Origin of the sequence: Salinarimonas sp. NSM (assembly GCF_052380005.1) — a bacterium.
Lineage (GTDB): Bacteria > Pseudomonadota > Alphaproteobacteria > Rhizobiales > Beijerinckiaceae > Salinarimonas.
Window position 1 is genome coordinate 1 of sequence record NZ_JBQTCJ010000023.1, and the last position, 56,473, is coordinate 56,473.

General features: G+C 72.1%; 47 protein-coding genes and 1 tRNA gene. 16 read left to right on the plus strand and 32 right to left on the minus strand.

Features of this window, described 5'->3' with window-relative positions; genetic code table 11:
• Positions 1–273 precede the first annotated feature (273 nt).
• From ACTZWW_RS10415 to ACTZWW_RS10440, 6 genes are all read right to left on the minus strand, one after another.
• Entirely contained in the window at positions 274–936 is a 663-nt protein-coding gene (locus ACTZWW_RS10415; RefSeq protein WP_444780887.1) for a hypothetical protein, read from the minus strand.
• On the minus strand, positions 926–1,690 hold the full coding sequence (locus ACTZWW_RS10420) for an acylneuraminate cytidylyltransferase family protein (protein WP_444780888.1): 765 nt from the start codon (positions 1,688–1,690) through the stop codon (positions 926–928). Before ACTZWW_RS10420 ends, ACTZWW_RS10415 begins: the two co-directional genes overlap by 11 nt.
• Entirely contained in the window at positions 1,687–2,235 is a 549-nt protein-coding gene (locus ACTZWW_RS10425; RefSeq protein ID WP_444780889.1) for a hypothetical protein, read from the minus strand. Before ACTZWW_RS10425 ends, ACTZWW_RS10420 begins: the two co-directional genes overlap by 4 nt.
• A gap of 140 nt (positions 2,236–2,375) precedes the next feature.
• The gene (locus tag ACTZWW_RS10430) at positions 2,376–3,164 is read right to left on the minus strand and encodes an SDR family oxidoreductase (RefSeq protein ID WP_444780890.1); all 789 of its coding nucleotides are present in this window, start codon (positions 3,162–3,164) and stop codon (positions 2,376–2,378) included.
• Complete coding sequence (locus ACTZWW_RS10435; protein ID WP_444780891.1) at positions 3,155–4,189, minus strand: hypothetical protein; 1,035 nt, start codon at positions 4,187–4,189, stop codon at positions 3,155–3,157. The genes ACTZWW_RS10430 and ACTZWW_RS10435 overlap by 10 nt, the downstream gene beginning before the upstream one ends.
• 7 nt (positions 4,190–4,196) lie before the next feature.
• A complete protein-coding gene (locus ACTZWW_RS10440) occupies positions 4,197–4,766 on the minus strand; it encodes a hypothetical protein (protein ID WP_444780892.1) in 570 nt (189 codons plus the stop codon).
• A 242-nt stretch (positions 4,767–5,008) separates the two neighbouring features.
• On the opposite strand from ACTZWW_RS10440, the gene ACTZWW_RS10445 reads away from it, so the two are divergent.
• The 4 genes from ACTZWW_RS10445 to ACTZWW_RS10460 all read left to right on the plus strand — a co-directional run bounded on the left by ACTZWW_RS10445 (position 5,009) and on the right by ACTZWW_RS10460 (position 10,178).
• Positions 5,009–7,198, plus strand: a complete 2,190-nt coding sequence (locus ACTZWW_RS10445; protein WP_444780893.1) for a hypothetical protein — start codon at positions 5,009–5,011, stop codon at positions 7,196–7,198.
• 187 nt (positions 7,199–7,385) lie between these two features.
• Entirely contained in the window at positions 7,386–8,006 is a 621-nt protein-coding gene (hisH, locus tag ACTZWW_RS10450; RefSeq protein WP_444780894.1) for an imidazole glycerol phosphate synthase subunit HisH, read from the plus strand.
• Between the two features lie 2 nt (positions 8,007–8,008).
• On the plus strand, positions 8,009–8,797 hold the full coding sequence (gene hisF / locus ACTZWW_RS10455) for an imidazole glycerol phosphate synthase subunit HisF (RefSeq protein WP_444780895.1): 789 nt from the start codon (positions 8,009–8,011) through the stop codon (positions 8,795–8,797).
• Between the two features lie 118 nt (positions 8,798–8,915).
• The gene (locus ACTZWW_RS10460; protein ID WP_444780896.1) at positions 8,916–10,178 is read left to right on the plus strand and encodes a hypothetical protein; all 1,263 of its coding nucleotides are present in this window, start codon (positions 8,916–8,918) and stop codon (positions 10,176–10,178) included.
• A gap of 4 nt (positions 10,179–10,182) precedes the next feature.
• On the opposite strand, the gene ACTZWW_RS10465 is transcribed toward ACTZWW_RS10460, so the two are convergent.
• From ACTZWW_RS10465 to asnB (ACTZWW_RS10495), 7 genes are all read right to left on the minus strand, one after another.
• Positions 10,183–11,391 (minus strand): DegT/DnrJ/EryC1/StrS family aminotransferase, encoded by a 1,209-nt coding sequence (locus ACTZWW_RS10465; RefSeq protein ID WP_444780897.1) that lies wholly within the window; start codon positions 11,389–11,391, stop codon positions 10,183–10,185.
• Position 11,392: 1 nt separating this feature from the next.
• On the minus strand, positions 11,393–12,064 hold the full coding sequence (locus tag ACTZWW_RS10470; protein ID WP_444780898.1) for an acetyltransferase: 672 nt from the start codon (positions 12,062–12,064) through the stop codon (positions 11,393–11,395).
• Positions 12,061–12,690: a sugar transferase gene (locus ACTZWW_RS10475; protein ID WP_444780899.1), complete on the minus strand. Its 630-nt coding sequence runs from the start codon at positions 12,688–12,690 to the stop codon at positions 12,061–12,063. Before ACTZWW_RS10475 ends, ACTZWW_RS10470 begins: the two co-directional genes overlap by 4 nt.
• Positions 12,687–13,892, minus strand: coding sequence for a glycosyltransferase family 4 protein (locus ACTZWW_RS10480; protein ID WP_444780900.1), 1,206 nt, complete (start codon positions 13,890–13,892; stop codon positions 12,687–12,689). Before ACTZWW_RS10480 ends, ACTZWW_RS10475 begins: the two co-directional genes overlap by 4 nt.
• On the minus strand, positions 13,893–15,821 hold the full coding sequence (locus tag ACTZWW_RS10485) for an alginate lyase family protein (protein WP_444780901.1): 1,929 nt from the start codon (positions 15,819–15,821) through the stop codon (positions 13,893–13,895). It lies immediately after the preceding gene.
• A gap of 65 nt (positions 15,822–15,886) precedes the next feature.
• Positions 15,887–17,209: a nucleotide sugar dehydrogenase gene (locus ACTZWW_RS10490; protein ID WP_444780902.1), complete on the minus strand. Its 1,323-nt coding sequence runs from the start codon at positions 17,207–17,209 to the stop codon at positions 15,887–15,889.
• Positions 17,206–19,116 carry an asparagine synthase (glutamine-hydrolyzing) gene (gene asnB, locus ACTZWW_RS10495; RefSeq protein ID WP_444780903.1) on the minus strand — a complete coding sequence of 637 codons (1,911 nt, stop codon included), beginning with the start codon at positions 19,114–19,116 and terminating at the stop codon, positions 17,206–17,208. The genes ACTZWW_RS10490 and asnB (ACTZWW_RS10495) overlap by 4 nt, the downstream gene beginning before the upstream one ends.
• Before the next feature lie 242 nt (positions 19,117–19,358).
• Between asnB (ACTZWW_RS10495) and ACTZWW_RS10500 the strand changes: the two genes are divergently transcribed.
• Positions 19,359–20,195, plus strand: coding sequence for a formyltransferase family protein (locus ACTZWW_RS10500; RefSeq protein ID WP_444780904.1), 837 nt, complete (start codon positions 19,359–19,361; stop codon positions 20,193–20,195).
• A gap of 156 nt (positions 20,196–20,351) precedes the next feature.
• A complete protein-coding gene (locus ACTZWW_RS10505) occupies positions 20,352–21,203 on the plus strand; it encodes a hypothetical protein (RefSeq protein ID WP_444780905.1) in 852 nt (283 codons plus the stop codon).
• A 10-nt stretch (positions 21,204–21,213) separates the two neighbouring features.
• On the opposite strand, the gene ACTZWW_RS10510 is transcribed toward ACTZWW_RS10505, so the two are convergent.
• From ACTZWW_RS10510 to ACTZWW_RS10525, 4 genes are read right to left on the minus strand one after another with little or no spacing between them, the layout of a single operon-like run.
• Positions 21,214–22,158, minus strand: a complete 945-nt coding sequence (locus ACTZWW_RS10510) for a glycosyltransferase family 2 protein (RefSeq protein ID WP_444780906.1) — start codon at positions 22,156–22,158, stop codon at positions 21,214–21,216.
• On the minus strand, positions 22,155–22,691 hold the full coding sequence (locus ACTZWW_RS10515; protein WP_444780907.1) for a methyltransferase domain-containing protein: 537 nt from the start codon (positions 22,689–22,691) through the stop codon (positions 22,155–22,157). Before ACTZWW_RS10515 ends, ACTZWW_RS10510 begins: the two co-directional genes overlap by 4 nt.
• A 43-nt stretch (positions 22,692–22,734) precedes the next feature.
• Entirely contained in the window at positions 22,735–23,529 is a 795-nt protein-coding gene (locus tag ACTZWW_RS10520; RefSeq protein ID WP_444780908.1) for a hypothetical protein, read from the minus strand.
• Entirely contained in the window at positions 23,526–24,539 is a 1,014-nt protein-coding gene (locus ACTZWW_RS10525; protein WP_444780909.1) for a lysylphosphatidylglycerol synthase transmembrane domain-containing protein, read from the minus strand. The genes ACTZWW_RS10520 and ACTZWW_RS10525 overlap by 4 nt, the downstream gene beginning before the upstream one ends.
• Positions 24,540–24,635: 96 nt before the next feature.
• On the opposite strand from ACTZWW_RS10525, the gene ACTZWW_RS10530 reads away from it, so the two are divergent.
• Genes ACTZWW_RS10530 through ACTZWW_RS10545 form a run of 4 tightly spaced genes read left to right on the plus strand, consistent with a single transcriptional unit; the run spans position 24,636 to position 30,248 of the window.
• Positions 24,636–25,055, plus strand: a complete 420-nt coding sequence (locus tag ACTZWW_RS10530) for a hypothetical protein (RefSeq protein WP_444780910.1) — start codon at positions 24,636–24,638, stop codon at positions 25,053–25,055.
• Positions 25,056–25,064: 9 nt separating this feature from the next.
• Complete coding sequence (locus ACTZWW_RS10535; RefSeq protein WP_444780911.1) at positions 25,065–26,738, plus strand: GMC oxidoreductase; 1,674 nt, start codon at positions 25,065–25,067, stop codon at positions 26,736–26,738.
• Positions 26,735–28,030: a DegT/DnrJ/EryC1/StrS family aminotransferase gene (locus ACTZWW_RS10540; protein ID WP_444780912.1), complete on the plus strand. Its 1,296-nt coding sequence runs from the start codon at positions 26,735–26,737 to the stop codon at positions 28,028–28,030. Before ACTZWW_RS10535 ends, ACTZWW_RS10540 begins: the two co-directional genes overlap by 4 nt.
• A gap of 52 nt (positions 28,031–28,082) precedes the next feature.
• The gene (locus ACTZWW_RS10545) at positions 28,083–30,248 is read left to right on the plus strand and encodes a hypothetical protein (protein ID WP_444780913.1); all 2,166 of its coding nucleotides are present in this window, start codon (positions 28,083–28,085) and stop codon (positions 30,246–30,248) included.
• On the opposite strand, the gene ACTZWW_RS10550 is transcribed toward ACTZWW_RS10545, so the two are convergent.
• A complete protein-coding gene (locus tag ACTZWW_RS10550; protein ID WP_444780914.1) occupies positions 30,212–31,402 on the minus strand; it encodes an O-antigen ligase family protein in 1,191 nt (396 codons plus the stop codon). The genes ACTZWW_RS10545 and ACTZWW_RS10550 overlap by 37 nt on opposite strands.
• 198 nt (positions 31,403–31,600) lie before the next feature.
• Here ACTZWW_RS10550 and ACTZWW_RS10555 point away from each other — a divergent pair, with 198 nt between their 5' ends.
• A complete protein-coding gene (locus ACTZWW_RS10555; protein ID WP_444780915.1) occupies positions 31,601–33,550 on the plus strand; it encodes a polysaccharide biosynthesis protein in 1,950 nt (649 codons plus the stop codon).
• 33 nt (positions 33,551–33,583) lie between these two features.
• On the opposite strand, the gene ACTZWW_RS10560 is transcribed toward ACTZWW_RS10555, so the two are convergent.
• On the minus strand, positions 33,584–34,858 hold the full coding sequence (locus ACTZWW_RS10560) for a lipopolysaccharide biosynthesis protein (RefSeq protein ID WP_444780916.1): 1,275 nt from the start codon (positions 34,856–34,858) through the stop codon (positions 33,584–33,586).
• Positions 34,852–36,717 carry an asparagine synthase (glutamine-hydrolyzing) gene (gene asnB, locus ACTZWW_RS10565; protein WP_444780917.1) on the minus strand — a complete coding sequence of 622 codons (1,866 nt, stop codon included), beginning with the start codon at positions 36,715–36,717 and terminating at the stop codon, positions 34,852–34,854. The genes ACTZWW_RS10560 and asnB (ACTZWW_RS10565) overlap by 7 nt, the downstream gene beginning before the upstream one ends.
• A 239-nt stretch (positions 36,718–36,956) precedes the next feature.
• Between asnB (ACTZWW_RS10565) and wecB the strand changes: the two genes are divergently transcribed.
• On the plus strand, positions 36,957–38,108 hold the full coding sequence (wecB, locus tag ACTZWW_RS10570) for a non-hydrolyzing UDP-N-acetylglucosamine 2-epimerase (RefSeq protein WP_444780918.1): 1,152 nt from the start codon (positions 36,957–36,959) through the stop codon (positions 38,106–38,108).
• Positions 38,092–39,336: a UDP-N-acetyl-D-mannosamine dehydrogenase gene (gene wecC / locus ACTZWW_RS10575; RefSeq protein ID WP_444780919.1), complete on the plus strand. Its 1,245-nt coding sequence runs from the start codon at positions 38,092–38,094 to the stop codon at positions 39,334–39,336. Before wecB ends, wecC begins: the two co-directional genes overlap by 17 nt.
• A 43-nt stretch (positions 39,337–39,379) precedes the next feature.
• Here the strand turns inward: wecC and ACTZWW_RS10580 are convergent, their stop codons facing one another.
• The 7 genes from ACTZWW_RS10580 to ACTZWW_RS10610 form a co-directional block, all read right to left on the minus strand.
• Positions 39,380–40,300, minus strand: a complete 921-nt coding sequence (locus ACTZWW_RS10580; RefSeq protein WP_444780920.1) for an NAD-dependent epimerase/dehydratase family protein — start codon at positions 40,298–40,300, stop codon at positions 39,380–39,382.
• 51 nt (positions 40,301–40,351) lie between these two features.
• Positions 40,352–41,428, minus strand: a complete 1,077-nt coding sequence (gene pseI / locus ACTZWW_RS10585; RefSeq protein ID WP_444780921.1) for a pseudaminic acid synthase — start codon at positions 41,426–41,428, stop codon at positions 40,352–40,354.
• Positions 41,425–42,966 carry a UDP-2,4-diacetamido-2,4,6-trideoxy-beta-L-altropyranose hydrolase gene (gene pseG, locus ACTZWW_RS10590; protein WP_444780922.1) on the minus strand — a complete coding sequence of 514 codons (1,542 nt, stop codon included), beginning with the start codon at positions 42,964–42,966 and terminating at the stop codon, positions 41,425–41,427. Before pseG ends, pseI begins: the two co-directional genes overlap by 4 nt.
• On the minus strand, positions 42,963–43,643 hold the full coding sequence (gene pseF, locus ACTZWW_RS10595) for a pseudaminic acid cytidylyltransferase (RefSeq protein ID WP_444780923.1): 681 nt from the start codon (positions 43,641–43,643) through the stop codon (positions 42,963–42,965). Before pseF ends, pseG begins: the two co-directional genes overlap by 4 nt.
• Positions 43,644–43,653: 10 nt before the next feature.
• A complete protein-coding gene (gene pseC / locus ACTZWW_RS10600; protein ID WP_444780924.1) occupies positions 43,654–44,817 on the minus strand; it encodes a UDP-4-amino-4,6-dideoxy-N-acetyl-beta-L-altrosamine transaminase in 1,164 nt (387 codons plus the stop codon).
• Complete coding sequence (gene pseB / locus ACTZWW_RS10605) at positions 44,814–45,833, minus strand: UDP-N-acetylglucosamine 4,6-dehydratase (inverting) (protein WP_444780925.1); 1,020 nt, start codon at positions 45,831–45,833, stop codon at positions 44,814–44,816. The genes pseC and pseB overlap by 4 nt, the downstream gene beginning before the upstream one ends.
• Positions 45,834–45,998: 165 nt before the next feature.
• Positions 45,999–47,225: an N-acetyl sugar amidotransferase gene (locus ACTZWW_RS10610; protein WP_444780926.1), complete on the minus strand. Its 1,227-nt coding sequence runs from the start codon at positions 47,223–47,225 to the stop codon at positions 45,999–46,001.
• A gap of 166 nt (positions 47,226–47,391) precedes the next feature.
• On the opposite strand from ACTZWW_RS10610, the gene ACTZWW_RS10615 reads away from it, so the two are divergent.
• A complete protein-coding gene (locus ACTZWW_RS10615) occupies positions 47,392–48,384 on the plus strand; it encodes a zinc-binding dehydrogenase (protein ID WP_444780927.1) in 993 nt (330 codons plus the stop codon).
• Positions 48,385–48,389: 5 nt separating this feature from the next.
• Positions 48,390–49,463: a Gfo/Idh/MocA family protein gene (locus ACTZWW_RS10620; RefSeq protein ID WP_444780928.1), complete on the plus strand. Its 1,074-nt coding sequence runs from the start codon at positions 48,390–48,392 to the stop codon at positions 49,461–49,463.
• Here ACTZWW_RS10620 and ACTZWW_RS10625 read toward each other — a convergent pair.
• From ACTZWW_RS10625 to gmd, 4 genes are all read right to left on the minus strand, one after another.
• Complete coding sequence (locus ACTZWW_RS10625; RefSeq protein WP_444780929.1) at positions 49,444–51,309, minus strand: hypothetical protein; 1,866 nt, start codon at positions 51,307–51,309, stop codon at positions 49,444–49,446. The genes ACTZWW_RS10620 and ACTZWW_RS10625 overlap by 20 nt on opposite strands.
• Before the next feature lie 141 nt (positions 51,310–51,450).
• Positions 51,451–52,815 carry a formimidoylglutamate deiminase gene (locus ACTZWW_RS10630; protein WP_444780930.1) on the minus strand — a complete coding sequence of 455 codons (1,365 nt, stop codon included), beginning with the start codon at positions 52,813–52,815 and terminating at the stop codon, positions 51,451–51,453.
• Between the two features lie 178 nt (positions 52,816–52,993).
• On the minus strand, positions 52,994–53,944 hold the full coding sequence (fcl, locus tag ACTZWW_RS10635) for a GDP-L-fucose synthase (protein WP_444780931.1): 951 nt from the start codon (positions 53,942–53,944) through the stop codon (positions 52,994–52,996).
• Positions 53,945–53,949: 5 nt separating this feature from the next.
• Positions 53,950–55,038, minus strand: a complete 1,089-nt coding sequence (gene gmd, locus ACTZWW_RS10640; protein WP_444780932.1) for a GDP-mannose 4,6-dehydratase — start codon at positions 55,036–55,038, stop codon at positions 53,950–53,952.
• 307 nt (positions 55,039–55,345) lie between these two features.
• Between gmd and ACTZWW_RS10645 the strand changes: the two genes are divergently transcribed.
• On the plus strand, positions 55,346–56,131 hold the full coding sequence (locus tag ACTZWW_RS10645; protein ID WP_444780933.1) for a DUF1194 domain-containing protein: 786 nt from the start codon (positions 55,346–55,348) through the stop codon (positions 56,129–56,131).
• A 144-nt stretch (positions 56,132–56,275) separates the two neighbouring features.
• On the opposite strand, the gene ACTZWW_RS10650 is transcribed toward ACTZWW_RS10645, so the two are convergent.
• Positions 56,276–56,349, minus strand: a tRNA-Gln gene (locus tag ACTZWW_RS10650).
• Positions 56,350–56,473 lie beyond the last annotated feature (124 nt).

Genomic DNA, 56,473 nt, shown 5'->3' on the forward strand with positions numbered 1-56,473 from the left:
ACAACGGCAAGCCAGAACAAGGCGGAGTTTCGCAGAGGAATCCTGTAGGGGAAGGAGGAAGCGCTCCGCCGGCCGCGCGCGCATACGACGGCGCGACGGATGGGGCGCGGCGCGAAAGCGACGCGTTCCGCGAAGCGGAAGCCCCGGTGTCCGGTCGGAGACGTCCGTTTCGGCTCCGCCGAACGCGCGTTCCGCGCGCCCCATCCGTCTCGCCGCTTCGCGGCGATCCACCTTCCCCTACAGGGAAGGAGAGCGGCTGCGCCGATCGCGCCGCTATCCCGCCATGCGTCGGGCCTGGATGCGGTAGACGCGTGCGGACCCGCCCTGCTCCTGGCCGAGGATGCCCGCGAGCCGGCCGGCCGCCCGCGTCGCCGCGTCGTCGCCGCGCGCCTCGCCGACGAGGGCGCCGGCTGGCGTTTCAGGGGGCTCGGCGCGCAGGGCGTGCTCGGCGGTGCGGCGGGCGGTGAGGGCGTCGTCGCGCAGGAGGAGCGTCGCCTCGGCGAGCACGCCCTCCGAGACGAGCCGCGCGGCCTCCTCGGCGAGCGCCGCGTGGGTCGCGTCGCCGCGGAAAGCCGTATCCGGCAGGCGCATCGCCACCAGCCGATCGCCCTCCCCGTCCCCGTACGACGCCGAGACGCGGCACAGGATGCGGGCGGTGTCGCGCATCAGCGGCATGACCCGGCGCGTCCACGCGCTCGGCGCATCGAGCCGCGCCGGGTAGGCGCCCTGCCCGATCGCGTCCGCATCCGCCACGTCGTAGACCGTGAGATAGCCTGCGCTCCCGTCGACGGCGATGCCGCGGCGGGCGCGCAGGAAGCCGGGGATCGCGAGGCGCTCGGCGAGGTGCTCCTCGTCGTGCCAGCGCTCGAATTCCGCCGCCGCGCCGGGCGCGACGCCGTTCCAGATGACGATGCCGGCGGCGGCGTCAGCCGCCATCGCGCGTCCCGTTGACGATCGCACGGGTGTCGCCCTCTGATCCGAGCCCTCGCGCGAGCAGCATCTCCGCCACGAGGAAGTCGAGCGGCTCATCGATATCGATGGCCTCGATCGGGTCCACGACGAGCGCAGCGGCTCGACCATCCGCGAGGAAGTTCCCGGCTCGCTTGAACTCGTCCCAGCGAATGACGACGCAGAGGTTCGACAGCTTGTAGTACTGTGGCAGTTCCTGTCGATTGAGGACGCTCTTCTCGGGTGAATAGAAGTGCGCCACGGTGCCGTGCACGTCGACCGATGCACATTTCGAGGGCGGCACCGAGACGGGGCTGATGGAGAAGACCCCCGGAAGCTCCGGCCTCCGACGGAGCAGGTCGAACCCTCGACGCAGCGTCGCGACCGTCCTCAAGGGTGCGGTCGGCTCCAGCAGGCACAGCCAATCATAGCGCCTTCCCTGCCGCTCGCACCAGTCCATGGCGTGCAGGACCGCGTCCTCCTGCTTGGAGAGGTCGGTCGCGAGGGAGTCGGGACGCAGGAAGGGCACCTGCGCGCCGGCCTCGACGGCCACGTCCTTGATGGTGGAACTGTCCGTCGACACCAGCACGTCGGTGATCTCGTCGCAGGCGAGCGCGGTCTCGATCGTGTAGGCGACCACCGGCTTCCCGCAGAGCGGCCGGGTCGCCTTGTCCCTCACCCCCTTCGAGCCGCCTCGCGCGGTGACCAGCCCGAGGCAGGGGCCGAGCGCGTCGACTTTCATGGGCTCGCCTCCCGGAAGGTGCGCTTGACGCTATCTTCGAACACGTACTCGGACACCTGCTCGAGGTATGCGGCGAGGCGGGGAGCGCGCTTCCGCAGTCGCGGGACGACCCAATCCGTCACGACATCCTTGTGGTACACGTCGATGTCATAGATCACGTAGGAAAGAAAGTTGTCGAGCTTGTCGTGGCCCTTCAGGATCATGAGGTCCATCGGCGAATGCTCTATCGTATCGTAATAGGTGTCGAGATACGACGCCTCTCGCTCCACCTCACGATTCGTGAACAGCACGTCGAGAAGCCGGCCGAGCTCGGGCGACAGGAACGCGGCCTCGACGTCGTCCTGCCCCTCCACCGCGGTCTCGCGAAAATTGTGGCACAGGCCGAGCGCCACGTCCTCATACCGCGGGATGCCGCCGCGTTCGCGCGAGAACGCGGCGGCGAGCCGGATCGGATGCGTCAAGTAGTTCGGATAGATGCGATCGAACGCGAGAGATCCCAAAGCTCCCAGAAGGCTCTCGATGCGCTCCAGGTCGTTCGCGGGCATCCCGCGCACGGACAGGTCCGCGAGCAGCGCGCGCGCGAGCGCCGCGGGATCGCACCGCAGTGACCGGAGCTTGCCGGCGATCTCGGCGTCGCGATCGCCATAGGAGAAGAAGCTCGCCGCGTCCGTCGCTGACGACATCTTCAGATCGCCTTCATGTATCCGCCGTCCACGGGCAGGTTGACGCCGTTGACGTACGCCGCAGCCTCCGACGCCAGGAACACCAGCGTGGGCACGAACTGCTCCGGCGACGCGATGTAGCCGGCGGGAATCGCGGCCCCGGCCTCGGCCAGAACCTCCTCGTAGGGCCTGCCGGACTGCTCGGCGTCTCCCCGGATCAGCCCGACGGTGCGCTCGGTCATCACGCCTCCCGTCAGGATGGCATTCACGGTGATCCCCTGCGAACCGACCTCCCGCGAGAGCGTCTTGACGTAGGCGAGGACACCCGCACGCGCCACGTTGCTCAAGGTCATCCCGGCGTCGGGCTCGCGCCCGGTGCTCGACGCGAGGATGATGATCCGGCCGAAACGGCGCTGCTTCATCGCGGGGAGTGCCGCTCGGCACATCGCGATGGTGCTCATGAGGTTCGAGGTCAGCGCCGCGAGGAGCTGCGCATCGGTGACGTCGGCCGCGCCGACGGGCTTCGGGCCCGGACCGTTCGGAACGAGGATGTCGACATGCCCGAGGTCGCGGAGCACGCGCTCCATGCACTGCGAGACGGATTCGAGGGACCCGACGTCCATGACGTAGGTCCCGACTTCCACGCCCGTCTCGGCGAGGATCTTCGCCTTGGCCCGATCCAGGTTCTCCTGCGAGCTGGACGAGATCGCGACACGTGCTCCTTCTCGCGCGAACGCCGTCGCCAGGCCGGCGCCAATCCCCTTGCTGGCGGCGGCGATGAAGACGGTCTTGTCGGCAAGGTTCAGGTCCATGTCAGCTCTCCCTCGAGCACGGCGAGCTCCAGCGCATTGCAGAGCTTCTTCTCCAGATCGTACAGCCAGTCGTCGCGGCCGGATGCGTGGGCCCCGACGATCAAGGCGACGTCGTTCCATATTCTGCGAGCGGCGGCAACGCGAACCTGGTGCGGGTCGAGCGACGGCTCGCTCGCGCAGCGGGCGACGAAGCCGGCGAACATCTGACGCGCCCGCGGCAGAGCGCGCCTGTCGAGGAATGCGGCATGGCGGGCGATCTTGAACGCGCAGTGCCCGACGGCCAGGGTGGCATCACCGATGCCGACGTCCTCGATGTCGATGAACACGGGCCCTTCCGGCGAAACGATGATGTTCGCATGCTGCATGTCATTGTGGATCGCTCGCGCCTGCACCGGAGGACGGTAGGCCGCCGCTCGATCGATCGATCGGGCCAGCAGCGCCGCGTTCTCGACGAGGCATGCGCGCGTCGTCGCGGACACGTGCGCTGCCAGCTCGCTGCCGCCCCAGAAGCTCTCACGAAGGAGCAGGCTCAGCTGCTCCTGCGGCAGATCGCCACCGCCGCTCAGCCTCGGCATCCCACGGAGCACGTCGTCGTCCAGCGCGCCGAGCTCGCGAAGCAGCACGAGACCGGCGTCGAACGCCCGCACGGGATCGTGCCGGAGCGGATCGAGGACCTCTCCCGCGATCCGGGGATACGCGATCCAGGCGCGACCGCCGTCCACCACGACGTGGCCGCCGCGCAGGGAGACCAGCGGGCGAACGACCGCGGCGTGCGCGACCGCTGCGACGGCCCGACACTGAGCCTCGATCGCGTCAGCCAGCGCCCCTTCGGCGCCGCGCACCATGACCTCGCCGCGCTCGACGCTGTCGCAGCGGACCACCGTCGATGCCACGTTGGCCTTGCGGACCGTCCTTGGCGCGCCGCGGAGCGTCAGGCCGAAAGCCCCCAGGATGCCGGCGAGCTCGGGCAGCCGCGCGGGCTCCTCCGGGAACGCGGCGTTCGTCTCGATGGAGAAGAGGGTCATGAGCCGACTACCGGCCGAGCGCCCGGGCGAAGCGCTCCATCGCCGGGTGGTCGAGGAGCTTCAGGAAGCACTCCCTGACGACCTTGGCATCGTAGAGGGCATCGTGGCGCGATGGGGAGACGCTGCGCCCCAGATAGCTCTCCCGCGCCTGGTCCGAATCGACGCCGCACGCGAAGAACAACGTGTTCAAGTCGAAGTGCTGCGTATGGTTCAGGTAGGGCGGGAGGCAATGGAGTGCGTGGAACCGCTCCAGTGACGGGAATGCGTGCTTGTACAGCTCGAACAGCAGGATGATGTCGGCGCCCTTGCCGGCGGACACGAGGTGGATGCGCTCGCCCCCGCTCAGCGTCTCCATCCATTGGCCGAGCTTCGCGTACGCGGCGTGCGACGGGATCCGGCTCTCGACCGGTATCATCGACAGCACGTTCTCGCGCAGCCAGGGCGTCACCTGCGTCTCGTCGAAGTCGGAGAGCCGCAGGTAGAGCTCGTTTCCGTCGATGTCCACCAGCCCGAGCGAGACCAGTGTCGTGTGCGCGTGCTCACCCGTGAACTCCGCATCACAGAATACGAGCTTCATCCCGCTGCTCCAGGTCGATGGCATCGCAATGCGCCGACGCGAAAACGCCGGCCCGGGTGTAGGATCTCGCGCCTCCCTTGGCAACCGGAGTTCCTTCGGCAGGGATCGCCTCGGAAACCAACCCGCCGCCGCCGTTGCGAGACGTCGAGCCGCCATGCTATCCCGCGCGGGCAGACGAGATGCTGGACGAGATCTGATCGGGTCGGGCTCTGCGCGAGCAATGATCGAATGACGTCACGCCCATGACCCTCTTCCTCGTCGCGATCGGGTTGGTCGTCCTGTTCGGCGCCGCGGGTCTCGCCTTCGTTCCCCGCACCGCCTCGGGGCCGAGGCGTGATCCGGGCGGCCCGCCGTCGCCCGATGCCCTCTACCTCGCGCCCGCACTGGGCGGCCTCGCCCTCGCGGTCGCGTCCTGGGTGGACGTGTCGCTCTTCAACGGGCTGACGGCGCTGACCTGGACGGCCGCCGGCGTGCTCGTCGCCGCCGGTCTCGTCCGGGCCCGGCGCCGCCGCCTGCTGCCGGGACCCCGCGCCTGCGCCGCGGGCGTCGCGCTCGCGCTCGGGCTCGTGGCCTTCGTCGGCTTCCCCTTCCGCAACCACATCGCCGCTCCCGGCGTCGACTCGCAGTACTACGCGTTCGTCACCTGGCTGATCGCCGGCGACGGCGGATTTCCGCGCGCGCGGTTCTGGCCGAGCCTCGACGTCGTCCAGCTCTACGTCGGCACGGCCGGGAACGAGAGCCTGGCCGCCGCGGTGATGCGTCTCACGGGGACCGACGCCTCCCTCGCCCAGCTCCACCTCGCCGTCGCCTGGGTGACGGCGGCCATGCTCTGCGCCTGGGTGATCGTGCGCCGCATCGCCCCCGACCTCCCCCGCGCCGTGGCGCTGCCCTGCCTCTTCCTCGCCTTCAACTCCGCCTTCGTCTGGCAGTACGGGGACGGCTCGTTCGCGCGCATCCCCGGCACGACGGGGCTGCTGCTCCTGGCCGCGCTCGTCTCCATCCAGCGAGATCTGCCGCGCGCCCTCGGGACGATCGGCTTTCCGCTTCTGCTCGGCGCGGTGCTGGGAGCGCTGCTCGCCGTCCACCCCCGGCTCTTCATCTGGGGGACCGTGATCCTCGGTCTCTACATGCTCGCCGAGACCTGGAGCTTCCGGCGCGAGCCCTGGATCTGGCGCCTCTGGGCCATACCGGTCGCGGCGGCCGCGACGGTCCTTCTCGTCCTCGTCGCGACGCTCGTCGACCCCGGCCCGCTCCTCGCCCGCCTCCAGGGCGGCGAGAGCGCGGCCATCCACGAGGTGCGAGACTTCCCCGCGGCCGACCTCTTGCGCGACTTCCTCCGCTTCCAGGGGTGGCTCGCCCACCTCGTCGTCGCCGCCGGCGTCCTCGTCGCGATCCTGGCGTCGCGGCGGGAACGGCCGCCCTCGATCGTGATCTTCGCGGCCGCCGCATGGCTCGGGGTGGCCGTCTTCCTCGTCGATCCGCTCGTCCAGGCGGTCGCCCCCTTCACCCGCTCGCTGATCTTCCCGTCGATGGTGACCCTCGCCGACTTCAGCGTTCCCAAGCTGGTGTTCGGTACGATCCTCGTCGGCGCTCTCTGGCAGTGGCTTCAGCGCGCGTCCGCATTCGCCGTCCGGCGCCTCGCGACGGGGTGCCTCGCGGTCCTCGTCGTCGTGGCGGCTCTCGCCGCCCTGGGGCTCCTCCCCATCGTCAACCTGCAGAACCCGACGCTGATCCGCCTCTCCTTCGGCTTCTTCCTCGCGGATCTGCCCGGCCCCTTCGGCACAGAGTACGTCTATGCCGCCGCGCTCCTCGTGGCCGCCGGCGCGTTCTGCACGGCCGCGCTGCGGATCGGCGCGCCGCGGGCGGCGACGTTGCTGTGCGCGGGCATCATGACGGCCTTCGGTGCCCACGAGGTCGTCAACGGGCGCTTCAACCGGGCGGAGCTGAGCCCCGCCCAGCGGGCCGCCTACGAATGGATCGGTCGCACGGGCGACGCCGCCACCACCCTCGTCCTGACGTCCTCGCAGCGCGACATCGCCGTGGAGGACGAGGTGGCGAACGTCGCGGGCGTGGCCCCCGACGGGCGGCCCTACGACTGGTCCCTCCCCTGGCTGCCCGTGATCTCCGACCGGGGCGCCGTCTTCAACCGGGCGAACTACGTCGCCCGCTTCACCGGCTCGATGCCGGTGGTCGCCGGCGAGCCGCCGCCGCTCGCGGCCCTCGACCGCGCCTACTGGCATCCCGCCGATCCCGAGAGCCTCGCCCTGATGCGGGCGTGGGGCGTGACGCACATCTACGTCCCCGACCGCCATCAGCCGATCCTCGCCGACGCCCTGGCCCGGGCGCCGGGCGTGACCCGCGCCTTCGCGACCCCGTCCGACGACTGGCCGACTCGCGAGAACGTCGTCTACCGTGTAGAGCCGGCACCGTGAGCCCCGCACCGCGACCCTCGCACGGGAGCACCTCGCATCCCGTCGACCGAATTCCCCCCCTCGCTCGCCTCACGACCGCGAGCCTCTCGTCTCGCGCCGGAGGACAACGCCGCGCGCCGCAGCCTCGCTTGAGCACTTCATGCCGCTGGTGTAAGCGACGACGCGCAGCGCGCGGGAAAGGTCTTCCATGAAGGTCGCCGTCATCGACTACGGCATGGGCAATCTGAAGTCCGTCATCAACGCCTTCGACAGCGTCGGTGCGGACGCGGCCATCGTCGACGATCCCGAGCGGCTCGCCCAGGCGGAGCGGATCGTGCTGCCCGGGGTCGGCGCCTTCGCGCGCGGCATGCAGAACCTGCGCGAGGGCGGCTGGTGCGAGGCGCTCGAGGACGAGGTGCGCGGGCGCGGCAAGCCGTTCCTGGGCTTCTGCGTCGGCATGCAGCTCCTCGTCGGGACCGGCCACGAGCACGGCGTCAACCCGGGGCTCGGCTGGATCGCGGGCGACTGCGTGCGCCTCACCCCGTCGGACCCGTCGCTGCGCGTGCCGCACATCGGCTGGAACGACGCCGTGATCCACAAGCGGGACGGCGTCTTCCGGGACCTCGGCGAGGCCGCGACGTTCTACTTCGTGCATTCCTACGCGGTCGTCCCGCACGACCCCTCCGTCGTCGCGGCCACCTGCGACCACGGCGGCCCGTTCGCGGCGGCCGTCGAGGTGGGCAACATCGCCGCCACGCAGTTTCACCCCGAGAAGAGCCAGCACGCCGGCCTGAAGATCATCGAGAACTTCCTCTCCTGGAGGCCGTGAGCATGCTCAAGATCCGTCTCATCCCGGTTCTCCTGCTGCAGAACGGTCTGCTCGTGCGCAGCGAGACCTTCTCGGTGCATCAGGTGATCGGCAACCCGTACTACGAGGTCAAGCGCTTCAACGAGTGGAACGTCGACGAGCTGGTCTATCTCGACATCACCCGGGACGACCGCTACGACATCGGGCGCGACGACCACAAGACCAAGGACATGGGCGGGCCGCTCGCCATCCTCGAGGCCGTGAGCAAGACCTGCTTCATGCCGCTGACCTGGGGCGGGCGCATCCGCTCGACCGAGGACATGCGCGCCGTCTTCAACGCCGGCGCCGACAAGGTCGCCATCAACTCGCAGGCGTTCCGCGAGCCGGAGCTGATCACCCGCGGCGCGGCCATCTTCGGGAACCAGGCGATGGTGGTGAGCATCGACGCCAGGCGCGAGGAGGACGGCCGCCATCAGGTCTACGTCGACGGCGGGCGCACGGCGACGGGCGTCGAGGCGACCGAGTGGGCACGCAAGGCCGAGGCTCACGGTGCGGGCGAGATCCTGCTGCAGAGCCTCGACCGCGACGGGACGGGGCGCGGCTACGATCTCGACCTCGTGCGCGCCGTGGCGGAGGCGACGACGATCCCGGTCATCGCCTGCTCGGGCGTCGGGCGATTCGAGCAGTACAAGCACGGCGTCGAGGCCGGCGCCGCCGCGGTCGCCGCCGCGAACATCTGGCATTTCAAGGAGCTCGCGGATCGACAGGGCAAGCGCGCACTCGCGCGCGCCGGCGTGAACGTACGGCTTTGAGCGATCCTGCACGTCCGGAGCCGAGATCTGGACAAGTGCACGGCGGGCGCGCTACCTGCGGGGCGACGGTCGTGCACGAATCTCCCGGCGACGTCTGCCGCACCTGGGAACCAGACCATTGACGCACCGCATCGGCCCGGGCCACGCGAGCCACGTCGCCATCATGCTGGGATGGCTGCTCGCCTACAACGTCGTCCTCCAGCTCGCGGGGGTGACGCGCACGATCCAGATCTGGGATCCCGTGATCCTGACGCAGATCCTCAACCCGCTCACCATCCTCCTCCTCGTCCTCGTCCCCGGCGACAAGAGCTTCCTGCTTCCCCGCGGCCCGATGCAGGCGCTCCTCCTGGCGAGCGTCGCCTTCGCGGCCGCCGTCGGGCTCGTGGGCATGCTGCTCGGCCAGGCGTTCAGCCTCCGCTATGCCCTCTCGGCGCTGTTCAACGGTGCCGCCGCCTACGTCGTCTACAGCCTCGGCCGGGCCCTGCCCTCCCCGATCGCGGGAGCGCCGTCGTTCCGGCTCATCGCCTGGGCGGCGCTCGTCGCGGCCTTCCTCAGCATCACGGCCGTCATCGCGTTCGACCGGCTGGGCTTAGTCCAGCGCTTCTCCGCGGACGCGTACAACCAATTGCTGCCCTTCGCCTATTTCCTACCGGGGACCATGCTGGCGGCGTTGGCGACCCTGCTGCCCATCATCCTGTCGAACAAGCGCGGCGCGATCCTCATGGTGATCGCCGTCGGCGCCCTGTTCGTCGCCGCGCGCCTGGGCACGACCCGAATCGACCCGAAGCGCGCGATCCCTCTGGCGCTCGCCGCGCTCGCCGCCGGCGTGGTCGTCCTCGTCGTCGCCGCACCGCATCTGCAGAACACGCTCTGGCCCCGCGTCGTCGGCTTCCTCGAGGCCTCCTCGCTGGCGGAGCTGGACGTCGTCTCCGGCGGCCGGCTCGCGGAGCTGCGTGCGGCCTTCGCCGATCTGAGCCCGATCCAGTTCCTGCTCGGCGGCGGAGCCGGATACTTCTATGCCTGGGAGTACGGCACGGAGGTCATCCTCCAGCACAACGTCCACTTCTCCCCCGCGACGCTGGCGCTGCGCTACGGAGTCCCGTTCGCCATCCTGTTCTACGGTTTCGTAGGATGGGTGCTGCTGCGCGGGCTGATCGAGGCGCGCCTCGCGCGCTGGGACCGGGCGCGGCTCTTCCCGCTGCTCTACGTCGGCGGCGCCGCCGCCTACAGCCTCACCGCGTTCTCCATCCACATCGACCTGTTCTTCCTGCTGTGCCTCGGGCACCTCGTCACGGTCACCCGGCGGAGCACGGCGGAGCGCCGTGCTCGTCGGCCGGGATCGGAGACGCGCGAGACCGCCGGGGAACCGCAAGGCGGGTAGAGGCTCAGGCCGCGGCACGCTCCAGCACGCGCGGGATCTCCTCGACGCACCGTGCGAGCTGATCGGGCGTGATCGTCGGGTGGACGAGGAAGGAGATGCTCGTCTCACCGAGTTCGCGCGCCACCGGCAGGCCGCCGTCCGGCCGCCACCCCGTGCCGTCGAAGGCGCGCTCGAGATAGACCTCCGAGCAGGCGCCCTGGTAGCAGGGGACCCCGGCGGCGACGATCTCGGCGACGACCCGGTCGCGGTCCCAGCCCGCACGCAGGTTCTCGGCCCGGACGTAGGCGTAGAGGCGGTAGTACGCGTGCGTCGTCAGGCCGTTGCTGCCGTCGCCCGCGCTGCCGAGCACCGGGAGCCGGATCGGTCCCCCGTCGCCCGAGAACGGCCGCATCGCCTCGATCAGCGCATGGGCGTTGGCGGTGCGCGCGCGCGTCCACTCCTGCATGCGGGCGAGCTGGATGCGGCCGATCACCGCCTGCATCTCCAGCATCCGCCAGTTCGTGCCGAAGGTCTCGTGCAGCCAGCGGAAGCCCGGCGCGTGCTTGCGCTCGTAGACGGCCTCCCAGCTCTTGCCGTGATCCTTGTAGGACCACATGCGCGACCACAGCTCGCGGTCGTCGGTCGTGACCATGCCGCCTTCGCCGCCGGTCGTCATGATCTTGTCCTGGCAGAAGGACCAGGCACCGACGTCGCCGATCGTGCCCACGGAGCGCCCGCCGTAGAGCGCGCCGTGCGCCTGCGCGCAGTCCTCGACGACCTTGAGCCCGTGCTCGCGCGCCAGAGCCATGATCGGATCCATGTCGCAGGGCCAGCCCGCGAGATGAACCACGAGGATCGCGCGCGTGCGCGGCGACAGCACGGCCGCGATCGTCTCGGCCGTGATGTTGCCGCTGTCGCGGTCGACGTCGGCGAAGACGGGGGTCGCGCCCACGTTCGCGACGCAGGACACCGAGGCCATGAACGTGCGCGGCGTGACGATGACCTCGTCCCCGGGCCGGATCCCGAGCGCGACCAGCGCGATGTCGAGGGCGAGCGTGCCGTTGGCCAGCGAGACCGCGTGCGCGCTGCCGGCCCAGGCCGCGAACTCGCGCTCGAAGGTGCGGCACTCCTCGCCCGTCCAGTAGTTCACGCGGTTGGATGCCAGGACCCGCGCGACGGCCGTGCACTCCTCCTCGGAGAAGCTCGGCCACGGGGAAAGCTGCGTATTGAGCACCCTATGTCTCCTTGACCAGAGGTCGCGCCGGATTGCCGACGACCGTCACGCCCGCGGGAACGCTCCGCGTCACCACCGCACCCATGCCCACGACCGCGCCGCGGCCCACGACGAGCGGCGCACCGGGCTCGCCCTGACGCAGGACCGCGCCCGAGCCGATGTAGGCGTGGTCCTCGACGACCACGTTGCCGTTGCACTTCACACCGGGCGCGAAGGTAACCCAATCGCCGATGACGCAGTCGTGCTCCACGTAGGAGCCGATATTGGCGTGGAAAGCCCGGCCGATGCGAATGTTCGACGTCAGCGTCACGAAGGGCGACAGCACGGCGCCCGCACCGATCTCGACGTCGTCCATGATCACGACGTCGCGGGCGCTCACCGTGACGATCTCCACGCCGTGCGCCACGCATCGCTCGACGAGCCGCATGCGCACCTGCGAGTTCGCGATGCCGATGCACGCCGCCTTCGCCGGCGCCGGATGCGCGAGAAACGCCTCGAAGCTCAGGACGTCGTGGCCGTTGACGCGGTAGCCGTTCGCGCCGTCGTCGACGAAGACCGGCTCGAGCACGTGGCCCGCGCGCTCGCCTCCCCGCGTGAAGCCGATCTGCTCGCGCAGGAGCGGCATGATGCCGCGACCACAGCCGCTCGCGCCGTAGACCGCGTGAAGCGTCACGATCCCTCTCCCGGCCGGCGTGCCTCGCCCGTCTCGGACGCGCGTCCTCGGAACTTGCCCATCGTCGCCTCGCCCTGCGCGCTGATTCCCTCCCGCACGAGGACCTTGCGGACCGTCATGAGCAGGATCTTGAGGTCGAGCGCGAGGCTCGCGTTGTCGACGTACCAGACGTCCATCGCGAACCGCTCCTCCCAGCCCACCGCGTTGCGGCCGTTCACCTGCGCCCAGCCGGTGAGGCCCGGGCGGACCTCGTGCCGGCGGGCCTGCTCCGGCGTGTAGAGGGGCAGGTACTCCATCAGCAGCGGCCGCGGGCCGACGAGGCTCATGTCCCCCTTGAGCACGTTCCACAATTCCGGCAGCTCGTCGAGGCTCGTCGCGCGCAGGGCCCGCCCGAAGCCCGTCAGGCGCTCGGCGTCCGGCAGCGGGGCGCCGGACGCGTCGAGGGCGTCGCGCATCGTCCGGAACTTGAGCATGCGGAACGGCCGCCCGCCGAGACCGGGCCTCTCCTGCACGAAGAGCACCGGCGAGCCGAGCTTGCGCCGGACCAGGACGGCGACGACGGCGATGACCGGCGCGAGCAGGATCAAGGCCGTCCCGGCGAGGATCACGTCGAGCGCCCGCTTCATCGCCCGGCGACCTCCTCGAGGACGTCGACGAAGCATCCCGCCAGCGTGCGACGGTCGAAACGCTCCTGCGCCAGCCTGCGACCGGCGGCCGCCATGGCCGGCAGGCGGGCCCGATCGTCGGCGAGGTCGATGAGGGCCTGCGCGAACGCGCCCGCGTCGCCGGGCGGGACCGCGACGCCGCAGCCGGTCTCCTCGACCATCCCGGCGACCCAGCCGGGATAGTTGTTGAGCACCGGAATGCCCGCCGCGATGTAGTCGAAGAACTTGTTCGGCGAGGTTCCGTAGTAGAAGGCCGGAATGTTCTGGAGGACCATCAGCCCGACGTCGACGCGCTGCATGAAGGCCGCCAGCTCGCGCTTGGGCATCGGGTCGAGGAAGGTGCAGTTCTCGAGCCCTTCGGCCTCCGCGCGGGCGACGAGCGCCGGCTTGCGCCCCCCGTCGCCGACGAGCACGATGCGGATGTCCTCGCGACCTCTACGGATCAGCTCGCCCGCGGCGTCGAGGACGGCGTCGAGCCCGTTGGCGAGGCCGAGCGTGCCGGTGTAGGCGGCGACGAGCGGCTCTCCGGAGGGAACGCGGTCGCCGGGCGCGAACAGGTCGAGATCGCAGCCGTTCGGGATGAGCGTCACGCGCTCCGGCGGCACGCCGCGGCGCGTGATGCCCTCGATCATGCCCGGCGACAGGCCGATGCAGTGCGACGCCGCCCGGTAGGACGCCCATTCGAGCGCGCTCATCGCGGCGAGGAGCACCGGGTTGCGGATGACGCCCATGGCCCGCGGCAGCTCCGGCCACAGGTCGCGCACCTCGAAGACGAAGGGCTTGCGCCGCAGGAGGCGCGCGAGGATTCCCGGAATCCCGGCGGTCAGCGGCGTCGATGTCGCGAAGACGACGTCGTAGTCGCGACGCAGGGCGATCGCCGAGCTCCGGAGCGCGAACTCGAGGAAGCGGAAGGCGCGCCGAGCGAGACCGTCGTGGTTGCTGTAGGGCAGCTCGAGCTCGATCACCTCGATGCCGTCGACGCGGCCGGTGCGCCGCCCGTTGCGGAATGCGCCGTCGAGCCCCGTGCGGCCCGCCTTGTAGCTGCCACAGACCATCGTGACCGCGTGCCCTTCCGCGATCAGCCGGCGCGCGAACTCGTAGGACCGCACGCCCGTGGACCCATCGGGCGTCGAGAAATGCTGGTGATAGTAGAGGACGTGCATTCAGCCGGTCGCCTCTGGGAACGCACCTGCGAGCGTCATCACCGTCGTGAACGAAAAGGAGCCGGATCCGCGCGCGGCGACTTCGTAGACCGGAAGGCGTTCGGTTCGCAAGTAGCGGGTGCTGAGCGCTCCGCCGACGACCGCGCGCACGGCGCCGTCCGGCGCGGTCACGGCGATGTCGAGCAGCGTCGAGCGCACGCCGGAGGCCGTCTGGCTCCACTCCAGCTCCGGCGCGAGGCGCCAGCGCAGGACCGCCCCGCTCCGTGCGCCGGTGATCTCGTCGCTCACGTCGATGCGCCCTGGCGCCATGCGCACCGTGCGCCGGTGCCGCACGCCCTCCCCGTCACGATAGCCACTCGCGAGCATGCAGCCCTCGTCGTCGGCGTCGAGGCGCGCCTTCGGGTCCTCGACGAGCCAATCGCCGAAGAGGAAGCGGCCGATGCGCGGCATCTGGCTGCGCCCATCCACCTCGATCGTGTTGTGGCTCCGCGTCCCCACGAAGTAGTCGTAGGTCTCTTCCGGAGCGTTGTAGCTGTAGGTTCCCGCATCCGGCAGGACATTGACGCCCGCGACCCAGAGGTCGAGATGCAGCGCATCCGCCTGGGCAGGCCTGAAGCGGTAGACGGGCAGCCGAACGACGGCGCGCACGGAAGGCGCCGACGGCAGCGCGAGGACGGCCCAGCCTCCCGCGGCGAAGAGACGTGCCGTCCCGGCGGGCCGTGCCTCGGCCGGACGCGCTGCCGCCGGGAGATCGAGCCACCGCGCCGCGTCCTCCCAAGGGCCGGGCCCGAACAGGTCGCGATTCTCGAAGACGCGCGCGGCCAGCTGGAGGCAGAAGCGGAAGTCGCCGTAGCGGGGGCCGGCGAGCTTGAACAGGTCCGTGCCGTCGTTGCCGCCGATCAGCGGCGCGCCGCCGCCGTCCGCATCGACCATGGCGTCGAGCCACGCGATCATCAGGCGCGTGCGCTCGCCGACGACCGGCGGCAGCGCGGGCGCGTCGAGCCAGCGCCGCCAGAGCTCGGCGATCGTGAACGTCTCGAGCACGATCCGGTGGTAGGTCACCGAATGCTCGGAGAAGCTGCCGTCCTCCGCGACCAGCCGCCGTGCCCGGTCGCCGAGCCATGCGGCGCCGGCATCCCGCCAGCGCCGCGCGGCCCGCCCGACCGCGCTTCCCGCGTCCACATGGCGCCCGAGCCAGGCGCCACCGATGTAGAGCGCCGCCGCCTCGCTGGTGCCGTGGTTGTTGTCCTGGGCGATCGCGTAGCGGATCGTGGGACGGATGCGGCGGCAATGCTCGGCCACGAACGAAACGAGCCCGGGCTCCGGCCGCTCGTCCTCGCCCAGGAGGCGCGCGGCGAGCAGGACCTGGAAGAGCCGATAGGACGTCTCCTGGCCGCATTTCCAGTTGACGCCGCCGCAGGCCGGGTTGTGCGTCCGCCAGTCCTCGCACCAGCGTCTCAGGAGGTCGGCGTGACGCCGGTCGCCCGTGATCCGCCACGCCTGTGCGAGGACGAGCGCCCAATCGAACCGCGAGGCTTCCCAAGCGGCCTTGATGTCTCCCGATGCACCGAACTCGTGGATGTGAGACCAGTGCCGCGTCTCGTCCCCGAGCGCGCTGCCCGTGACGGGATCGACCTGCCAGCGCGGCGGATCGCCGACCTCGTGGAGCGCGTCGGAGAAGAGCCGGATGCGCCCCTCCGCCAGCGCATCCGCCTCGGCGAGGATCGCGTCCGCGCCCCGCAGGCCCTCGGGCGCGGGCCGGGGATCGCCAGCGAGCCGGAACAGCGGCGCGCCCGGCGCCGGCTGCACGGGCATGGCGCGGGCGACGAGACCCGTGCGCACCGCGAGGCGGTAGGCGACGACCGTGGCGACCTGCGGCAATCCGAGCCTGACAGCCGTCGGCCAATGTCGGCGGGCTGCATCGAGCATCTGTCTGACCCTTCGCTGTGTGGCCGTTGTTCTCGGGCGAGACGTCGGCGCGGAGCCGACCCGCCTCACAGGCTCCAGTACGTCAGGCCCGGCGGGACGTCCGCCGGATCGAGGATCGACTTCACGTCGACCACCACGCCGCCCTCCCGCACGCGGGCGAGCAGCGCCGCGGGTGGCGTCTCGCGGTAGGCGCGGTGCGGAACGGCGAGGACGAGCGCGTCGAGCGCATCGAGCTCCTCGAGCCGACGCAGGGTGACGCCGTGCTCCCGCAGCGCGTCCTCGGGTCGCGCGGCGGCATCGTGGACGAGGCATTCCATGCCGAACTCCCGCAGCTCGGCGACGATGTCGACGACGCGGCTGTTGCGCAAGTCCGGCACGTCCTCCTTGAAGGTGAGCCCGAGGATCCCGACCCGCCCGCCGGCGACGGGGCGCCCGGAGCGGATGACGAGCTTGACCAGCTTCTGGGCGATGAAGCTCCCCATGCCGTCGTTGATCCGTCTGCCGGCCAGGATCACCTGCGGGTGGTATCCGATCCGCTCGGCGAGAGCGGTGAGGTAGTAGGGGTCGACGCCGATGCAATGGCCGCCGACGAGCCCGGGCTTGAAGTCGAGGAAGTTCCACTTCGTGCGCGCCGCCGCCAGCACGTCGCGGGTCGGCACGTCGAGGCGGTCGAGGATCATCGACAGCTCGTTGACGAAGGCGATGTTGAGGTCGCGCTGGGTGTTCTCGATGACCTTCGCCGCCTCGGCGACGCGGATCGACGGCGCCTTGTGGAGCCCCGCCTCGACGACGCTGCCGTAGACCGCGCAGACGCGCGCCAGCGCGCTCTCGTCCTGCGCGGACACGACCTTGACGATGCGCGCGAGCGTATGCTCCCGGTCGCCCGGGTTGATCCGCTCCGGGGAGTAGCCGAGCTTGAAGTCGACGCCCGGCGCGAGGCCCGAGACGCGCTCGAGGATCGGCCCGCAGAATTCCTCGGTCACGCCGGGATAGACGGTCGACTCGAACACGACGAGCCCGCCGGGGCGAAGCGCGCGCCCGACGGCCTCGCAGGCGCTGCGCAGCGGCTCCAGGTTCGGCCGCCGATCCTCGTCGATGGGCGTGGGCACGGCGACGATGAAGAAGGTCGTGCCGTCGAGGTCCGCCGGGTCGTTGGTCGCGTGGAGGCCCGACGCGACGAGCTCCTCTCGGCTCACCTCCCCGGTGTCGTCCGCCCCGGCGCGGATGCGCTCCACCCGTCCGCGATCGACGTCGTAGCCGACGGTGCCGGGATGGCGCTGCGCGATCAGGGTCGCCACCGGCAGGCCGACGTAGCCGAGCCCGACCACGCCGATCCGCTCGGCGCCGACGGCCTCCTCCGCTCGCATCTCTCCCGCACCCCCGCTCATGCCGTCACCCCTTCCCGCCGCGCCCACAAGGTCGTGGCCAGCACCAGCCAGAGCAGATGCGATTCGTCGGTGCGCCGCTCCCGATGGGCCCCGAGCTTCCCCGCGACGAAGCCCGGATCGAAGATCGCCTGCCGCGCCAGCGTCTCGGGCGTCAGCACGTCGTCGACGAGCGTGCGCGCCGAGCCGTTGATCCACTCGCCCGCGGGCGCGTTGAAGCCGCGCTTCGCCCCGTGCAGGACGTGCGCCGGGAGCCGGTGGGCGAAGGCGCGCTTGAGCCCCGACTTCTGCTCGATGCCCGGGCGCGGCGAGAGCCGCACGCGCCGCCGCGCCTCGTCGCCGAGCGCGAGCGTCTGCGCGACGTAGTCGTGGTTGAGGAACGGCACCCTGATCTCGAGACCGTGAGCCATGCCGACGCGGTCCATCTTCACGAGACCGTCGTTGGGCAGGTAGATGCGCGTGTCGACGGCACACAGCCGCTGGAGGTCGGTGCCGACGTCGATCTCGCCGAGCGCCGCGCCGTAGCTCTCCGAGACGGGGTCCGGCAGCGCGCGGATCTCGGCGGCGAGATCCGGGTGAAGCAGGCCCGAGAACAGCTCCGGGCGCACGATGATCCGCCAGACGCCGTGACGATCGGCGCCGGGCCGGCGCGCGCCGTAGAGGAAGCGCTGCCAGCGCTCGCGCCAGTCGTTCTTGCGGAAGCCCGCGGGCTTGGCGTCGACGAAGCCGCCGAGCCGGGCGAGGAGCGCGGGCGGCACGAGGCGGTTCACCGGGGCCGCGAGGAGGCTCGCCGGATAGGTCGGGTAGCCTGCGAGCAGCTCGTCCGGCCCGTCGCCGGAGAGGATCACCTTGACGTCCCGGGCCGCGCGCGCCGCGAGATGCCAGGTGGCGATGAAGGAGGGGTTCGGCGTGATCTCGCCCGAATGCGTCATGACGCGCTCGACGAGGTCGGCGAAGCCCGTGTCCGGCAGTTGCTCCACGTGCGGCCGGAGCCCGAGCGCACGCGCTGCGCCCACTGCGTCCGGCGCCTCGTCGAAGTTCGCGACCGGGAAGCTCATCACGTAGGCGTCGAGGGCGGCACCCGTGGCATCCGCCGCGCAGGTCGCGACCACGTTGGAATCGACGCCCGCGGACAGGAAGACGCCGACCGGCACGTCGGCGACGAGGGTCTTGCGGATCGTCTCGCAGGTCGCGCGCTCGAACGCCTGCGGATCGAACGGGGTGGGGCTCGCCGGGGGCGAAGCCGCCCAGTAGCGCCAGCCCCGGCTGCCCCGTGCATCGATGCGCAGCGCCTCCCCCGCCGGCAGGCTCGCGACGCCCGCGACGCAGGTGTGCGGATCGAGGTCCGCCGCGAAGGTGAGCATGTCGAGGAAGCCGGCACGGTCGAGCCGGGGCTCCACCGCGCGGCTGCGCGTGAGCGCCTGCATCTCCGAGGCGAAGACGAGACGGCGCTCGTCCAGCGCGTAGAGCAGCGGCTTGATCCCCAGAGGATCGCGCGCGAGCAGCACGCTGCGGTCGCGCGGGTCCCAGAGCGCGAAGGCGAACATGCCGACGAAGCGCGGCAGGCAGGCCGCACCCCAGGCGAGGTAGCCCGCGAGCACGACCTCCGTGTCCGTCTCGGTCTCGAAGCGGTAGCCGCCGGCGGCGAGTTCCTGCCTCAGCTCCTTGTAATTGTAGATCTCGCCATTGTAGGTGATGGCGACGCCGGTCGCCGCGTCCAGCATCGGCTGGCGCCCGCGCGGGTGCAGGTCGATGATCGACAGCCGTCGGTGGCCGAGGCAGACGGGGCCGTCCGTCCAGACATGGCCGTCGTCCGGGCCGCGGTGGCGGATGTGGTCGGTGATCTCGCCGACGAGCGCGGTCGCCGGCGGAGACCCGTCACGCGAGAGCCAGCCGGCTATGCCGCACATGTCGAGCGACCCTCGGGACGGGCGCGGGCGTCGAGGGCGCATCCGCGATCGGTGTTGAGGACGGGCGGCATCGCTGGCGGGAACCCATCGCGCATGACGTGGCTCGGGGAGTATGGTCGGTCGACCCGGCTCGGGCCGTGGAGCGCCCTGCCGCGACGCGTCCTAGCGCCGTTCGGCGCCTTTGACAAATGCGCGGCCGCGACGCTACTCCCCGCTTCCCGCCCTCGAGCCGATGCGAGCCCATGCCGGACGCGAGACGAAAGAAGATCGTGGCGATCGTCTGCCGCGGACTGAACGGCAAGATCCTCGTCGGCGGCCTCCTCGCCCGCGACCCCGCGGCGATCGACGTCCTCGTCGAGGTGCCGATCGTCCCGCGCTCGCCCAAGACCGGCAGGGCTATGGCGGGGACGTCGAAGCGGCTCAAGCGTGCACCGCTCGGCTACCTGCTCTTCCAGATCCTGGTGTTCCACGTCTCGGCGGCCCTCTCGATGCTCGCCGGACGATCGGTCGTGCGGATGGCGAGGCGTGCCGGGATCCCCGTGCGCCGCGTCTCCGTCTCGGACGAGGCGTTCGTCGCCTGGCTCGCACAGGAGGCCCCGGACCTCGTCATCAACGCGAGCGCGCTCATCCTCACCGCGCCGATCATCGCGGCCGCGCGCGACGGCGTGCTCAACAGCCATGCCGCGCGCCTGCCGGAGTTTCGTGGACCCGCCAACGCCTTCTGGATGCTCGACGAGGGCGTCGAGGAGGCGTGCGGGACCGTGCACCTCGTCGATCCGGGCGTCGACAGCGGACCCATCGTGGCGCTGACGCCGCCGCGGCCGGTGACGCGCGACACGACCGTGCTGGAGCTGTGGACGGTGCTGCGCGAGGATCTCGCGCACTCGTTGTCGGACCGCGTCGCGGCCTATCGTGCGGGCACGCCGCTCCAGGCCACGCCGCAGGACGAGAGCCGCGCCGTCCAGCGCTCCTTCCCGGAGGGGGACGTCCTGCGCCGCATCCGCGCGCGCGGGCACCGTATCGCGCGACTGCGTGACGTCTGGCGGATCGTCGTCCTATCGATGTCGTCGGGACGTTGAAGGGTTGCCGCGCGTCGCTCGGGGCACGCTTCGAGCGCGACACTGGTGACGACGAAGCAGATCGTCGTCGTGACTGGGTGAATTGACGAGAGCGGCACAAGCGAGCTAGGAAAAAAACATATATGGCTGCGTGATATCGAGTGGGGTGGCTCGGGCATGTCCGAGATAGTCGAAGACGGCCGTGGTCGGCATGCGGGTGACGAGCTCACCTTCCTTGACCTCCTCCGTATCCTGCTGCGGCGCTGGCCGTGGATCGTCGCGACGGCGCTCCTCGTCACGGTGGCGGCCGCGGCGACGGCTCGGGCTCCCCTGGTCGTCGCGGACACCACGATCACCGTCGTGCCGGCGCGCAGCGCTGATCCGCAGTTGCAGGGTGTGTACACCAGCCTCCAGCCCGAGGCCGTCCTGAAGCACAACGCTCGCGCGACCCTCGTCGGCGCCGTCAACACGGCTGCGCAGACCGGCGCGTTCAGCGGCGACGGATCCCCCTTCGTCGACATCGACACCGAGGGCACGATCCTGATGCGCCTCACGACCGCGCCCGCGGAGGCGGAGGCGGCCGCGGCGCTGCTGCAGGCCTCGGCGGAGGCTTTCGCGCGCGCGCAGCAGGAGGTGCTCGAGCGACGGGTCGCCGACATCGCGTCGCGCATCGAAAGCCAGAGCGCCGCGATGTCGGTCTACGATACCTCCCAGGCGGAAGTCCTCGACATGCTCCGGGGCCTATCGGAGGCGAGCCAGATCCTGGTCGTCCCCGATCTTGTTCGCAGCCGGCTGGAGCTGAACGAGACGCGCCGCGCCGTCCAGGTGGCGATCACCGACCTCGAGCGCGCCCGCGAGGCGCTGACGCCCGTATCGTCCGGGCCGGTGTCGACGACCACGCGCATGGTCGGGGTGAGCTGGCTGATGAGCGTCGCGACGGCGCTCCTCCTCGGCCTCGTGATCGGCGTCGTCCTCGCGCTGCTGGTCGAGGCGGTCGCCCGCGTCCGGCGCGTTCGCCGCGGCGCCTGAGGGGGCGCGATCAGCCGGGCGGCGCCTCGAAGCGCTCGAGGCGCAGCGCCGAGATCTGGTCGGCGATGATGCCCATGAGGAACACGAGCAGCCCGCCGAGGGCCGCGACCCCGCCGAGCACGGGAACGCCCTCGCCGACCGCGAGCGCCATCGCCAGGCTGTAGACGACCGCGAAGCCTGTGAGGACCGCGGCGACCGGCAGGAAGACGCGCAATGGGTCGAGCAGGGTCGTGAGCCGGATCATCAGGAGGATCGTCCCGAACCCATCGCGGAAGATCCGCACCGTGCTCTTGCCGACGCGCTCGCGGATGCGGATCGGCACGAAGTCGACCGCGTAGCCGCGCTTCATCAGCACGAGCATCGAGGTCGTCGAGGCCGAGAAGCCGAGCGGCAGGAGGTGAGCGTAGCGGCGGATGACGTCGCGACGCATGATCCGTAGGCCGCAGTTGAGGTCCGGCACCTTGCGCTGCACCAGGAAATCCGCGAGCCGCCCGAGCACCCACTTGCCGGGCTTGCGCTTGAGCGGCACGCCCTGCATCGTCTGGCGCCAGCCGCTGACCATGTCGAGGTTCTCGGCGAGCGCCTTGGCGTGCAGCCTCGCGAGATCCTCCGTGTCGAACTGCCCGTCGCCGTCGAAGAAGGCGACGTGCGCGCCGCGCGCGTTGGCGATGCCGGTGCGCCAGGAGGCGCCGTAGCCGCGGTTCACCGTGTGGCGGATGGTCCGCACTTCCGGGATCGCCGCGAGCGCCGCGGCCGTGCCGTCGCTGGAGCCGTCGTCGACGACGAGGACCTCCCACTCGGGGAACCGCGCGGCGAGACCCCGTGCGACCTCCGCGATGGCGCCCTCCTCGTTGTAGGCGGGCACGACGATGGTGACCGGCGGCGGAGCCGCCTCGACCGCCGCGACAGTCGTCTCGGCCCGAGCCTCGGCCCGCATGGCGCTGTCCCCGCTCATGCCGCGTCTCCCGTGCGAACCGGCTCGGCGATCGTCAGCGCATTGGCGCCGAGCATGAAGCCGCGGCGCGCGACGCGCCGGAAGCCGGACTGCGACAGGAGGGTCGCGAGCTCGGCGTCGTCGACGGCGGGCTTGCGGACCCACGGGTCGCGGAACTTGTGCCAGACGCGCATGACGGCGGGGTTCGACATCGTGAGGACGAGGCGGCCCGTGGGCCGCAGGATGCGATGCGCCTCGCGCAGCACGTCGAGCGGCGCCTCGAAATAGTTGAGGGAGGCCACGATCGTCACCGTGTCGACGCTCCCGGTCTCGAACGGCAGCGTCGCGAAGTCGGGCGCGACGAGCACGTCGTCCTGCCCGCGCGCGTCGATGTCGACGCCGCGGCCCGTGCCGTGCCGGCGCACGATGCGGTTGTCGCCGCAGGCGAGATCGACGACGAAGCCATTGATCGCGCACAGCACGACCCGTGTTCGCCATTCGCTGAGCAGATACCCGAGTGGGTCGCCGCCGCCGTAGAGCCCCGACCGCGCCATGTCCGTTCCGTAGCCCCTTCTCGCCCTCGCGGAGGCGTCTCTATCAGCACTGCGGCGGTTGCGCGACCCCCCGTCGGCGGCGGATCGCTCCCAGACCGCGCTTGGCGATCGCGACGCCGGCGTCCTGGGCGCGCTGCAGCCACCACCCGGCCGCCTCGTCCGTCCAGCGTTCGGGGTGGACGTTGAGATGGATGCGCGGGTAGCGGCAGGCCGAGACCGCGTCCGCCAGGTCGGCGAGCGTCGCGATCTCCGGCGCGCGGAGGGCCGCGGGAATGCGGTCGCGCAGGTTGGCCGTCGTGTCGGCGAAGGTCCTCCCGCTGTCGGTGAGGTAGAGCACGCCCGCGTGCGGCAGCGAGCGGGCGAGGTCGCGAACACCGAGATCAGCGGGGTCGATGCCGTCGAGTACCGTCACGTTGTCGTGCCGCGACAGCGGGCTGCCGTGCGCGCACACGGTCGTCACCGGAACGAGGGCCCGCAGCTCGGCGAGATGGCGGCGCATCGCCGCGCGCGCACGGACACGGTCCCCGTCCGTCCGCGCGAGGTCCTCGTAGTGATAGCCGATCTCGTGGCCGAGGGCGGCGATCGCGCGGATCGCCTCCACGTCGAAGCCACCCCGCGCACGGCGGACGTAGTAGGAGGCGCTCACGCCGAGCGCGGCCTCGCGCCTCGCCATGGCGAGCGCGCGGCCGGCGCGCCGGTCGACGTCGTGGCGCAGGAGGATCGCGGGGCGCTCCGGCCAGCCGTCGGCGAGCGCGCGGCCCGGCAGCAGGGCGTAGCCCGCGGCACGCGCCGTCTCGAGGAAGCGGGCCCAGCCGCTCACGCGGAACTCCTGCGTCATCGCGCGTCGCTCCCCTCCCCGCCCGCGGTCGGACCCAGGCCGAGCGCGTCGCGGAACGGCCGGTCGGACACGAGGACGAGCGCGAGGCCCGGTAGGGTCGCGAGCGAGAACAGGATGCGGAAGGCGAGGAAGACGCCCCCGTAGGCGAAGGCGCTCGAGGTGCCGTCGAGGAGGAGCGCCGCCTGAGCGAAGGCCGCCTCGGCGACGCCGAGCCCGCCGGGCGTGAGTGGGACGAGGCTCGCCAGGAACGAGGCGGTCGTGAGGAAGGTGCTCGATGTCAGGTCGATGCCGGGCGCGCCGAGGGCATCGGCGACGATCAGCACGCTGACGATCCCGACGAGGTGGATGAGGCCGGCCGAGACGAACGAGACGACGAGGGCGACGGGCCGCGCCGACGCCGCGAGAAGGGCGAGGGCGACATCGCGCGCGAACGCGCGCATCCGGGAGTGCGGCGGACCGCCGCCATCCCGCGTGTCGAGCCTGCGGCGCAGCGGCGCGGAGAACGCCGCTGCCAGCGCAACCGCCGCGACGCCGACGACGACGCCTGCGCCCGCCACCCTCCCGATCGCCGCCACCGCCTCGGGAAGCCGGTCCGCCATCGCGAGCGTCGCGCCCGCGAGGAGCGCGACCATCGCGGCCAGGCTCACGAGCTTGTCGATCAAAAGGCCGACCATCGCCGACGCACGCTGCCGCGAGGCCTGGCGGAGCAGCAGCGCCGCGCGCACGGCGTCGCCCCCCCAGGTACCGGGAAGGACGACCGTGCCGAACGTCGCGATCAGGTTGATCCGCGTGACGGCTCGGAGCCCGATGCGCACGCCCTGCGAGACGAGCAGGAGCCACAGCCGCACGCCCGCGAGCAGGATCTGGCCGAGGCTCAGCGTCACCACCGCGACGACGGCGCCGGGCATCGCCGCGAAGGCGGCCAGGTCCTCGACACGGATCAACTCGAAGTGATACAGAGCTGCGAAGAGGGCGACCATGACGCCCAGCTTCAAGACGGCCTGAACCATGAGCGGCGCGTATCTCCCCTCTCGCGGGCCGAGCGTTCATAGGTCGGGTTCGCCGCGGCGGCAAGCCGCGAGCCGGCGAAGGTGCGGGATACGGCGGTGACGGGCGACGCGCGAACGCGAGCGACATCGAGGACGACCCCGGCGGCGTGGCTCCTCGGCTACGTGCTCGGCCGAGCCGCGCCCGCGGACGCGGTCGATCGCCTGCTCGAGCGGATGGCGGACGCGCCCGACCTGCCGGGCCGCCTGCCCGCCCTCGGATGGGCCGGGCGCTTCACCCTGCGCGTTTGCGAACCCGTCCTGCGTCGGCGCTCGCCCGCCTGGCGCGCCTGGCTCGACGCGGCGACGCTCGTCGCGGAGGCGACTCCGGAAGGCGCACGCGTCTTCTATGCCCTGCCGAACCGGCACGATGCGCGTGGATCCGCGCTCGGCGCGGCCGTCGTCGCCGCGGGCGCCATCCTCGAGATCCCCGCCTTCGTCGCCGCACGCCTCGTGCGCCGGCGCGCCGCACGGGGCTGAGCCGCGCCCGTGGACGACCTCGTCATCATCGTCGGCAGTGGACCCGCCGGGGTGAGCGCGGCGCACGCGCTCCTCGAGAGCGGCGTGCGCGTGCTCGTGATCGACAACGGCACCGGTCCGCGCGCGCATGTCGAAAGCGAGGCGCCGGAGACGATCTGGGACGTGCGCGCGCGCGATCGCGGGCAGGCGGCGACGCTGCTCGGCCTCTCCCCGAGCGAGGAGGGCGGCGCGAGCACGCCCAAAATGCGTATCCCCGCCTTCCGGCACGTGCAGGAGGGATTCGGTGCCGATCTCGGGCTCGACGCGGACGGCGTGATGCCGACGGGCGCGCGTGCCACCGGGGGCCTCAGCCGGATGTGGGGCGCGGGCGTGCCGCCCTATCGCGCCGCCGACATGGCCGGCTGGCCCATCGATGCCCCCGCGCTCGCCGCCTCCTTCGCCCGGGTCGCGCGCCGTATCGGCGTCGCGGGCGACGAGGACGCGGCCTTCTACGGCTCCGCGCCCGCGGCCGCGCAGCTGACGCCTCCGCTCGTGCCGCCCGATCCTCTCGCGCGCGCCCTCGAGCGCAGCCGAGCCGGTGGTGCCGCCCTGCGCGCGCAGGGCTTCGCGCTCTCCCTCGCGCGCAACGCGGTCGCGACCCGCGATCTCGGCCGGCGGCGGGCCTGCTCGGCCTGCGGGCGCTGCCTCTACGGCTGCCCGACGGGCACGATCTACGATGCCGGAGAGGAGGTGCACGGGCTCGTCGGCCACCCGCGCTTCACGATCCGGCACGGGATCGTCGTCACCCGGGTGGCGCGCGGGGATGGCGGGTTCGTCGTCCACGGGCGCGGGCGCGACGAGCCGCCGGGCACCGAGCGCGAGATCGCCGCCGCGGCCCGCGTCGTGCTCGCGGCCGGCACGATCGCGACCACGACGCTCGTCGCGCGCCATCTCGGGCGGCTCGACGACGCGTTGCCGCTCCAGGCGCACCCCGCCTTCGCCCTCGCCTTCATCGCGCCGGGCCGCGTCGGCGGCTCGATGCCGGAACGCTTCTTCGCCCTCTCCTCGCTCTCCTTCGGCGTCGCCGACGAGGCGGCGGGAGCCTACGAGGGGCCGCACACGCCCGAGATCGGCTTCGGCTCGGTCTTCCCCGCGGCGTCGGTGCCCGCGAGCGAGCTCGTGCTGCGCGCGCCGTTCTCGCGTCCCGCGAGCGCCGCGCTCGTGCGGCTCCTGCAGCCGGCGATGGCGCTGGCCAATTGCTACCTCCCCGGCCGCTATGCCGACGTCGCGCTGACCGTGGGCGCGCAGGGCGTGCGGCTGCGGGGGCGGCACGCGGCCGAGTTCGAGCCCGCCTATCGCCGCGTGCGCGCACGCGTGACGCGCGCGTTCCGCACGATCGGCCTGCATGCCGTGCCGACGAGCGCGACCATCGCGCATCTCGGCTCGGACGGGCACTACGTCGGCGGCGTCCCGATGAGCGCCCCGGGGGCTTCCTGGGGGTGCGATCGCGACGGCGAGGTGATCGGCGCGCCGGGCCTCCACGTCGTCGACGGCGCCGCCCTCCCGGCGCTCGCCGCACGCCACCCGACCTTCACCATCATGGCGAACGCCGACCGGATCGGCCGACGCCTCGGCGAACGCATCGCGCGCGGCGAGGCGGTCGCGGACCCCGGCCGCGCGACGACACAGGGAGCACCAGCATGAGCCTTCTGGCACCCCAGCCGCGCTACCGGCTCTACGGCGCGCTGCAGAACTACGTCGCCGTCGCCGCGGCGGTGGCGCGCGGCCCCTCGGACGGCACGGACGAGCTCGCGTCGATCGAGGCGGCGCTGGCCGCGCAGCACGGCGTCGCGCACGCCGTCTTCGTCAACCAGGCGCGCGTCGGCCTCTACCTCCTCGCCCGCGCGGCGCTCACGCCCGAGCGTCCGCGGGTGGTGCTGTCGCCCTACACCATCCACGACGTCGTCAACATGGTGATCGCGGCGGGCTGGGAGCCTGTCTTCTGCGACATCCGACTCGACACGCTCAACATCGATCTCGATCGCGCCCGGGCGCTGATCGAAGCCGATCCGCGCATCGGCGCGCTCCTCGTCACCCATCTGCACGGTGCGGCGGTCGACGTCGCGCCGATCCAGGACCTCTGCCGCGCGCGCGGGATCGCGATCCTCGAGGACGCCGCGCAGGCGACCGGTGCGCGCGTCGGCGGGCGTCGCGTCGGCACGCTCGGCGACGCCGGCGTGCTCAGCTTCGGCCTGATGAAGAACGTCAACAGCCTCTTCGGCGGCCTCGTCCTGACGGGCTCGGACGCGCTCGCCGCCGCCGTCCGGGAAGGGCAGAGGGACTGGCCGGTGATCGACCGCGGCCGCCTCGCACGGCGCCTCGCGCAGGGCCTGAGCCTCGAGGCGGCGACCGCGCCGGGCATCTTCGACCTCGTGACCTACCGCGTCTTCCGCGCCGGCTTCCTCTCCCAGGTCGGGCCCGTCAACCGGCTCTCGCAGTCCGAGGTGGCGCCGGTCCTGCGGAGCGAGTTCCCCGACGCCTACGCGCGGCGCCCGAGCCTGACCCAGGCGCGCCTCGCCGGCCGGCAGTTCGCCTCGCTCGACGCCCACGCGCAGGAACGCATCGAGAAGGCGGCGATCTACGATCGTGCCTTCTCCGGGATCCCCGAGGCGATCGCGCCCCGCTTCTCGCCGGACGGATCGCACGTGTTCATGCAGTACCCGGTCGTCGTCCCCGACCGCTTCGCCTTCATCGCGCACCTCCTGCGCGCCGGGCGGGATTGCGCGGGTCAGCACCTGAAGAACTGCGCCGCCCTGCCTTGCTTCGCGCAATGGGCCGCGGATTGCCCGAACGCGGCACGGGCGGAGAATCAGGTCGTGCTGCTGCCGACCTATCCCGGCTATCGCATGGAGGAGGTCGAGAAGACGGCCGCCGCGGCGCGCGCCTTCTTCCTGGGCTCGCGCGGAGCGACCGGCGCGCACGCCACCGCGGCATGACGGCTGCGGCCGGCCCCGTCGCGCCCGCGCCGCGTCGCGCGCTCGCCCGCCGATGACGCTGTTCGTCGTCGCCCTGACGATCCTCGCCGCGTTCCTGCTCGCCGGCCTCGCGACCATGCCGCGGCGCGGCTGGGGCGCGGCCTCGACCGGGGACGACGGGGACGCCACGGGTGCGCTGCTCATCGCGCCGACGGTGGGCGGCCTCTCGCTGATCGTCGTCGCGTGGCTCGATCTCCTGGTCCACGGGCGCCTGTCCGCGCCGGGGCTCGCGATCGCCGCGGCGCTGGTGGTCGCGGGCGCGGCCCGGCTCGTGCTCGCGGGCGAGCGGCTCGCCGCGCCGACGCTGTGCGCGGCCGGCCTGGCCGCCCTCCTCGCGCTGGTCGCGGGCCTGCCGTTTCGCAGCCACCTCGCGCCGCCGGACGTCGACAGCCAGCTCTACGCCTACTTCACCTGGCTGATCGGCAGCGACCGCGGCTTTCCCGTCACCCGGATGTTCGGGCCGGACGGCCCCAGCCACGTCTACCTCGCGACCGCCGGCAACGACGCGCTGGCCGCGGTCGTGATGCGCCTGACCGGCCTCGGTGCCGGCCTCGCGCAGATGTATCTCGCGATCGCCTGGGTCGTCGCGATCCTGCTGTGCGCCTTCGTCGTCGTCCGGCGGCTCGCTCCCGGGCTGCCGACGTGGCTGTGCCTGCTCGCCCTCGTGCTCGCCTTCAACTCGGCCTTCGTCTGGCAATACGGCGGCGGGTCCTACGGCCGCGTGCCGGCCTCCGCGGCGCTCGTGGCGATCGCCGCGCTCCTGGCGCGGGGCGGCGAGGGGCTTCCCTCCCGCGCGACCGCGATCGCCATCGGCTTCCTGCACGGCGCGATGCTCTACATGCATGCGCGCTTCTTCGTCTGGGGGACGGTGATCCTCGGCCTCTGGATCCTGCTCGAGCTCTGGCGCGGTAGGCACACGCCCGGCGCCGCGCGCGCCCTGCTCTTCGTGCCGCTCGCCTCCGCCGTCACGATCCTGCCGGTGGTCCTCGCCACCTTCGCGAACCTCGACCTGATCGCCGGGCGCACGCTCTCGGCGGAGGACGGCGGCATCCTCTCGCGGTACTACGAAACGTGGTTCCCGGCGCGGCTGTGGGCCAACTTCGCCCGCTTCCAGGGCCTCGTCATGCATCCCTTGATCGCGATCGGCCTCGTGCTGGCGATCGCGCGCGGGCGCCTGCGCCCGGTCGAGACCTACGCGCTGTGCGCCTGGGTGGGCGTGCTCGCCTTCCACTTCGATCCCCTGGTGACGGCGGTCGCGCCCGTCCTGCGCGGCGTCCTATACGCGGACACCGCCGCCTTGTCGGATTTCGTCGTGCCGAAGGTCGTGTTCGGCACCGTCGCGCTTCTCGCCCTCCACGCGCGGCTGGCGCGGGTCGAGAGCGTCGGCACCCGGCGCACGCTGGTGAGGCTCGTCGCGGTCGCCGTCGCCGCGCTCGTCGTGGACGCGGCGCTGAAGGGGAACCTCTACACCCGCGCGATCTGGAATTTCCTGACACGTCTTCCCGGGCCGATGTGGCAGGAATTCGCCTATGCGACGCTCCTCGCCGTCGCCGCCCTCGTCTTCGCGCGGCGTGCGGTGGCCTTCGCGGGCGCGCGCTTCGCCACCGCGCTCTGCGCCGCCGCGCTCGCCCTCCTGGGCGCCTACGAGCTCGACAACGCGCGCTTCGCGAACACCGAGCTCTACCCGGAGGCGCACGCCGCGTTCCGCTGGCTCGCCGAGAGCACGGATCCCGACCGAACGCTGGTGCTGACCGCGGCGAACCTCGACGTCTCGAGCGCGGCCCTCGCGGAGAACTGGCCCGCGGACGCGGGCGTTCCCCGCGTCTTCGACTGGTCGCTGCCCTGGCTGCCGATCGTCGCCGAGCGGCCCGCCGTGTTCCACCGAGCCAACCTCGTCGCGCGCTTCAGCGACGTGCTGCAGGTCCGCGAGGGGGAGGCGCTCCCGCTCGCCGCGCTCGACCGCGCCTTCTTCCGCCTCGACGATCCCGGGAGCCTGGCGCTCCTGCGGGAGACGGGCGTGACGCACGTCTACGTCTCGGGCCGCATGAGCGCCGTCGTCGTCCCCGTCGCGGAGCGTGCGACGGGGTTGCGCCGCGTGTACCGGGAGACGGTCGCGGACGTGCCCGGATGGACGGTCTCGATCTACGAGGTCGTGCCGGACGCCGCCGACGCGCGCTGAGCGCCGGCCGCGGCCGCGAAGCCGATCGCCACGAGTGCCACGAACGACCACCACCAGGCCTGCCACAGGCCGTGGCTGACGCCCGTCACCGCGAAGACGGCGCAGACGGTCGCCGCGGCGTAGGGCAGGAGCGGGTTCGGGCACGCGGCGAGCACGCGGCGCAGCACCCAGGCGAGCGCCGCCGCCGCGAGGAGGGCTCCGAAGGCCCCGAGCTCGAACCAGATCTGCAGGACGCCGTTGTGCGGATGCCCGTAGGCGAGGAGCGACAGCCGCTCTGCACCGAGCCCTGTCGCCTCGCGCAGCTCCGCCGCCGCGACGCTCGCCTCGATGCCGTAGCCGAAGATCGGTCGCAGCCAGTAGAGCGCCGCGTACTCGCGCCACATCTCGCCGCGGATCGTGATCGTGCCGTAGGTGAGGAACGCGTGGACGCGCTCGGGCACGAGGTCGTTGGCGAAGGGCGCGATGATCGGCGCCGCGAGGAAGACGCCGAGGAGCGCCAGGAACAGCGCGACGACCATGCGCCGCCCCCCGAGCAGCGTCGCGGCGAGCACGAGGGCCGCGACGCCGTAGGCCAGGAGGGCGGACGCGCTGAGGGAGTGGTAGGCGGTGTAGGCGACCGCCGCCCAGAGCACCGCGGCGAGCGGGAGGCGGCCGCGTCTCGGCAGGGTCGCGGTCGCGAGCGGCAGGAGCACGACGATGGCGACCGCGGCACGGTTCAGCCGGTAGGTGTCCTGCGACAGGTCGAGCGCCGTGCGGACCGGGGAGCCGTAGGCCATCTCGACGCCGATCAGCGCCGCCGTGACGAGGATCGCCCCGGCCAGGAGTCCCCGCGGCCAGGTCGGCGGGTCGCGCACGACCGCGGCGATCGCCACCGACGCGAGCAGGATGTTTCCGAGGAGATGGGCAGCGAAGGTGGCGCCGCGCTCGGGAACCGGCGACCAGGCGACGCTCACGACGGCATAGAGCGCGAAGGCGCCCGCGAGCTGCGCGCCGCGGCTGCGCGCGGCCCCCGCGAGGGTCGTCTCGAGGGTCCGGGAGGCCGCGGCCACACCCAGCGCGACGAGCGTGGCGAGAACCAGCAGGACGGGCGCGATGCCCCGCGACGCGACCATCAGCACGGGAGCGAGCGCCGAGATCCAGAGCACCGCCGTCATGGGCGCTCGCCACGGGCGGGCGCCCGCACGGTCGTTCCCGGCAGTCCCCGAAGTGTCGGAGACCGGCCCGGTCTCTCTCGGTTTTCGCACTGGGGAATCCTTTTGCGCGCCCGGACTCGGCGTGATAGACCCCGCTCCGGTCGGCGGGTAGCCGACATCTTCGGAAGACTCAACCCCTCGCGGCCCGATATTCCCCCGATGCGATCCACGTACAAGCGTCTCCTGGCGAGCATTCACGACACGGTCATGGCGATGGTCGCCATGCTCATCGCCGTGATCGCGCGCTACGGTGGCATCGATGCGCTGCCCGACGACGAGGGCGTCCTGCTGTGGGTCCTCTCCTTCGGCGTGATCGCGACGATCGTCTTCCAGGCCTTCGGGCTGGGGCGCGGCATGTGGCGGTTCGCGTCGGTGACCGACCTGCGCACGATCGTGGTCGGCTCGACCGTGGCGATCCTGGTCTTCCTCCTGCTCCTGTTCTTCGTGACGCGGCTCGACGCGTTCCCGCGCACCGTGCCGCTGATCGCCTGGTTCGTGATGATCGTCCTGCTCGGGGCGCCGCGGCTCGTCTACCGGGCGCTGAAGGACGGCGGCCTCGCCGGGCTGCGCCCCCGCGACCTCGCCGACGCGACGACCCAGCGCCTGCTGATCATCGGCACCGTCAGCGAGGCCGACAAGGTGATCCGCACCTACGCGCTCGAGAACGCGCGGGGCTACAAGGTCGAGGGCATCATCGACTACAAGGCGACCAAGCGCGGGCGCAAGGTCCGCGGCGTCCCGATCCTCGGCGACCTCGACGAGCTCGTCGCGATCGTCGCACGCCTGTCGCGGGCCGGCACGACCATCGACGCCGCCGTGCTCGCCGGCTCGCCGCAGGACACCGGGCGCGCGCAGAAGCTCGCCTCCAGCGCGGCCCAGCTCGGCCTGCCGCTGCGGCGAGTCTCCCTGTCCGGCCTCGGCGGCAACTCGCCCAATCTCGAGAACATCACCCTCGACGACCTGCTCGGGCGTCCTCCGGCCAAGCTCGATCTCGAGACGATCCGTGGCCTCGTGGCCGATCGCGTCATCGTCGTCACCGGCGCCGGCGGCAGCATCGGCTCGGAGATCGTGCGCCGGCTCGCCACCTTCGCCCCCACGCGGCTGGTGCTCGTCGACAGCTCGGAATACGCCCTCTACCGGATCGACCAGGAGTTGTCGAGGACGGCACCCTCCCTGATCCGCCGCCCCGTCATCGCCGACGTGCGCGACCTCGAGCGCCTGCGCGCGCTGATGAAGCAGGAGCGCCCCTCCGTCGTCTTCCACGCGGCCGCCCTCAAGCACGTGCCGCTCGTCGAGGCGAACCCCTGCGAGGGCGTCATGACCAACGTCGTCGGCAGCCGCAACGTCGCGGACGCCGCGATCGAGGCGGACGTCGACGCGCTCGTGATGATCTCCACCGACAAGGCCATCCGCCCGACGAGCGTGATGGGCGCGACGAAGCGGGTGGCGGAAGCCTATTGCCAGGCGCTCGACGTCAGCGGCGTGCGCACGCGGTTCATCACCGTGCGCTTCGGCAACGTGCTCGGCTCCACGGGCTCGGTGGTGCCGCTGTTCAAGCGACAGATCAAGGAAGGCGGGCCGATCACGGTCACGCATCCGGACATGAAGCGCTACTTCATGACCATCAAGGAGGCGGCGGAGCTGGTCCTGCAGGCCGCGGCCGTGGGCATCGGCAAGCCGGAGCAGCGCGGGCGCATCATGGTTCTCGACATGGGCGAGCCGGTGCGGATCGTCGACCTCGCCCACACCATGATCGCGCTCGCGGGCCTGCGCGTCGGCGAGGACATCGAGGTCGTATTCCAGGGCCTGCGCCCCGGCGAGAAGCTGTTCGAGGAGCTGTTCGACCCCGCCGAGCCGACGATCGCGTCGGGCGCCGACGGGGTGATGGTGGCGGCCGCGCGGATCACGGACCTCGCCGAGATCCGCGCGGTGCTCGACGAGCTCGAGCGGCGCGCCCGCGCCGACGACGCCGACGGCGTGCGCGCCGGCCTCGCGACGATCACGCCGGAGCTGCCGCACGGCGAAAGCGGGACGGCGGGCGCCACGGCGGCCCGTGTCCGGGATCGGCGGGGCGGCCTGGACGAGAGCGTGGCGCCCGCCGCTCAGTGAGCGCGCGCGCCGCGGGGCGGCGGCCGCCGCCGATCAGGCCCCCGGACGATCCGGCCCGGCATCCTCGACCAGCGGCCGGCGGCTATCTCCCCGCATCAGGAGCACGAGCTGGAGGGCGGCGAGCGTGGCGTAACCGGAAAGCGTCGAGACCGCGGCCCCGGGCATCCCGAAGCGCGGGACGAGAACGGCGTTGGCGCCGAGCGCGACCGCGAGCGCCACGAGGTGGCTGACCACGATGTCCCGGTCGCGCCGGCGCGCGTAGAGCGCGTAGTACGGCCCGAGCGCGGCGATGGCGAGCACCGAGGTCCCGAGCATGATCCACATGATCGGCAGCTCCTGCGCGTAGCTAGGCCGATCGAGCCAATCGAGAAGCGGCAGGATCGCCACCGCGGCGCCCGCCGCGAGCAAGACCGCGGCGACGATCGAGGTGAGCGCCATCTTCCGGATCTGGGCGCGATAGCGTGCGATCTCCCGCGCCTGGAACGCGGCGACGATGCCCGGGAAGGCGATCATCACGATGCCGGTGTTGACGAAGGTCTGGATCGTGTTCGCCATCTGGTTGAAGAACACGTAGACGCCCACCGCGCCCGTGCCCTCGTAGGCCTGCAGGAAGAAGCGGTCGGCGTATGTCATCAGCAGGAGCGCGCTGCTCGCGACGAGGAACAGGAGCCCGCTGCCCGCGCCCCGCCGGATCCAGGCCCAGTCGACGGGGGCCCGCAGCGCGCCGTTCCAGGGCAGCTGCGCGATGTAGTGGACGATGATCGCGAGCCCCGCCACCGCGCCGATCGCCCAGCCCGCCCAGATCACGCCGAGCTCGCGCAGGCTCTCGGCGAAGAAGCCGATCGTCACGATGGCGTAGATCCAGATGCCCTGGCGGAAGAAGAGAACCACGTTGGCGGCCACGGGCCGCGACAGCGCGATCAGCAGCCGGTAGCCCTCCTGCGAGATCAGCTCGAGGAAGAGCAGCAGGTAGAACCAGCCGAGCACCGCCGGCGGCAGCAGCTCCATCCAGAAGACGACCAGCGCGAACGGCGAGACCGCGACGTAGACGATCAGACCGAAGACGAGCTGGTCGCGGATGAGCTTGGGCCGCGCCGCATCCGCGCTCGTGATCACCTCGCGATTGGCGTAGAGGTAGAAGTCGAGCCCCACCACCACCGTGCCGAGATAGACCACGGTGGCGAAAAGGCCGTAGAGCCCGAGGTCCTCCGGGCTCATCGTGCGGGCCATGAAGATCGTCAGCACGAACTTGCTGGCGAGCGTCAGCCCGCGCAGCGCGACGCTGTACAGCCCCGGGCGGGTCAGCATGCCAGATGGTCTTCGAACCGGCGCATCCAGACCTCGAGCGCGAAGGGCGCGAAGATCTCGCGGAACCAGATGCGCCCCTGCCCGGCCGGCTGACGGCAGAATTCCTCGTAGCGCGCCGCGAGCGCGGCGTGATCGACGAGACCGGCGCGCACCATGCGGCTGTCGGGCGAGAAGTGCTCGAGCAGGACCGGCCGCAGCGCGTCCTTCAGCCAGTCCGCCTGCGGCAGCAGGAAGCCCTGCTTGTCCTTGCGCCAGGCGATCTCCTTCGGCAGCAGATCGGCCATCGCCTCGCGAAAGACGCGCTTCGTCCAGCCGCCGCCGAGCTTGTGCTCGGCCGGCGCGGGGACCAGCATCTCGACGAGGCGCGGATCGAGGAAGGGCAGACGGATCTCCCGGCCCGTCGCCATCGACATCCGGTCCTCGTAGTGGCACAGCGCCGGCACGGAATAGTGCAGGAGATCGGCCCGCTGCCGCTCCTGCAGCGTGCCCTTCCCGAGGCCGAGCGGCCGCGGCGTGAAGCCCGAGCGCAGCGCCTCGCCGCGGATGTCGCCGGACCCCGCCTTCGCCCGGCCAGGCAGGTAGCGCCGCGCCTCGGCCATCGAGAACTGGCCGAGGATCGAGCCGTTGAGCGCGAACCCGCCGAGGAGGCGCGCGGCGGCGAGCGGGTGCCCGTCCCTCATCAGCTCCTGGACGCGGAAGCCGAGGTACTTCTTGTAGCCGCACAGGATCTCGTCGGCCCCCTGCCCGCTCAGGACGACGGTGATCCCGGCTTCGCGGGCGCGCTTCATCAGCAGGTGGTGCGCCACCGCGCTGAAGCTGCCCACCGGCTCGTCATTGTGCCAGGTCGCCTCGCGCAGCAGGTCGACGGCGTTCTCGGCGCGCAGCGCGAGCGGCACCTTCGTGACCTCTCGGCCCAGGTGCGCCGCCATCCGGTCGATGAAGACGCTCTCGTCCGTGCCGCCGGCGCCGTCGACGGCGGAGAGCAGGGTCAGCGCCTCGTTCGCACCCAGCGCCTTCACCGCCGCCGCGATGGCGGATGAATCGATGCCGCCCGACAGGAGCACGCCGACGGGCACGTCGCTGCGCAGCCGGATGCGGACGGCGTCGATGAAGGTCTCGCGCAGCCGCTCGGCGAGCGCGGCGCGGGAGGTCGCCGGTGCCTCGACGGGGCAGGTCCAGTAGCCGACCGGATCGACGACGAGCTCGGGGGCGTCGAGATCGATCTCGGCGTACGAACCGGCGGGCAGCTTCGTGACGCCCTCGAAGAAGGTCCGCTCGGAGGCGTCCCCGAGCGCCTGGACGAGGTACTCGCCCGCCACCTGCGGATCGATGCCCACGCGCCGGCCGACGAGGGCGAGGACCGTCTTGATCTCCGAGGCGAAGAACAGCCCCTCCTCGCTCCGGGCGAGGTAGAGCGGCTTCTCGGCGCCGCGGTCGCGCGAGATCACGAGCTTGCGGCGGCGGCGATCGAGCAGCGCGAAGGCCCACATGCCGTTGAGGCTCTCGAGCGCCGCGGACGTGCCGTCCAGGCCGAGCGCCTTCTGCAGGACCTCCGTGTCGCTGCGCGTGCGGAAGCCCGTGCGCGCGGCGAGCGTCTCGCGCAGCTCGACGTAATTGTAGATCTCGCCGTTGAAGATCAGCGCGGAGTCGAGCGCCTCGTCGATCATCGGCTGGTCGGCGTCGTGGCTGAGGTCGATCACCGCGAGGCGCTGATGGCCCAGCGTGACCCACCACTCGCCGATCCCCTCGCCGTGCGTGCTGTGCCCGTTGGGCCCGCGATGCGCCTGGGCGCGATGGGCTGCCGCGATCGCGTCGGCGCCGAGGCGGTGGCGGGTCACCGCGCCGAATATGCCGCACATGCCTCGCTCCGCGGGCTGGAATGGGGTCGCGGGACGCGATGTCGCCCCGGCTCGGGGGCTATAGACCCATCGGCACGAGCCGGCAAGCGCGGGTGCGGCGCGTCTGTTGACACGCCTTCGGGGCGCTTCTAGACAGGCGCGGCGACGGGAGCCGGGCGGGTTCCCGACGAGGCCAGACGCGCGCCGCAGCCCGCGTCGCGGGCGAACGGACGCCTCGGCACCCCTGACGTGAAGCGCGCATGACCTCCCACGGCGGCAGAAACGACATCCGCGTCCTCACGGTGTTCGGCACGCGGCCGGAGGCCATCAAGATGGCGCCGGTCGTGCGCCGCCTCGCCGCCGCGCCGGGAGTGACGTCCCAGGTCTGCGTCACCGCGCAGCACCGCGAGATGCTCGACCAGGTGCTCGGCCTCTTCCGCATCGTGCCCGACTTCGATCTCAACGTGATGCGCGCGGGCCAGACGCTCACCTCCATCACGGCGGAGGTGATCGGCGGCATGCAGGGCGTGCTCGAGACCGCGCGCCCCGACCTCGTGCTCGTGCACGGCGACACGACGACGACCTTCGCCTGCAGCCTCGCGGCCTTCTACGCCAAGGTCGCGGTGGGCCACGTGGAGGCCGGGCTGCGCACGGGGGACATCTACGCGCCCTGGCCCGAGGAGATGAACCGCCGCCTCACCGGCGCGATCGCCCGCCGGCACTGGGCGCCGACCGAGCGCGCGCGGGCGAACCTGCTGGCCGAGGGCGTTTCGGCCGACGCCGTCTCCGTCGTCGGCAACACGGTGGTCGACGCGCTCCTCGACGTCGTCGCGCAGCTTCGCGCCGACGCGCCGCTGCGGCAGTCGCTCGACGCGCGGTTCTCCTACCTCGATCCGACGAAGCGCCTCGTCCTGGTGACCAGCCACCGGCGCGAGAACTTCGGCACGGGCATGGAGCAGCTGTGCCTGGCGCTCCGCGCGCTCGCCGCCCGCGGCGACGTCCAGATCGTCTGGCCGATCCATCCCAATCCGCAGGTGAAGGAGCCCGCGACGCGGCTCCTTTCCGGCGAGCCGAACATCGTCCTGATCGAGCCGCAGGACTACCTGCCCTTCGTCTACCTCATGGAGAAGTGCTACCTTCTCGTCTCCGACAGCGGCGGCGTGCAGGAGGAGGCCCCCTCCCTGGGCAAGCCCGTCCTCGTGCTGCGCGACGTGACGGAGCGCCCGGAGGCTGTCGAGGCGGGGACCGTGGAGCTCGTCGGGACCGACCGGAACCGGATCGTCGCGGCCAGCGAGCGGCTGCTGACCGACGCGCAGGCTTACGCCCGCATGGCGCGCGCCCACAATCCCTATGGGGATGGGCGCGCCGCGGAGCGAATCGTGGAGAGCATCATCCGTGGAACAGCATCCTGAACGGGTCTCGGTCGTCGGCCTCGGCTACATCGGCCTGCCCACCGCGGCCGTGCTGGCCAATCGCGGCATCGACGTCATCGGCATCGACGTCGATCCGCGCGTCGTCGAGACGCTCTCGCGCGGCGAGGTGCACATCCTCGAGCCCGATCTCGACGTCCTCGTGCGCGCGGCCGTCAACGGCGGGCTCTTCCGCGCCTCGCTGACGCCGGAGCCCGCCTCGGTCTTCATGATCGCGGTGCCGACCCCCTTCAAGGAGGACCGCAGCCCCGACCTCGCCTATGTCGAGGCGGCCTGCCGCGCCATCGCGCCGGTGCTGGCCCGCGGCAACCTCGTCATCCTCGAATCGACATCGCCCGTCGGGACGACCGAGCACGTCGCCCGCTGGCTCGCCGAGGAGCGGCCGGACCTGCGCTTCCCGGGGGCCCAGGGCGAGATCGACGTGCACGTGGCGCATTGCCCCGAGCGCGTCCTCCCCGGGCGCATCCTGCGCGAACTCGTCGAGAACGCCCGCGTCATCGGCGGCCTGACGCCGGCCTGTGCCGAGAAGGCGCGCGATTTCTACAAGGTCTTCGTCTCCGGCAAGTGCCTGCTGACGACCGCGCGCACCGCCGAGCTGTGCAAGCTCACGGAGAACGCCTTCCGCGACGTCAATATCGCCTTCGCCAACGAGCTCTCGCTCATCGCCGAGCGTGTCGACGTCGACGTCTGGGAGCTGATCGCGCTCGCGAACCACCACCCGCGCGTCCAGATCCTGCAGCCGGGTCCCGGCGTCGGCGGCCACTGCATCGCCGTCGACCCCTGGTTCATCGTCGATTCGGCACCGGAGGAGTCGCGCCTCATCCGCACGGCGCGCGAGGTGAACGACTACAAGCCGCACTGGGTCGTGGGCAAGGTGCGCGCGGCGGCGGAGCGCTTCAAGGCGCCGCGGGTGGCCTGCCTCGGCCTCGCCTTCAAGGCGAACGTCGACGACCTGCGCGAGAGCCCCGCGGTCCACATCGTGGACGAGCTGGCCAAGAGCGGCGTCGGCGAGATCGTGGCCGTGGAGCCCCACATCCGCGCACTGCCGAGGCAGCTCGCCGGTCACGCGAACGTCACGCTCGCGGACCTGCGCGCGATCGAGGACGCGGACATCGTGGTCTGCCTCGTCGATCACGAGGCCTTCCGGTCGATCGACCCGAAGCGGCTGATGAGCAAGGTCGTGATCGACACCCGCGGCATCTGGCGCTGACGCCGCCCGGCGCCCGCGCGGCACATGCGCGGGCGCCTCGGCTTCACCCGGCTGCGCGCGCGAACGCCGCGAGCGCCGAGCGGGTGTCGACGACGGGCGCCCAGCCGAGCGCCGAGAGCGCCGCGGTATCCACCACCAGATCCCCGGAGAGGCGCTCCATCGCCTCCGTTCGTCCGGCGACCTTCGCCGCGAGTGCGAGGAGCGCCGTCGGGCACGGCACGACCCCGGGCGAGCGGCCGAGCCCGCCGCGGATGGCGGCGACGATCTGCGGGGGTGTCAACGGCTCGTCGTCGGCGACGAGGAACGGACGCCGCACGGGCCCGGGCGTCTCGATCGCGACGCGCACGGCGGCGGCGAGGTTCTCGATGGCGAGGAGCGAGCGGCGCGCGCGCAGGCTGCCGAACGGGAGCGGATAGGGGGTACGCGCGAGCCGGACGAGCGCGCGCATGTTGCCCAGCGCGCCCGGCCCGTAGATCAGCACCGGCCGAAGGGCCACCCAGTCGAGGGACGTCTGCCCGAGGCCACGCTCCGCGTCGAGCTTCGAGCGGCCGTAGGCGTCCGTCGGACGGGGCTCGTCGCCCTCGCGCAGGACGTGCACGCTCGTCGGTCCCGTCTGAGCGCGCACGGACGAAAGGAAGACGAAACGCGTCGCCCCGGCGTGCTCGGCGGCCCGTGCCAGCGCGAGGGTCCCTTCCATGTTCACGCTGCGGTAGTCGTCCTCGGGATGCCCGCTCATCGCCTGCGCGAGGCCCGCCGAGTGGACGACGGCGTCCACGCCCTCGAGCGCGCGCGCCATGTTGATCGGGCGCGCGAGATCGCCGATGACGGCGCTGTCCGCCTCGGCCATCCCGTCGACCGGGCGGCGCAGGAGGATGCGCACGCGGTAGCCGTTCGCGCGCAGGTCCGTGAGGAGATGGCGGCCGACGAAGCCGGTGGCTCCGGAGAGCGCGACGAGCCTGCTCATGCCCGCCCCGCGGCCGAGCGCGACCAGGACGCCCCTCTCGCGAGGACGAGATCAGTCATCGTCGCCGCGCAGCAGCGACCAGGAGAGCGGCGTGCCGCGCGCGACGTCGCGGGAGACGCGCATGCCGAGCACCGTCTCGAGGTGCTTGGGCGCGAGGCCGAGCCCCGGCCGGATGGCGCGCACGTTGTGCGGGCCGAGCACGGCGCCGGCGGGCGTGTCCTCGACGACGTAGAGCGAGCGGCGGAACTGCAGCGACTTCGTCTCCGCCTTGGTCGCGCCGTAGCGCACGCGCCCGAGGCTCTGCCAGCCGCGCTCGGTCTCCTCCACGAGACGGGCGAACTCCTCGGGCTCGAGCGAGAAGGCGCTGTCGACGCCGCCGTCGGCTCGGCGCAGCGTGAAGTGCTTCTCGATCACGGTCGCGCCGAGCGTCGTCGCGGCGACGGCGACGCCCACGCCCATCGTGTGGTCGGACAGCCCCACCTGGGTGTCGAACAGCGCGCGCATGTGCGGGATCGTCAGGATGTTCGTGTTCTCGGGCGAGGCCGGGTAGGTGCTCGTGCACTTCAGGAGCACGATCCGCGCGCCGGGATCGACCTCGCGCGCCGCCGCCACCGCCTCCTGGATCTCGCCGACCGACGCCATGCCCGTCGAGATGATGATCGGCTTGCCCGTCTGCGCGACGCGCCGGATCAGCGGCAGGTCGGTGTTCTCGAAGGAGGCGATCTTGTAGCAGGGCGCGTCGAGGCTCTCGAGGAACGTGACGGCGGTCTCGTCGAAGGGCGTCGACAGCGGCACCATGCCGAGCGCGCGCGCCCGCTCGAAGATCGGCGCGTGCCACTCCCAGGGGGTATGGGCTTCCTCGTAGAGGTCGTAGAGCGAGCGGCCCTTCCAGAGGCTGCCCTCGTCCTCGATCCGGAAGCCCTCGCCGTCGCTGTCGAGCGTCATCGTGTCGGCGGTGTAGGTCTGGAGCTTGAGCGCGTGCGCCCCCGCCCGGCCGGCGGCCTCGACGATCTCCAGCGCGCGGTCCAGCGACTGGTTGTGGTTGCCCGACATCTCCGCGATCAGGAAGGGCGGATGGCCGGGGCCGACCTTGCGGCCGGCGATGTCGATGACGTCCGTCGCGCTCATGGTTCCAGTCCTCGCGTGTAGCGTCGGAATCGTTCGGTGAAGCCGCAGCGCTCGAAGAGCGCGGCCGATCGCGCGTTCCCGCCGAGCACCTCGGCGACGATCCGCCGGATGCCGGGGCGGTTCTGCCGCACCCAGTCGCAGCCCGCAAGCAGCAGATCCGCGCCGACGCCGCGTCCCATCGCCTCCGGAACGAGGTAGATCGAGACCTCGGCCTCCTCGCCCGCGCGATCGAAGCGCAGCACGCCGACGGGCGCCCCGTCTTCCTCCCCGATCAGGAGGTCGCGCTCGGGCGCGGCCAGCACGCCGTCGAGCCAGGCGAGATGGCGCTCGAGCGGGATCTCGTCGGCTTGGCGGGAGGAGCCGCGCACCCGGGGATCGTTGCGCCACGCGTGCAGGTCGCGCCCGTCGGCGCGGGTCGCGGGCCGCAGGACGACCCGCGATGGGCAGAGAACGGCCGCGACCCGGGAGGCGCCCCGCCCGTCGACCCGCGCCAGGCCCCGCGCGGACAGCACCGTGCGCAGCGTCTCGCTGCCTGCCAGGGCCTGGAGATGCGGCGCCAGCGTCTCCGGCGCGATCTCCGCCGCATCGGGCACGTAGGCGATGCCCTCGAGCCCCGCGGCCCGCGCCGGCGCCTCCTGGTTCGCCGCGAGCGCGAGCACGACGCTCGGCAGGCCGACGGCGCAGCGCTCCCAGGTCGTGCCGCCCCCCGCGCCGACGGCGAGGTCGGCGGCCGCCATCAGCTCGGCCATGCGATCGGTCTGCACGTGCAGCGTCGCGTCCGGGAGCCCGGCGCAGGCCGCCTCCAGGCTCGCCCGGTTCGGGTTGAGGGCGCCGACGACGACGTCGATCGTCCGGTCGCCCAGCCCGGCACGCACGAGCGCGGCGAGCGCATGGCCCGTCGCGTTCCCCGCGTCGGTGCCGCCGAAGGACAGCAGGATGCGCCTCACGGGACCGCGGCGGATCTCCGCGCGATCGTGCAGGGTCGCGAATTCCGGCCTCAGCAGGGCGAAGCGCGGGCCGAGCAGCCGGCCGCAGCCCGGCGGCGTGCGATCGGCGTAGGCGTCGGCGCCGTCGCGTCCGGCGTTCTGGTCGATCAGCACGTCGCAGGCGTGCGCCCGCAGCAGGTCGTCGATCGCCGCGATGCGGGTGCCCGCGATGCGAGCGGCCTGCTCCCAGGCGGCGTCGAGGCCGTAATGATCGACGAGGATCGTCTCGACGGGCCCGCCGAGGGTCTCCGCGGCCGTGCGGGTCTCGGCGGCGTCGCGCTCCTGGATCTCGCGTGGCCACGCGGCCTCCGGCCCGAGCGCGGACACCGCCCGTATCATGGCGTCGGGCAGCGGCGGAAGGTCGATCGGCGCGACGTCGCGCGCCTGCGCCAGCGCGCGAGCCCCCTCGGGCAGCGCGCGGCTCGCGATCGCGACGGCGCGCCCGCGGGCCTGGAGCGCCTGCGCCAGCGCGAGGCAGCGCATCAGGTGCCCGAGCCCGCGCTCGGGCGTCGCGTCGAGGCGCATCAGGACGTGGCGCGGCACGGCGCTCACGCCCGTGCCCCATGGAGCCGCTCCGCCCGCTCCCAGTCCTCCGGCGTGTCGATGTCGACGACGCGGCTGCGCGGCAGGACGAGCGTGCGCCCGTGCTCGTGGATGCTCGCGCCGGCGAGCCAGGCCTCGCGCATGCCCCAGTAGAACTGCCCGGCGTCGTGGTAGGCCGGCGGCAGGTCCTGCGTGCGTGTCTGCGCGAAGTGCGGGAAAAGCGGTCGCGTGCGGCCGTCCGCGTCACGCGCGAGCGCGCGCTGGACGGGGCTCTCGAAGGCGACGACCGGAAAGGCGTAGCCCTCGCCCGCCGCGACGAGCAGCGCGTGCGCGTCGAGAATGTCCGTCGCCTCGAGCAGCGGCACGCAGGGGTAGATGCAGCAGATCTCGCGCGCGGTCGAGCCGCCCTCCTCGAGCGTGGCGACGGCGTGGGCGATCACGGGGACCGTCGGCGCGTGGTCGTCGGCGAGCTCGGCCGGGCGGCGGAAGGGGACCTCGGCCCCCTCCCCCGCCGCGACGCGGGCGATCTCGTCGTCGTCCGTCGACACCACGATGCGGTCGAACACGCCCGCCGCGCGGGCCACCGCGATCGCCCAGGCGATCATCGGCCGGCCCGCGAACGGCTTGACGTTCTTGCGGGGGATGCGCTTGCTGCCGCCGCGCGCCGGGATGACCGCGAGACGCATCGCGCGGCCGTCAGCGCCGCAGCGCTGCTGCGAGGGTCTCGACGACGCGGTCCTGCTCGGCGTCCGTCAGCGCCGGGAAGAGCGGCAGCGAGATCGCGCGGCGATAATAGTGCTCCGAGGCCGGGAAGTCGCCCCAGCCGAAACCCATGCGCCGGTAGTAGGGCTGCGTATGGATCGGGATGTAGTGCACGTTGGCGCCGATCCCGGCCGCACGCAGCGCCGCGAACGCGTCCGCGCGGGTGGCGTCCGTGCGCGTCTCGTCGACCTCGACGACGTAGAGATGCCAGGCGCTCGTGCGGTCGTTCGCGCGAGCCGGGCGGATGACCGGCAGGTCGGCGAGGAGCGCGTCGTAGCGATCGGCCAGGCGCACGCGCGCCGCCTGCATCGCCTCGATGCGCGCGAGTTGCGAGAGGCCGAGTGCCGCCTGCATCTCCGTCAGCCGGTAATTGTACCCGAGCCCGACCTGCTCGTAGTACCACGGCCCGTCGCTCTCGCCCTCGAAGCGGTCGGCGTCGCGGGTGATGCCGTGGGTGCGCAGGTCGCGCAGCGCGGCCGCGATCGCGTCGTCCTGCGTCGTGACCATGCCGCCCTCGGCGGTGGTCACCACCTTCACCGCATGGAAGCTGAACACCGTCGCGTCGGCGAAGGCCGAGCCGACCGGCGCGCCGAGATAGGTCGCGCCGGTGGCGTGGGAGGCGTCCTGCAGGATGCGGAAGCCGTAGGCGTCCGCCAGCGCGCGGATCTCGCGCAGGTCCGCGGGCAAGCCCGAGAAGTCGACCGGCACGACGATGTCGGGCAGCGTGCCTTGCGCCTTCGCCCGCTCGAGCTTCTCGCGCAGCGCGGTGACGGACATGTTGCGCGTGTGCGGATCGATGTCGACGAAATCGACGCCGGCCCCGCAATAGAGCGCGCAGTTGGCCGAGGCGACGAAGCTGTTGGGCGCGGTCCACAAGCGCCCGCCCGGCCCGAGCCCGAGGGCGAGGCAGGCGATGTGCAGGCCCGCCGTCGCGTTCGACACGCCGACCGCGTGGGCGACGCCGTGGCGCGCCGCGAAGGCCTCCTCGAATCGGCCGATCACCGGCCCCTGCGTGAGGAACGGCGCGCGCAGCACGGCGAGGACGGCGGCCTCGTCGGCGGCGTCGATGTCCTGCCGGCTGTAGGGGATCGTGATCATGCGCCCGCCGCCTTGCCCGCGCCGACGACGTGCGTCTCGACCAGCTCGCGGATCTCCTCGACGGTGAGGAAGTGCTCGTTCGTGCCGCTGTCGTAGGCGTAGCCGGCGGCGACCCGCGAGCCGCCGAAGGCCTCGGTGTAGTCTTCGAATGTGTAGTCCGGCGTCGCGGGCAGGATGGCGAAGTAGCCGCCGATGTCCACCGTGTAGAAGCTGTCGCTCGAGGTGATCATCTCCTCGTGCAGCTTCTCTCCCGGGCGCATGCCCACCACCTCCTGCCGGCAGCCGGGCCCGATCGCCTCGGCGAGGTCCGTGATGCGGTAGGAGGGGAGCTTGGGCACCAGGATCTCGCCGCCCCAGGCGTGCTCGATCGCCCACATCACCATGGCGACGCCGTCCTCGAGCGAGATGTTGAAGCGCGTCATCTGCGGATCGGTGATCGGCAGGACGCCGGTGCGACGGCGATCCAGGAAGAACGGGATCACCGACCCGCGGCTGCCCATGACGTTGCCGTAGCGCACCACGCTGAACCGGATGTCACGCGTGCCGCGGATGTTGTTGGCCGCCACGAACAGCTTGTCCGAGCACAGCTTGGTCGCGCCGTAGAGGTTGACCGGCGCAGCCGCCTTGTCCGTCGACAGCGCGACGACGCGGCTCACGCCGGCGTCGAGCGCGCACTCGATCACGTTCTGCGCGCCGATGACGTTGGTCTTGATGCACTCGAACGGATTGTACTCCGCTGCGGGCACCTGCTTCAGCGCCGCCGCGTGGACGACGATGTCGATGCCCTCGAGCGCCCGCCGCAGGCGGGAGGCGTCGCGGACGTCGCCGATGAAGTAGCGGATCGCCGGGTGATCGCGATCGGAGATGCGCTGCGCCATCTCGAACTGCTTGAGCTCGTCGCGCGAGTAGACGACGACCCGCTTCACGTCGGGAAAGCGGGCGAAGACCTCGCGCACGAAGGCGTTGCCGAAGGAACCGGTACCGCCGGTGACGAGGATGGACTTGCCGTTGAGCATCGCGATTCTACTTCCGCTTGGCGCCGTCCCGCGGCGCTCCCTCGGGGGCCGTGCGGCCGCCCCGTGCGCGGCCGCGGGGCGCGCCCGCATTCCTCTATCGAGTTTCGCCCGGGCGGGCAAACCGCCCGCCACGCTGCGGCGACCCTGCCCGGAGCCGGTGCGTCGTCAGCCCTTGCGCAGGTACTTGCCGCGCAGCTCCTGCGGCAGGTGGACGGGGCCGTAGGCGCTCGCGCCGCCCCAGATGTCGTCCTTCCACCACTGCCCGTCCTCGATCCACCAGACGCGCGGATCGCGGAAGCCGTCGAGCGTGCGGTCGAACTCCTCCTCGCTCATGCCGACATAGGCGAGCCAGCGGTCGAGGTCCCGGCGCGGCTTCACGGCGTCGTAGCGGCGCACCATCTCGATGCCCTGCTCGCGCGTCATGCGCCCGGCGCGGATGTCCTTGGCGGCGTGGTCGGTGCCGCGGCCGTAGCCGAGCTTCACGAACTTCATGTAGTCGTGGATGCCGTTCTCGTGCATGTCGTCGAGGTTCGAGAACATCCGATAGGTGCGCTCGAAGGGCTGCTGCGCCGGCTTCCAGCCGTACTCGCGCATCACGAGCTCGGTGTGCTCGTTGGCGTCCCAGCGCACGAAGTTCGACAGGTAGATGCCGCGCACGCCCACCTCGTCGATCTCGTCGTCGGACGGGTACATCGCCCAGAGGAGATCCTTCGGGCGAAGGCCCTCCTTCAGCTCGGGACGGCCGAGCTTGTCGAGCCCCTCGTCGGTGAAGTCGTGCCAGTCGTAGCCGCGCAGCGCGTGCTCAAGCCGGTACTTCGAGGTGAACTCCACCATGTCGTTGTAGGAGTACATCCCGCCCAGATCCATGAAGCCGTGCTCGCCCCACATCATCAGCGGGACCTTGTAGCGGACGGCCACCTGGATCGGGGTGGTGAAGATGCCGCAATGGGCGTGCCAGTTGTTGTCGCCCTGCAGCCGGAAGCCGAGGCGATTCATCCGCACCAGCACGTCGACGGACGGCCGCACCACGATGTGGTCGGCGTCGAAGCACTCGCGCATCCGGAACAGGTTCTCCTCGCCCTCGGGGAGGTAGTTGTTGCCGTGATAGGTCACGAGCAGGATCTTCAGGCCGAGGATCTTCGAGGCGACGTGCGCCTGGAAGTAGCTGTCCTTGCCGCCGCTGACCGGGATGAGGATGTCGTAGTTGCTCTCGGAGCGATGCTCGTCGGCCAGCTCCTTCAGCCACTCCAGCCGCTCGTCCCAGTCGACGGTCGACGGCTGCATGGAGACGCGGCAGCCGGAGCAGACCCCCTCCGCGTCGAAGGTCACGGGCGTGGCGGCGACGCTGCAGTAGACGCAGCGCGTGCAGAAGCGAACGGACAAGGCGGGCATCCCTCGGATCGGCGAGGCGCACGGGCCCGCGGCCGCGTCGCGCCTCTTCCAGACAGGCCGGGGGATTATCACGGGGCCGCGGGCAAGTCGAGGGTCGGGTGACGTTGCGCGCAACCGCCCGCCCGCCTAGAAGGGGGCCGCCCCCACGCCACAGGAGACACGCAGCGTGCCGATCGCCCGCATCGTCCGGCTCACGGCCCCCCGAACCCTCGTCTGGGAGGAGGTCGAGGTCGCGCCCCCCGCGGCCGGCGCGATCGTCGCGAGCACGGTGGCGAGCGCGATCTCGCCGGGCACGGAGCTCGCCGCCTACACCGGCGCGCCGCCGCTGCGGCCCGGCCCGGCATATCCGCGGCTGCAGGGCTACTGCAACGTGGCGCGCGTGGTCGAGGTCGGCGCGGACGTCCGCGACGTCCGTCCGGGCGATCTCGTCCTCACGCACCAGTCCCATCGCAGCGCCTTCGCCTGCGCTCGGGACGCCGTGCTCGCGCGGGCTCCCGGCGATGCCGACGCGGCGGCGCTGTCGGTCACGTATCTCTTCCATCTCGGACTCGCCGCGCTGCAGAAGGCGGGCTTCGCGCCGGGCATGCGGGTCGCGGTCCTCGGGCTCGGGCCGCTCGGCCTCGGCACGCTCGCGGTCGTCGAGGCCAGCGGCGGCGACGGCTACGCCGTGTCCGACCAGCCGCGCGCCCGCGAGCGGGCCGCGGCCTTCGGCGCGCGCGCCGTCGCCTCGCGCGAGGAGGCCGAGATCGCCCGCCTCCTCCCCGGCGGCGCCGACATCGTGGTCGTCACCACGAACGGCTGGGCCGACTGGCGCCTCGCCTTGATGCTCGCGCGCCACGGCGGGACGATCGCGGTGCTCGGCTTCCCCGGACGCGGGCAGCCGCCGGCGGACTTCAACCCGCTCGCGTCGGAGTTCCTCTACGACAAGCAGCTGACCATCATGGGCTGCGGCGCCGTGATCGAATCCGATCCGCCCGAGCACGAGGCGCGCTTCACGCTGCGCCGGAACATGCTCTGGCTCGCGGACCGCGTCCTCTCCGGCCGCCTCCCCGCGCGCGCGATGGTCTCGGACGTCCTGCCCGCGCAGGCGATCGAGACCGCCTACGCCCGGCTCGAGGCGCGCGAGCCCGATCTCGTCACGATCGTCCTGCAATGGTGAGCCCCATGACCGAGACGCTGCGCGTCGCCCTGATCGGCTGCGGCCGCATGGGCGCGTTCACGAGCGACGCCACCCGCGCGATGCTGCCGGACTGCTGGTTTCCCCTCAGCCACGCCGAGGCGGCGACCGCCGTCGACGGGATGAGCCTCGTCGCCCTCGCGGACCCGGACGCGGAGCGGCTCGCCGCCGCCGGCGAGCGCTACGGCGTTCCCGCGAACGGCCGTTTCACGGACTACCGGCCGATGCTCGAGGTGGTGCGCCCGGACGTCGTCCTCGTCGCGACGCGCAGCGACCAGCGCGCGGAGGTCCTGCGCGCGGCGATCGCCGCCGGCGTGCGGGGCGCGCACGCCGAGAAGCCGCTCGCGAGCCGGCTCGGCGACGCGCTCGACGTGCTCTCCCGGGCCGAGCGCGCGGGCTTCGCTCTCACCTACGGCGCGCTGCGCCGCTTCATGGCGCCCTACCGCGCGGCCCGCGATCTCCTCGCCGCCGGCGAGATCGGCGAGCTGCGCGAGGTCGCGATCGACAACGGCCCCGCCCAGGCGCTGATGTGGACGCATCCGCACAGCGTCGACCTCATGCTCTACTTCGCGGGCACCGACGTGCGCTCGGTCGTCGCCGCCTGCGATCTCGCAGGCATGCCCGCCGACGAGCGCCTGATCGACGGGGACCCGCGCGTTCACTTCGCCCGGCTCGGCTTCGGGAACGGCGTGCAGGGCCTGATCACGAGCGCCGGCGGGATGACGACGCGGCTCTCCGGGACGCGCGGGGCGATCGAGATCCGCAGCGACGGCCGCGCGCTCGTCGTCGCCCGCGCGGACGCGAGCGGCTACTATGCCGGCCCGCCCGAGCCCGTCGCCGTGCCGCAGAGCACGAGCGGCGCCGTCACCGCGCTCACCGAGCTGGCCAGGGCGGTGCGCGAGGGCGCTGCGTCGAGCATCCGTCTCGACGAGATCGCGACCGGGCAGCGCGTGCTCGGGGCGATCGCCCTCTCGGCGCTGCGCGGCTGCGTCGCCGTCGATCCGGCGTCGGTGCCCGAGGACCTGACGATCACCGGTGCGGTCAACGGCCGCCCGGCCTGAGCGCGAGCACGTCGATGAGCCGGTCGATCAGCTCGGCGTCGGAGCCGGACCCGGCGCGCGCGAGATATCGCGCGCGCATCGCGGCGAACGCCGCATCGAGCCCCCGCCAGTCCGAGAGCCGCGCCGCGAGCGCCTCGGGCGAGGCGCAGACGAGACCCGACGCCGGGTCGAGGTAGGGCAGCTCGAGCTCGCGGTCGAACTGCGAGAATGCACAGGAGACGAAGGGCACGCCGAGGTGGATCGCCTCGTCGATGGCGGACGTCGTGCGGGCCACGACCACGTCCGCCGCGCGCATCTCGTCGTAGATGTCGCTGACGGGATCGCCGAGCACGAAGCGCGGGTCGTCGCGGAACGCGGCGTAGGTCTCGACCGTGTCGCGGCCGTGCAGCCGAACCAGCAGGCGCGCCTGCGGCGCGTGCGCGGCGAGCCAAGCGAGCAGCGTGCGGATCACGGCGATCTGGTTGTGATACTCGTAGGGCTGGGTCAGGCACAGCACCGTGCGCCAGCTCGTGGGCGCCGCGACCGGCTTCGGCGCGTCCGCGATCATGCCGAGATACTTGAGCGGCCCGATGAAGCGGCAGGTGCCGCGGTTGCGCACGCCGAGCCGCGCGAAGGCGCGCGCATCGTCCTCCGAGAGCGTCAGGAACGTGCCGCCCACCGAGAGCGCCGGGTGCGGGATGTGCTCGAGCGGCCCGATCTGCACGTTCGCGAAGGCCATCCCGCGCGCCTCGGCGAGCGCGGCCTCCTGGAAGGCCTGGCTGCTCGTGAGCTCGAGCGACAGGAGCGCGCGGGCGCCCGGCGCATGACGGTCGAGCCCGTCGGCTAGGACGTCGCGCCACGTGTCGAAGTTGAAGAAGGCGCGGGTGTCGCGCGTGAGCTGGCGGAGCGACACGTCGAAGGCGGCGCCCGGCTCGCCGAGCCGCAGGGAAGCCCGCGTCCCCACGAGGCCGAACGCGCCGCGCACGATCGCCTTGGCCCAGCCCGCCGCGAACGTCGCGAGCGGGCGCGCGCCCATCAGCGAGCGGATCGTCTGCGCCGGCAGGGCGCTGCGCGCCGCATCGAGCGCGAGCTGCCGGTCGCCGAGCACCTGATGGACCAGGACCCGCACGCGGTATCCCCGCGCATGGAGCAGCGCGACGGCGCCGCGGACGTAACGGATCTGCGCGGCGGAGCGGACCGGCACGACGACGTCCGCGCGATCGTCGCCGGCGTGGTCTGCGGTGGCCGCCACGGCGCTGTGCACCACGCCGTGCGCCGCGCGTGCGCGCAGGTGCTTCTCGACGAGCTTCACCATCAGCGCGGTGGGCACGGCGAGCCGGCGCGCGAAGCGCCGCAGGCGCAGGACGAGGGCGTTCTCCGCCAGGAAGGTCACCCGGTGCGTCGGCGCGAGCGCCTGGTAGAGGTACGGGTTCATCACCTGCGAGGGGCGTGCCAGGATGGCGCGGTTCTGCTCGAGGATCGCGACGCCGTAGACGCAGGGCAGCTCGACCTTCGGGTGCCCGCCGAAGAGGACGATCTCGGCGTTCGTACCGGCGGTGGTCCGCGCTATCGCGGCGAGGAGCCAGAGGATCGGCCGCACGAAAAAATAGTAGATGTTGTTGACGTGCGGCGCGAGCGCCTCGCAGCCGCTCCGCGCGAGGCCGGCCTCGAAGGCCTCGACGAAGCGCGCGCAGCCGGCGAAGGCGTCCTCGCCGAGGTCGGCGTCACCCGCCACGACGACCGGTGCGCCGAGCGCGGCGACCGAGTCCGCCATGGAGGAGAGCGTGACGACGCGCGTGTCCGGCGTGATGGGGAACGCGCGCGCGCGCTCGAGAGCGCGCTCATCGAGGATGACCAGGACGACCATGGACGAGGAACCGGGGCTGACGAGCGCGGACGGCAGACGTCCGGGCGCCCGTCCCTAGCAGCCGTCGGACGGGGAATCCAGCACGCATCCGCCCGGCCTCCCCCGCTCGTCCCGAACACCGTGCGCGGTCGCATCCACGCGTCAGGCCAACTCGGCGAGGCGGGCGACGCGCGCGGCGTAGCGCGGGGCGACCCGCTCGCGCGCGCGATGGCGTCCGTTCTCGACCACCCGCTCGCCCCCGACGAGGACGTCGCGGACGGCCGCGCGGCCGAGGCAGAACACCGCGGTGTCGAGCGTCCGGTCGCCCACGGCGCGGCCGAGGTCGGGGTGGTCGAGGTCGAGCGTCACGATGTCGGCCCGCAGGCCCGGCGCCAGCGCGCCGATGGGCAGCCCGAGCGCCTGGGCGCCGCCGGCGAGCGCCCCCTCCCACAGCCGTCGCCCGGTCGAGCGGCCGGCCTCCCCGGCGAGCACGTTGCGCGCCCGCCGCGTCAGGCGCTGGCCGTATTCCAGCTGGCGCAGCTCGCCGAAGGCGGAGATCTCGACGTTCGAATCGGTGCCGACCCCGAAGCGCCCGCCCGCACCGAGCACCTCGGAGGCGGGGAAGACGCCGTCGCCCAGGTTGGCCTCGGTGATCGGGCACAGGCCCGCCACCGCGCCACAGGCCGCGAGCCGCGCCTGCTCGGAGGCGTCGAGATGGGTCGCGTGGATCAGGCACCAGCGCGCGTCGACCGGGGCGTTGTCGAGGAGCCAGGCGACGGGGCGCGCGCCCGACCAGGCGAGGCAGTCCTCGACCTCCTTCACCTGCTCGGCGACGTGGATGTGGACCGGGCCCACCGGGTTGGCGGCCAGCAGCGTGGCGAGGCTCTCGGGCGTGGTCGCGCGCAGCGAGTGGGGCGCGATGCCGAGCCGGGCGTTCGGCAGCGCCGCGAGCGCCGGCCGCACGCCGTCCGCGATGCGCATCAGCCCCTCGACGTCGTCGACGAAGCGGCGCTGGCCGTGCTCCGGCGGCGCCGCGCCGAAGCCGCCCTGCGCGTAGTGCACCGGCAGGAGGGTGAGCCCGATCCCGACCGCGCCAGCGGCTGCGACGATGCGCTGCGCGAGCTCGGAGCGCTCGGCGTAGGGTCGCCCCTGCGGATCGTGGTGGAGGTAGTGGAACTCGGCCACCGCGGTGAAGCCGCTCTCCAGCATCTCCAGGAAAGCGAAGGCCGCGATCGCCTCGACGTCGTCCGGGTCGAGGCTGCCGAGGAAGGCGTACATGACCTTCCGCCAGGTCCAGAAGCTGTCGTCCGTCGGGCCGCGGGTCTCGGAGAGGCCGGCCATCGCCCGCTGGAACGTGTGCGAATGCAGGTTCGGCATGCCCGGCAGCGCCGCGCCGCGGATGCGCTCGCGTCCGCCCGACCCGGCGCCCGGCACGACGGCACGGATCGTCCCGCCCTCGACGTCGACGCCGACGTCGCGGGCCCAGCCGTCCGGCGTGAGGGCGTAGTCGAAGACGAGCGCACGCATGGATCGGTCCCCTCCCCGCCCGCGCCGGGCCGCTGGACGGGCGCGAACGGCGCTGCTCATGTATGGCCCTTCGGGGCCGCCGGGTCGAGCGCGCCGCCTCGTCGCCGACGCTCGCTCGCCCTGCGCGACGGGAAGGCTGCCGCGACGAGGCAGCCGAGCGACCGCGGCGTCTCCGCGCTCAGGCGCGCAGCGACCCGCCCACGTGCGCCAGGAACCAGTCGTAGTACCCGCGCAGCCCCTCCTCGAGCCCGATGCGCGGGCGCCAGCCGAGCGCGTTGATGCGCGCCGTGTCGAGCAGCTTGCGCGGCGTGCCGTCCGGCTTCGAGCGGTCGAAGACGATCTCGCCCTCGAACCCGACGACGCGCTTGATCATGTGCGCGACCTCCGCGATCGACAGGTCCTCGCCCCAGCCGACGTTGAGCGGGTCGGCAGCGCCGTAGTGGCGCAGCAGGAACAGGCACGCGTCGGCGAGGTCGTCGACGTGCAGGAACTCGCGCCGTGGCGTGCCCGACCCCCACACCGTGAACGAGGTCGCCCCGCCCGTCTTCGCCTCGTGCGCCTTGCGCAGCAGAGCCGGCAGGACGTGCGAGGTCGCGAGGTCGAAATTGTCGTTGGGTCCGTAGAGGTTCGTCGGCTGGCAGGCGATGTAGTCGCGCCCGTGCTGGCGCCGGTAGGCCTGGCAGAGCTTGAGCCCGGCGATCTTGGCGATCGCGTACCATTCGTTCGTGGCCTCGAGCGGCCCCGTCAGCAGCGCGTCTTCCGAGATCGGCTGGGGGGCGAGCCGCGGGTAGATGCACGAGGAGCCGAGGAAGAGCAGTCGCTCGACGTCGTTGGCGTGCGACGCCTCGACGACGTTGGAGGCGATCATCAAATTCTCGTAGAGGAAGTCGGCGGGATAGGTGTCGTTGGCGTGGATGCCGCCCACCTTCGCCGCCGCGACCACCACGACGTCCGGCCGCTCCCGGGCGACGAAGGACCGGACCGCGCCCTGGTCGCGCAGGTCGACCACGTCGCGCCCGGCGACGAGCGCGTCGAGCCCGTCCGCCTGCAGGCGCCGCACGATCGCCGAGCCGACCATGCCGCGATGGCCGGTGACCCAGATGCGCTTTCTCTCCAGCGAATATCTCATGCGCCTCACCCCGTCCGTGCGTCGCGGGCAGGCGTCGCGTCCCGCGAGGGCAGGCTCGCCTTCGCGAGGGCGAGGTCCGCGTCCACCATCTCGTCGACCAGCTGCCCGAAGCCGATCCTGTGCTCCCAGCCGAGCTTCGCCTTGGCCTTCGCCGGATTGCCGAGGAGGAGGTCGACCTCGGTCGGCCGGAAGTAGCGCGGGTCGATGCTCACGAGCACCCGGCCGGTGGCCGCGTCGCGCCCCTCCTCGCCGACGCCCTCCCCCTCCCAGGCGACGGTGATCCCGACGCGGGCGAAGGCACGCTCGACGAAGGCGCGCACCGTGTTGGTCTCCCCCGTGGCCAGCACGTAGTCGTCCGGCTCGGGCTGCTGGAGGATGCGCCACATCCCCTCGACGTACTCGCGGGCATGGCCCCAGTCGCGCTTGGCGTCGAGGTTGCCGATGTAGAGCCGGTCCTGCAGGCCCAGGGCGATCGCCGCCACGGCGCGCGAGATCTTGCGGGTGACGAAGGTCTCGCCGCGCAGCGGGCTCTCGTGGTTGAACAGGATGCCGTTCGAGGCGTGCATGCCGTAGGCTTCGCGGTAGTTCACCGTGATCCAGTAGGCGTAGATCTTCGCCGCCGCGTAGGGCGAGCGCGGGTAGAACGGCGTCGTCTCGTCCTGCGGCACCGCCTGCACCTTGCCGTAGAGCTCGGACGTCGAGGCCTGGTAGAACCGCGTCGTCTTCTCCAGGCCGAGGATGCGGATCGCCTCGAGCAGGCGCAGCGTCCCGAGCGCGTCCGAGTTCGCCGTGTATTCCGGCGTCTCGAAGCTCACCTGCACGTGGCTCTGTGCCGCGAGATTGTAGATCTCGGTCGGCTGGACCTCGGCGATCACGCGGATCAGGTTCGTCGCGTCGGTGAGGTCGCCGTAGTGGAGGAAGAAGCGCGAGTCCGGCTCGTGCGGATCCTTGTAGAGATGGTCGATCCGCCCCGTGTTGAACGAGGAGGACCGCCGCTTGATGCCGTGGACCCGGTAGCCCTTGCCGAGGAGCAGCTCGGCGAGATACGCGCCGTCCTGCCCCGTGATGCCCGTGATCAGGGCCACCTTGCTCATCTCGCATCTCCGTCGGCATCTCGGCGCATCGCGACCGGCGACGCCCTCGCCCAGCGTGACATTCCGCAGCGGAGCCCAGCTCCCACGCGCGCCGAGGCCGGCGCCTCGTCCGTCGCATGGCGAGCGCCCACCGCCGCGCGAGCCTACCTTCGCACGTGAATGCTGAACGGAAGGTCGACGAGATCGCCGGGACCGCCCGCGGAACCGCCGGTGCCTTCGAAATCCCGCGCGGACCGGCGCGCCCTTCCCTCCGGCCGCGCGCGGTCTATCTCGAATGGTGCATGCCCGCATCGCCGAGGATCCGCCCGTGACGAGGACGATCGCCGCCGCCCTGCTCGCCACCGCCCTCGTGCTCGCGGGCTCGAGCGCACGGGCCCAGGACACCGGCCGCGACGTCGCGTACGTCGACCTCGAGCTCGTCTTCGCCGCCGACGGCTCGGGCTCGATCGACGACGACGAGCTCTACTTCCAGCGTCGGAGCTGGGGGGAGGCGCTCGCGAGCGAGGACGTCCTCTCGGCGATCGCGCAGGGCCTGCTCGGCTCGATCGCCGTCGCATACGTGGAATGGGGCGGGCCGACCTCGCAGGTGCTCGTGGTCGACTGGCGGGTGATCGACGGGCCGGAGAGCGCGCGCGCCTTCGCCGACGAGCTGATGGCGGCGCCACGCGGTGCCTTCGGCTGGAACTCGATATCGAACGCCATCGACTTCTCGGTGCGGCTCGTCGAGGAGAACGCCATCGAGGGCACGCGGCGCATCATCGACGTGACCGCCGACAGCGGAAATCGCGGCGGGCGCCCGCTCGCCGCGGCCCGTGCCGACGCGCTGGCCGCGGGCTTCACCATCAACGGGCTGGCCATCGCGCGGCCGGGCGGGCGGCCGGGCCTCCCCGGCGGCACGACGCTCGAGGACTACTTCGCCCGCGAGCTGATCGGCGGGCCGGGCGCGTTCGTCGAGATCGCCGACGTGCGCCGCCCCTTCGAGGTCGCCGCGCGCCGCAAGCTCCTCACCGAGATCGCCGGCGGTCCCGACGCCGTGCGCAGCGTCGCGGAAACCGGCCCGGAGACGGGAGGTCTCGCATCGCGGGCGGAGTGACGAGCTCGAGGCCCGTCCATCCGCGCCGATCGGGAGTCGGGAGAAGCCCCGAGCGGCCCCGCCCGCCGCCGCAGCCGGGCGCAGGCCTGCGACCACGTCTTCCGCGTGGCGTCCGGTCGGCACTTCGAAAAAGAGGGAGAAGAGTGGCTGGGGGACCTGGATTCGAACCAGGACTAGCGGAGTCAGAGTCCGCGGTTCTACCGTTAAACTATCCCCCAGCAGGGGTGGCGTCGCCGCCTGCGCCGAGGCAACGTCGAGCCCAAGGCCCGGTTCCCGTCGACGATGGCGGCTAGATAGCGGGGGTGCCGGCGCTTGTCCAGCCCCTTTCGTGACGCTCGCACG

Coding starts and splice junctions, on each gene's coding strand:
- gmd (WP_444780932.1), bottom strand. CDS start 55,038: ATGAGCAAGGTGGCCCTGATCACGGGCATCACGGGGCAGGACGGCGCG.
- ACTZWW_RS10555 (WP_444780915.1), top strand. CDS start 31,601: ATGCGATCCACGTACAAGCGTCTCCTGGCGAGCATTCACGACACGGTC.
- asnB (WP_444780903.1), bottom strand. CDS start 19,116: ATGTGCGGCATAGCCGGCTGGCTCTCGCGTGACGGGTCTCCGCCGGCG.
- ACTZWW_RS10620 (WP_444780928.1), top strand. CDS start 48,390: ATGACCGAGACGCTGCGCGTCGCCCTGATCGGCTGCGGCCGCATGGGC.
- pseB (WP_444780925.1), bottom strand. CDS start 45,833: ATGCTCAACGGCAAGTCCATCCTCGTCACCGGCGGTACCGGTTCCTTC.
- ACTZWW_RS10425 (WP_444780889.1), bottom strand. CDS start 2,235: ATGCCCGCGAACGACCTGGAGCGCATCGAGAGCCTTCTGGGAGCTTTG.
- ACTZWW_RS10510 (WP_444780906.1), bottom strand. CDS start 22,158: ATGAGCGGGGACAGCGCCATGCGGGCCGAGGCTCGGGCCGAGACGACT.
- hisF (WP_444780895.1), top strand. CDS start 8,009: ATGCTCAAGATCCGTCTCATCCCGGTTCTCCTGCTGCAGAACGGTCTG.
- asnB (WP_444780917.1), bottom strand. CDS start 36,717: ATGTGCGGCATATTCGGCGCGGTGACCCGCCACCGCCTCGGCGCCGAC.
- ACTZWW_RS10580 (WP_444780920.1), bottom strand. CDS start 40,300: ATGAGCAGGCTCGTCGCGCTCTCCGGAGCCACCGGCTTCGTCGGCCGC.
- ACTZWW_RS10490 (WP_444780902.1), bottom strand. CDS start 17,209: ATGAGCGGGGGTGCGGGAGAGATGCGAGCGGAGGAGGCCGTCGGCGCC.
- pseI (WP_444780921.1), bottom strand. CDS start 41,428: ATGAGCGCGACGGACGTCATCGACATCGCCGGCCGCAAGGTCGGCCCC.
- ACTZWW_RS10515 (WP_444780907.1), bottom strand. CDS start 22,691: ATGGCGCGGTCGGGGCTCTACGGCGGCGGCGACCCACTCGGGTATCTG.
- ACTZWW_RS10500 (WP_444780904.1), top strand. CDS start 19,359: ATGCCGGACGCGAGACGAAAGAAGATCGTGGCGATCGTCTGCCGCGGA.
- ACTZWW_RS10545 (WP_444780913.1), top strand. CDS start 28,083: ATGACGCTGTTCGTCGTCGCCCTGACGATCCTCGCCGCGTTCCTGCTC.
- ACTZWW_RS10520 (WP_444780908.1), bottom strand. CDS start 23,529: ATGACGCAGGAGTTCCGCGTGAGCGGCTGGGCCCGCTTCCTCGAGACG.
- ACTZWW_RS10485 (WP_444780901.1), bottom strand. CDS start 15,821: ATGCTCGATGCAGCCCGCCGACATTGGCCGACGGCTGTCAGGCTCGGA.
- ACTZWW_RS10540 (WP_444780912.1), top strand. CDS start 26,735: ATGAGCCTTCTGGCACCCCAGCCGCGCTACCGGCTCTACGGCGCGCTG.
- ACTZWW_RS10560 (WP_444780916.1), bottom strand. CDS start 34,858: ATGCTGACCCGCCCGGGGCTGTACAGCGTCGCGCTGCGCGGGCTGACG.
- wecB (WP_444780918.1), top strand. CDS start 36,957: ATGACCTCCCACGGCGGCAGAAACGACATCCGCGTCCTCACGGTGTTC.
- ACTZWW_RS10445 (WP_444780893.1), top strand. CDS start 5,009: ATGACCCTCTTCCTCGTCGCGATCGGGTTGGTCGTCCTGTTCGGCGCC.
- ACTZWW_RS10415 (WP_444780887.1), bottom strand. CDS start 936: ATGGCGGCTGACGCCGCCGCCGGCATCGTCATCTGGAACGGCGTCGCG.
- ACTZWW_RS10440 (WP_444780892.1), bottom strand. CDS start 4,766: ATGAAGCTCGTATTCTGTGATGCGGAGTTCACGGGTGAGCACGCGCAC.
- fcl (WP_444780931.1), bottom strand. CDS start 53,944: ATGAGATATTCGCTGGAGAGAAAGCGCATCTGGGTCACCGGCCATCGC.
- ACTZWW_RS10435 (WP_444780891.1), bottom strand. CDS start 4,189: ATGACCCTCTTCTCCATCGAGACGAACGCCGCGTTCCCGGAGGAGCCC.
- ACTZWW_RS10525 (WP_444780909.1), bottom strand. CDS start 24,539: ATGGTTCAGGCCGTCTTGAAGCTGGGCGTCATGGTCGCCCTCTTCGCA.
- ACTZWW_RS10475 (WP_444780899.1), bottom strand. CDS start 12,690: ATGAAGCGGGCGCTCGACGTGATCCTCGCCGGGACGGCCTTGATCCTG.
- ACTZWW_RS10480 (WP_444780900.1), bottom strand. CDS start 13,892: ATGCACGTCCTCTACTATCACCAGCATTTCTCGACGCCCGATGGGTCC.
- ACTZWW_RS10420 (WP_444780888.1), bottom strand. CDS start 1,690: ATGAAAGTCGACGCGCTCGGCCCCTGCCTCGGGCTGGTCACCGCGCGA.
- hisH (WP_444780894.1), top strand. CDS start 7,386: ATGAAGGTCGCCGTCATCGACTACGGCATGGGCAATCTGAAGTCCGTC.
- ACTZWW_RS10630 (WP_444780930.1), bottom strand. CDS start 52,815: ATGCGTGCGCTCGTCTTCGACTACGCCCTCACGCCGGACGGCTGGGCC.
- ACTZWW_RS10505 (WP_444780905.1), top strand. CDS start 20,352: ATGTCCGAGATAGTCGAAGACGGCCGTGGTCGGCATGCGGGTGACGAG.
- ACTZWW_RS10430 (WP_444780890.1), bottom strand. CDS start 3,164: ATGGACCTGAACCTTGCCGACAAGACCGTCTTCATCGCCGCCGCCAGC.
- ACTZWW_RS10610 (WP_444780926.1), bottom strand. CDS start 47,225: ATGCCCGCCTTGTCCGTTCGCTTCTGCACGCGCTGCGTCTACTGCAGC.
- ACTZWW_RS10550 (WP_444780914.1), bottom strand. CDS start 31,402: ATGACGGCGGTGCTCTGGATCTCGGCGCTCGCTCCCGTGCTGATGGTC.
- pseC (WP_444780924.1), bottom strand. CDS start 44,817: ATGATCACGATCCCCTACAGCCGGCAGGACATCGACGCCGCCGACGAG.
- pseF (WP_444780923.1), bottom strand. CDS start 43,643: ATGCGTCTCGCGGTCATCCCGGCGCGCGGCGGCAGCAAGCGCATCCCC.
- ACTZWW_RS10625 (WP_444780929.1), bottom strand. CDS start 51,309: ATGGTCGTCCTGGTCATCCTCGATGAGCGCGCTCTCGAGCGCGCGCGC.